The sequence below is a fragment of the Agrobacterium sp. LR_9 genome (assembly GCF_041954855.1).
In the GTDB taxonomy this organism is placed as follows: Bacteria; Pseudomonadota; Alphaproteobacteria; order Rhizobiales; family Rhizobiaceae; genus Agrobacterium; species Agrobacterium leguminum.
Genome location: NZ_JAVAYA010000007.1, coordinates 168,035 through 212,904, shown reverse-complemented (window position 1 = coordinate 212,904; position 44,870 = coordinate 168,035). Strand labels below are relative to the sequence as shown.

At 59.9% G+C, this 44,870-nt stretch carries 46 protein-coding genes; 20 read left to right on the top strand and 26 right to left on the bottom strand.

Annotated features, from left to right (window positions below):
* Both RAC79_RS11425 and RAC79_RS11420 read right to left on the bottom strand, forming a co-directional pair.
* Positions 1-755: ABC transporter permease (locus RAC79_RS11425; RefSeq protein ID WP_374997002.1), on the bottom strand; the 755-nt coding region annotated here is incomplete at its 3' end.
* Positions 756-867: 112 nt separating this feature from the next.
* Entirely contained in the window at positions 868-1,641 is a 774-nt protein-coding gene (locus RAC79_RS11420) for an ABC transporter substrate-binding protein (protein WP_065655922.1), read from the bottom strand.
* Between the two features lie 336 nt (positions 1,642-1,977).
* Between RAC79_RS11420 and RAC79_RS11415 the strand changes: the two genes are divergently transcribed.
* Positions 1,978-4,254 (top strand): OmpA family protein, encoded by a 2,277-nt coding sequence (locus tag RAC79_RS11415; RefSeq protein ID WP_174039367.1) that lies wholly within the window; start codon positions 1,978-1,980, stop codon positions 4,252-4,254.
* Between the two features lie 287 nt (positions 4,255-4,541).
* Here RAC79_RS11415 and RAC79_RS11410 read toward each other — a convergent pair whose 3' ends face one another.
* Positions 4,542-5,465 carry a pseudouridine-5'-phosphate glycosidase gene (locus tag RAC79_RS11410; RefSeq protein WP_065655925.1) on the bottom strand — a complete coding sequence of 308 codons (924 nt, stop codon included), beginning with the start codon at positions 5,463-5,465 and terminating at the stop codon, positions 4,542-4,544.
* Positions 5,466-5,494: 29 nt separating this feature from the next.
* The gene (locus tag RAC79_RS11405; RefSeq protein ID WP_003525162.1) at positions 5,495-6,436 is read right to left on the bottom strand and encodes a carbohydrate kinase family protein; all 942 of its coding nucleotides are present in this window, start codon (positions 6,434-6,436) and stop codon (positions 5,495-5,497) included.
* 246 nt (positions 6,437-6,682) lie between these two features.
* Between RAC79_RS11405 and recA the strand changes: the two genes are divergently transcribed.
* Both recA and alaS read left to right on the top strand, forming a co-directional pair.
* Complete coding sequence (gene recA / locus RAC79_RS11400; protein ID WP_065655927.1) at positions 6,683-7,768, top strand: recombinase RecA; 1,086 nt, start codon at positions 6,683-6,685, stop codon at positions 7,766-7,768.
* A 232-nt stretch (positions 7,769-8,000) separates the two neighbouring features.
* The gene (alaS, locus tag RAC79_RS11395; protein WP_065655928.1) at positions 8,001-10,664 is read left to right on the top strand and encodes an alanine--tRNA ligase; all 2,664 of its coding nucleotides are present in this window, start codon (positions 8,001-8,003) and stop codon (positions 10,662-10,664) included.
* A gap of 96 nt (positions 10,665-10,760) precedes the next feature.
* Here the strand turns inward: alaS and RAC79_RS11390 are convergent, their stop codons facing one another.
* Together RAC79_RS11390 and RAC79_RS11385 are read right to left on the bottom strand one after the other, a co-directional pair.
* Positions 10,761-11,387 carry a glutathione S-transferase family protein gene (locus RAC79_RS11390; protein ID WP_065655929.1) on the bottom strand — a complete coding sequence of 209 codons (627 nt, stop codon included), beginning with the start codon at positions 11,385-11,387 and terminating at the stop codon, positions 10,761-10,763.
* Positions 11,388-11,704: 317 nt separating this feature from the next.
* The gene (locus RAC79_RS11385; protein ID WP_035210117.1) at positions 11,705-12,919 is read right to left on the bottom strand and encodes an NADP-dependent isocitrate dehydrogenase; all 1,215 of its coding nucleotides are present in this window, start codon (positions 12,917-12,919) and stop codon (positions 11,705-11,707) included.
* Positions 12,920-13,135: 216 nt separating this feature from the next.
* On the opposite strand from RAC79_RS11385, the gene RAC79_RS11380 reads away from it, so the two are divergent.
* The 9 genes from RAC79_RS11380 (at position 13,136) to RAC79_RS11340 (ending at position 20,023) form a co-directional block, all read left to right on the top strand.
* A complete protein-coding gene (locus RAC79_RS11380) occupies positions 13,136-13,669 on the top strand; it encodes a hypothetical protein (RefSeq protein ID WP_173999952.1) in 534 nt (177 codons plus the stop codon).
* A 138-nt stretch (positions 13,670-13,807) separates the two neighbouring features.
* Positions 13,808-14,641, top strand: a complete 834-nt coding sequence (locus tag RAC79_RS11375; RefSeq protein ID WP_078052767.1) for an RNA methyltransferase — start codon at positions 13,808-13,810, stop codon at positions 14,639-14,641.
* Positions 14,625-15,446, top strand: coding sequence for a glutamate racemase (gene murI, locus RAC79_RS11370; RefSeq protein WP_174039366.1), 822 nt, complete (start codon positions 14,625-14,627; stop codon positions 15,444-15,446). The genes RAC79_RS11375 and murI overlap by 17 nt, the downstream gene beginning before the upstream one ends.
* A gap of 378 nt (positions 15,447-15,824) precedes the next feature.
* Complete coding sequence (locus tag RAC79_RS11365; protein ID WP_174039365.1) at positions 15,825-16,064, top strand: hypothetical protein; 240 nt, start codon at positions 15,825-15,827, stop codon at positions 16,062-16,064.
* A gap of 97 nt (positions 16,065-16,161) precedes the next feature.
* Positions 16,162-16,440: a type II toxin-antitoxin system RelE/ParE family toxin gene (locus RAC79_RS11360; RefSeq protein ID WP_174039364.1), complete on the top strand. Its 279-nt coding sequence runs from the start codon at positions 16,162-16,164 to the stop codon at positions 16,438-16,440.
* 14 nt (positions 16,441-16,454) lie between these two features.
* The gene (locus RAC79_RS11355) at positions 16,455-16,742 is read left to right on the top strand and encodes a HigA family addiction module antitoxin (protein ID WP_020810458.1); all 288 of its coding nucleotides are present in this window, start codon (positions 16,455-16,457) and stop codon (positions 16,740-16,742) included.
* Positions 16,743-16,814: 72 nt separating this feature from the next.
* Positions 16,815-17,453 (top strand): LysE family translocator, encoded by a 639-nt coding sequence (locus RAC79_RS11350; protein WP_174039363.1) that lies wholly within the window; start codon positions 16,815-16,817, stop codon positions 17,451-17,453.
* Between the two features lie 37 nt (positions 17,454-17,490).
* Complete coding sequence (locus RAC79_RS11345) at positions 17,491-18,384, top strand: EamA family transporter (protein WP_174039362.1); 894 nt, start codon at positions 17,491-17,493, stop codon at positions 18,382-18,384.
* Positions 18,385-18,478: 94 nt separating this feature from the next.
* Entirely contained in the window at positions 18,479-20,023 is a 1,545-nt protein-coding gene (locus RAC79_RS11340) for an ATP-binding protein (protein WP_236781145.1), read from the top strand.
* Positions 20,024-20,026: 3 nt separating this feature from the next.
* On the opposite strand, the gene RAC79_RS11335 is transcribed toward RAC79_RS11340, so the two are convergent.
* Positions 20,027-20,545 (bottom strand): hypothetical protein, encoded by a 519-nt coding sequence (locus RAC79_RS11335; protein ID WP_078052772.1) that lies wholly within the window; start codon positions 20,543-20,545, stop codon positions 20,027-20,029.
* Positions 20,546-20,829: 284 nt separating this feature from the next.
* A complete protein-coding gene (locus RAC79_RS11330; RefSeq protein ID WP_374997001.1) occupies positions 20,830-21,813 on the bottom strand; it encodes a TerC family protein in 984 nt (327 codons plus the stop codon).
* A gap of 451 nt (positions 21,814-22,264) precedes the next feature.
* Between RAC79_RS11330 and rpsD the strand changes: the two genes are divergently transcribed.
* The 5 genes from rpsD to RAC79_RS11305 all read left to right on the top strand — a co-directional run bounded on the left by rpsD (position 22,265) and on the right by RAC79_RS11305 (position 26,572).
* Positions 22,265-22,882, top strand: coding sequence for a 30S ribosomal protein S4 (rpsD, locus tag RAC79_RS11325; RefSeq protein ID WP_003520423.1), 618 nt, complete (start codon positions 22,265-22,267; stop codon positions 22,880-22,882).
* Positions 22,883-22,950: 68 nt separating this feature from the next.
* Positions 22,951-23,880 (top strand): glutaminase, encoded by a 930-nt coding sequence (locus tag RAC79_RS11320; RefSeq protein ID WP_003520424.1) that lies wholly within the window; start codon positions 22,951-22,953, stop codon positions 23,878-23,880.
* A 61-nt stretch (positions 23,881-23,941) separates the two neighbouring features.
* Positions 23,942-24,874: a tRNA 2-thiocytidine(32) synthetase TtcA gene (gene ttcA, locus RAC79_RS11315; RefSeq protein ID WP_374997000.1), complete on the top strand. Its 933-nt coding sequence runs from the start codon at positions 23,942-23,944 to the stop codon at positions 24,872-24,874.
* Positions 24,875-24,890: 16 nt separating this feature from the next.
* Positions 24,891-25,718, top strand: a complete 828-nt coding sequence (locus tag RAC79_RS11310; protein ID WP_078052774.1) for an inositol monophosphatase family protein — start codon at positions 24,891-24,893, stop codon at positions 25,716-25,718.
* Between the two features lie 29 nt (positions 25,719-25,747).
* A complete protein-coding gene (locus tag RAC79_RS11305; protein ID WP_078052775.1) occupies positions 25,748-26,572 on the top strand; it encodes an inositol monophosphatase family protein in 825 nt (274 codons plus the stop codon).
* A 233-nt stretch (positions 26,573-26,805) separates the two neighbouring features.
* Here the strand turns inward: RAC79_RS11305 and RAC79_RS11300 are convergent, their stop codons facing one another.
* The 4 genes from RAC79_RS11300 to RAC79_RS11285 all read right to left on the bottom strand — a co-directional run bounded on the left by RAC79_RS11300 (position 26,806) and on the right by RAC79_RS11285 (position 29,301).
* Entirely contained in the window at positions 26,806-28,014 is a 1,209-nt protein-coding gene (locus RAC79_RS11300; RefSeq protein WP_065655211.1) for a multidrug effflux MFS transporter, read from the bottom strand.
* 137 nt (positions 28,015-28,151) lie between these two features.
* On the bottom strand, positions 28,152-28,487 hold the full coding sequence (gene grxD / locus RAC79_RS11295) for a Grx4 family monothiol glutaredoxin (protein WP_003520429.1): 336 nt from the start codon (positions 28,485-28,487) through the stop codon (positions 28,152-28,154).
* 137 nt (positions 28,488-28,624) lie between these two features.
* Positions 28,625-29,056 (bottom strand): hypothetical protein, encoded by a 432-nt coding sequence (locus RAC79_RS11290; protein WP_078052776.1) that lies wholly within the window; start codon positions 29,054-29,056, stop codon positions 28,625-28,627.
* Entirely contained in the window at positions 29,053-29,301 is a 249-nt protein-coding gene (locus RAC79_RS11285; RefSeq protein ID WP_078052777.1) for a hypothetical protein, read from the bottom strand. The genes RAC79_RS11290 and RAC79_RS11285 overlap by 4 nt, the downstream gene beginning before the upstream one ends.
* A 211-nt stretch (positions 29,302-29,512) precedes the next feature.
* Between RAC79_RS11285 and RAC79_RS11280 the strand changes: the two genes are divergently transcribed.
* Positions 29,513-30,661 carry a hypothetical protein gene (locus RAC79_RS11280; RefSeq protein ID WP_174039359.1) on the top strand — a complete coding sequence of 383 codons (1,149 nt, stop codon included), beginning with the start codon at positions 29,513-29,515 and terminating at the stop codon, positions 30,659-30,661.
* Between the two features lie 135 nt (positions 30,662-30,796).
* On the opposite strand, the gene RAC79_RS11275 is transcribed toward RAC79_RS11280, so the two are convergent.
* The 4 genes from RAC79_RS11275 to RAC79_RS11260 all read right to left on the bottom strand — a co-directional run bounded on the left by RAC79_RS11275 (position 30,797) and on the right by RAC79_RS11260 (position 35,511).
* A complete protein-coding gene (locus RAC79_RS11275) occupies positions 30,797-31,030 on the bottom strand; it encodes a BolA family protein (protein ID WP_003516012.1) in 234 nt (77 codons plus the stop codon).
* Between the two features lie 16 nt (positions 31,031-31,046).
* Entirely contained in the window at positions 31,047-33,281 is a 2,235-nt protein-coding gene (gene purL / locus RAC79_RS11270) for a phosphoribosylformylglycinamidine synthase subunit PurL (protein WP_174039358.1), read from the bottom strand.
* A 114-nt stretch (positions 33,282-33,395) separates the two neighbouring features.
* Positions 33,396-33,986, bottom strand: coding sequence for an acyloxyacyl hydrolase (locus tag RAC79_RS11265; RefSeq protein ID WP_065655206.1), 591 nt, complete (start codon positions 33,984-33,986; stop codon positions 33,396-33,398).
* A gap of 106 nt (positions 33,987-34,092) precedes the next feature.
* Entirely contained in the window at positions 34,093-35,511 is a 1,419-nt protein-coding gene (locus tag RAC79_RS11260) for a PLP-dependent aminotransferase family protein (protein WP_174039357.1), read from the bottom strand.
* A 93-nt stretch (positions 35,512-35,604) separates the two neighbouring features.
* Between RAC79_RS11260 and RAC79_RS11255 the strand changes: the two genes are divergently transcribed.
* Entirely contained in the window at positions 35,605-35,910 is a 306-nt protein-coding gene (locus RAC79_RS11255; RefSeq protein WP_174039356.1) for a DUF1127 domain-containing protein, read from the top strand.
* A 133-nt stretch (positions 35,911-36,043) separates the two neighbouring features.
* Here the strand turns inward: RAC79_RS11255 and RAC79_RS11250 are convergent, their stop codons facing one another.
* The 10 genes from RAC79_RS11250 to RAC79_RS11205 all read right to left on the bottom strand — a co-directional run bounded on the left by RAC79_RS11250 (position 36,044) and on the right by RAC79_RS11205 (position 43,628).
* Positions 36,044-36,448, bottom strand: coding sequence for a hypothetical protein (locus tag RAC79_RS11250; protein WP_065655218.1), 405 nt, complete (start codon positions 36,446-36,448; stop codon positions 36,044-36,046).
* A 79-nt stretch (positions 36,449-36,527) separates the two neighbouring features.
* Entirely contained in the window at positions 36,528-37,199 is a 672-nt protein-coding gene (gene purQ / locus RAC79_RS11245) for a phosphoribosylformylglycinamidine synthase subunit PurQ (protein ID WP_065655203.1), read from the bottom strand.
* 19 nt (positions 37,200-37,218) lie between these two features.
* The gene (gene purS / locus RAC79_RS11240) at positions 37,219-37,461 is read right to left on the bottom strand and encodes a phosphoribosylformylglycinamidine synthase subunit PurS (protein WP_003507918.1); all 243 of its coding nucleotides are present in this window, start codon (positions 37,459-37,461) and stop codon (positions 37,219-37,221) included.
* 56 nt (positions 37,462-37,517) lie between these two features.
* The gene (gene purC / locus RAC79_RS11235; protein WP_003520440.1) at positions 37,518-38,282 is read right to left on the bottom strand and encodes a phosphoribosylaminoimidazolesuccinocarboxamide synthase; all 765 of its coding nucleotides are present in this window, start codon (positions 38,280-38,282) and stop codon (positions 37,518-37,520) included.
* A 209-nt stretch (positions 38,283-38,491) separates the two neighbouring features.
* Positions 38,492-39,049, bottom strand: a complete 558-nt coding sequence (locus tag RAC79_RS11230) for an alpha/beta hydrolase (protein WP_065655202.1) — start codon at positions 39,047-39,049, stop codon at positions 38,492-38,494.
* An 81-nt stretch (positions 39,050-39,130) separates the two neighbouring features.
* Positions 39,131-40,438 carry an adenylosuccinate lyase gene (gene purB, locus RAC79_RS11225; RefSeq protein ID WP_142845083.1) on the bottom strand — a complete coding sequence of 436 codons (1,308 nt, stop codon included), beginning with the start codon at positions 40,436-40,438 and terminating at the stop codon, positions 39,131-39,133.
* Positions 40,439-40,498: 60 nt separating this feature from the next.
* Positions 40,499-41,026 carry a hypothetical protein gene (locus RAC79_RS11220; protein WP_078052783.1) on the bottom strand — a complete coding sequence of 176 codons (528 nt, stop codon included), beginning with the start codon at positions 41,024-41,026 and terminating at the stop codon, positions 40,499-40,501.
* A gap of 44 nt (positions 41,027-41,070) precedes the next feature.
* Positions 41,071-41,748 (bottom strand): ribulose-phosphate 3-epimerase, encoded by a 678-nt coding sequence (rpe, locus tag RAC79_RS11215; protein ID WP_003520447.1) that lies wholly within the window; start codon positions 41,746-41,748, stop codon positions 41,071-41,073.
* Between the two features lie 132 nt (positions 41,749-41,880).
* The gene (locus tag RAC79_RS11210; RefSeq protein WP_174036137.1) at positions 41,881-43,008 is read right to left on the bottom strand and encodes an ABC transporter substrate-binding protein; all 1,128 of its coding nucleotides are present in this window, start codon (positions 43,006-43,008) and stop codon (positions 41,881-41,883) included.
* An 89-nt stretch (positions 43,009-43,097) separates the two neighbouring features.
* Positions 43,098-43,628, bottom strand: coding sequence for a helix-turn-helix domain-containing protein (locus tag RAC79_RS11205; RefSeq protein WP_078052784.1), 531 nt, complete (start codon positions 43,626-43,628; stop codon positions 43,098-43,100).
* 370 nt (positions 43,629-43,998) lie between these two features.
* On the opposite strand from RAC79_RS11205, the gene RAC79_RS11200 reads away from it, so the two are divergent.
* Complete coding sequence (locus RAC79_RS11200) at positions 43,999-44,214, top strand: hypothetical protein (RefSeq protein ID WP_142845085.1); 216 nt, start codon at positions 43,999-44,001, stop codon at positions 44,212-44,214.
* The last annotated feature ends 656 nt before the right edge of the window (positions 44,215-44,870 follow it).

Here is a 44,870-nt window from a genome sequence, read left to right as displayed (position 1 = left end):
CCGATGGAGGAAAGCAGCGCGAGGATGAGGTAGAGCAGGCAGGCGATGCTGTAGAAGAAGAAGGCTTCCTTGCTGACGCGGGCGGCAATGCCGGTCTGGCGAACGATATCGGCAAGGCCGATGATCGAGACGTAAGAGGTGTCTTTCAGCAGGATGACCCAGAGATTGGTCATGCCGGGAAGGGCGATCCTGACCAGCTGCGGAATGATGATGAGCACCATGGTGCGGCCCCGCGAAAGCCCCAGTGCCGCACCCGCCTCATATTGCCCCTTCGGTATGGCCTTGAAGGCGGACAGCAGCACTTCGGACGCATAGGACGAAAACACCACGGACAGCGCCACCATGCCCGCCACGAAGGCGTTGATCTCGACCGGACCGGTGATGCCGACATAACCGGCCACCGATTGCAGCAGCATCTGGATGCCGTAATAGACGATGAAGAGCGTCAGGAGTTCCGGCAGGCCGCGGAAGATGGTGGTGTAGATGCCGGTCGCCAGCCGCAGCGATTTTTCTTCCGATTGTGCGGCGAGCGCGATGAGAAAACCGATCAGCAGCCCGACGGGCAGGGTGGCGAGCGCCAGCGAGATGGTGACCTTGACGCCGAAGGCGATTTCATCGCCCCATCCTGCATCGCCGCAGGCGACCAGGGTGCCGTTTCCGAAAAGCGAGAAGAGACCGACCGGCCCGCAGAAGGGATCGAGAAGTGTCGAGACATAGGTCCAGAACGCACCTATGGCGGAAAATGCTCCGCTCATGCCAATTTTCCCCTGCGGTCTTAAGCCGCCGTGATTGTTATCGTGACGTTTTCAAACAAAAATGGCGGAAGGGCAAGCCTTCCGCCACGAGATTTCAACAGATCGAACCGGCTTAATCGCCGTAAACGTCGAAATCGAAGTATTTTTTGTTGATCTCCTGATACTTGCCGCTGGCGCGGATACCGGCGATTGCGGCCGTAAACTTGTCAGCCAGCGCCGTGTCGCCCTTGCGCACAGCAATGCCTGCGCCATTGCCGTTGATCTCGGGATCGACCTTGAGCGGCGTCAGGATCTTGCAGCAGGCGCCCGCATCCGTCTTCAGCCATTCCGACAGCACGACGATATCGTCGATGACGGCGTCGATACGGCCATTGGCGATGTCGAGCTTATATTCGTCGGCGGTCGGATACATCTTCACGTCGGCATCCGGGAAATGCTTTTCGGCATAATTGGAGTGGGTGGTGGAACCCTGCGCGCCGAGCGACTTGCCCTTCAGATCGTCGACGGACTTGATCGGCGAATCCTTCGGCACGGCGATGGCCGGCGGGGTGTTGTAATATTTCTTGGAGAAGTCGACCTTCTCGAGACGCTCGGGCGTGATCGACATGGACGCGATGATGGCGTCGAACTTCTTGGCCTGAAGGGCGGGGATGATGCCGTCCCAGTCATTGGTGACGAAGGTGCATTCGGCCTTCATTTGTTCGCACAGCGCCTTGGCGATGTCGATGTCGAAGCCGGTCAGCGTGCCGTCGGCTTCGAGATTGTTGAAGGGCGGATAGGCGCCTTCGGTGCCGATAACGATCTTGTCCTGCGCGAGGGCAGCACCTGAAAACAGCGAGATGGCGGCAATCGATACGGCTGCGAGCAGACGGGTGGAAATAGGCATTTCGATCCTCTCTTTTGGTCGTTCATCCGCGGTCTGTTGTTGTTTTCAGTGCGGACGCCATGGGCGCAGGGCGCAGCGGATGATACCGCCTGTAGCCTTCAGCGCGGATGCGATTATTCATCCGGTTGGTCAAAAAATGCAACTGCAATATTAGTGACCGCGATTGTGCCGCAGAGCTTCCACGAAAACGCCTTGATCTGTTCATTTCCGGTACAGAAGGCTTTGTCCATCATGGGAACCGAAGTGTGTGCGAGGCGTTGACCAGCGCCTGCACGCGCAGCCGGAATCAAGATGTCGCAAGACTGGCGACCAATAATGGCAGATGAGGAAACACCGATGCTGAAGAAGAACACATTGCTGACGGGGGTGGTTTTCCCCCTCATGTCGCTGGCGATTGCGGTGGAGCCGGCCGCGGCCGGTTTTGCCGGTGCTGCGCGGGCGCAGACGCCCGTGTCGCAGGCGCTTCCCGGCGATGCTGCGACCGGTCAGGTGATTCTGGCGCAGGCGCAGCCGGAAGAACCGAACCCGGAAGAGGAACTGCGCAAGCGTCGCAAGCAGGCCGAAGAGGAGCAGCCGCAGGCCGAGCCCCAACGACAGGAGCGTGCGCCGGAGCCGCAGCGCGAACCGGAGTCCAAGCGCGAAGCCGCGCCTGCCGAACCGCGCCCTGAGCCACAACGGGAACCCCAGCGGGAGCCGCAGCCCGAACCCCAGCGGGAACCGCAGCAGCGCGAGGCCCGCCCGGAGCCCGCGCCGGTCGAGCAGCCGCAGGAGCGCCCCCGCAAACCCGAACGCGCGCAGGAGCCGCAGGGCGAGGGCGAACAGCGCCCCGCACGCCAGCGCGAGGCCACGCCCGAAGCCGCACCGGCAGAAGAGCAGCCGAAGGAACGTCCGCGCAAGCCGGAACGGGCCGAGCAGCCCGCAGGTGAGGGCGAGCAGCGTCCCGAGCGTCCCCGCAAGGAGCGCGCGAAGGAACCCGCTGCCGAACAGGAGCCCGCAGCACGCCCTGAAAATGCCGGCGAGCCGGCCAAGCCCCGCGAACAAGCACCCGCCAAAAAGCCACCGGTAGAGGAAAAGGCCCCGGAACAGAAAGCCGAACCGGCCGAAAAAGCCGTTCCGGAGAAAAAGCCGGCCGCCCCCGAGCCCGCCGCGAAGGAAGCACCGGTTCCGACCGAAGCGCCGACGCCCGCGCGTCCGCCGGCACCTGAAGCCCAGCCCAACCCCGCACCGGGCCGTCAGCCCTCGGAACAGCCGCCGGTAGAGGGTCAGGGCAGAACCGAACCCGCAGCCCCGCTGCCAGGCGCGCCGACGCCGCCGCCGAGCGGTACGACAACCGGACAGGCGCCGGCCGGTGAACCCGTTCCCAATCAGGTCGCTGTTCCGCAGACGGAAGCGCCGCCGATGACGAAGGAGGAACTGGACAAGGCCAAGGCCATCGCCAAGGACCCGTCCAAGACCGCCGATACCGTCATTCTGCCGGTCGACAAGGGCGCTGCCGTTCTCGACAGCGACAAGGAAGTGGAACGTTCCGGCAACCGCCAGACCCGCGAGGAGCGCCGTCGTGAACGCGAACAGGCGGGTGACGTGAAGGTCCCGACCTCCGACGCCGAAGCGCAGCGCGCCGGCGCCGCCGAAGGCAAGGCCCCGCCGCCGCCCGTCAAGATGGAAGCCATCACCTCGCAGCAGGGCGAGCGTGTCGACCGCCGCCCGCAATATGAGCGGCCGGAAGGCGTGCGCGAATGGCAGCCGCGCGAAGGCCGCCCGCGTGACCGTGACCGCGATGCGCCGATCATCCTGCAATTCGGCGACCGTGTCGTGGTGCGCGGCGACGACAACCAGCGCTTCATCCGCGATGGCGGCGAGCCCTACTACGAGCGTCTGCCCGGCGGCCGTGTCCGCGAAACCGTGGAGCGTCGTGACGGAACGCAGGTGGTGACGATCCGCAACCGTTATGGCGACGTGATCCAGCGCTCGCGCATCGACGATCGCGGCCGCGAATATGTGCTGTTCTATGCACCGGAGCTGATGGAAGATCCCGACCGCGACTACGTCTATCGCGATCCGGGCCTCGACCTGCCGCCGATGCGCCTGCGCATTCCCGTGACGGACTACATCATCGACACCTCGAGCGATCCGGACCGCGATTATTACCGCTTCCTGGAACAGCCGCCGGTCGAGCCGGTGGAGCGTGTCTATTCGCTGGATGAAGTGCGTTATTCGGCCCGTATCCGCGACAAGGTGCGCCGTATCGACCTCGATACCATCACCTTCGCCACCGGCAGCGCCGAAATCCCGATGACGCAGGCCCGTTCGCTGCGCAAGGTGGCGGATGCGATCAACAAGGCGCTGGACAAGAACCCGGGTGAAACCTTCCTGATCGAGGGTCATACCGACGCCGTCGGCTCGGATGAAAGCAACCTCGTTCTTTCCGACGAGCGCGCCGCTTCCGTCGCCAATGTCTTGACCGATGTTTACGGCATTCCGCCGGAAAACCTCGCGACGCAAGGTTATGGTGAGCGTTATCTGAAGGTCCAGACGCTCGGCCCGGAACAGCAGAACCGCCGCGTCACCATCCGCCGCGTGACGCCGCTGGTGAAGCCGGTCGCCCAGAACTGATCGGGTTCGACAGGAAAAACAAAGGCCCGGAAGCGCAAGCTCTCCGGGCCTTTTTTGTTGCTTACGATGTCCCCAGCGCCGAGGCGTTTGGCAAAGCTTGATCATCCGCAATCCGTCACCCCGGACCAGATCCGGGGTCCAGCGTGATCAAGTCCTTGATCACGAAAGACTCTTTCACGGCGCAGACGCGCCGTGGCTGGATGCCGGATCTAGTCCGGCATGACGGAGGAGAGGTTTTCGAACCCTGCCGTCACTTGCAAACTTGAGGATAATCCCAAACCCGGCGGTTAATTCAGCGCCACCGCAATCTCCGCTGCCAGCTGCGCATTGTTGCGCACCAGCGCGATATTGGTTTCCAGGCTACGGCCATCCGTCAGGCGGAAGATGTCGCCGAGCAGGTAGGGGGTGACTTCCTTGCCGGTGATATCGTCGCGCTCGGCGTGGGAGATGGCGCGGTTGATGTAGATTTCCATTTCCTCGCGTGGAATTTCGTCCTCTTCCGGCACGGGATTGGCCACCAGCATGCCGCCATCGATGCCGAGCTGTTCGCGGGTTGTCTGGAAATTGGCGATTGCCGCCGGGCTGTTGAGCGAAAGCGGGCTCGGCAGGCCGGAGGAGCGCGACCAGAAAGCCGGGAATTCTTCCGAGCCGAAAGTGACGACCGGCACGCCATTGGTTTCGAGAACCTCAAGCGTCTTCGGAATATCGAGAATGGCCTTGGCGCCGGCGCAGACGACGATCACGCCGGTCTTCGCAAGCTCGGTCAGATCGGCGGAGATGTCGAAGGTCTCTTCCGCGCCCTTGTGCACGCCGCCAATGCCGCCGGTGGCGAAAACGCGGATGCCGGCGCGGGCGGCGGCGATCATGGTGGCGGCCACCGTGGTAGCACCCGTGCGGCGCTCGGCGATCGCGAAGGCGATGTCGGCGCGCGAGACCTTCATGGCGTCGGTGGTCTGGGCCAGAGCCTCGAGCTGGTCTTTCTCAAGGCCGATATGCAGAGTGCCGTGAATGACCGCGATGGTGGCCGGAACCGCACCCTGATCGCGGATGATCTGTTCGACGCTTTCCGCCATCTCGATATTGCCGGGATAGGGCATGCCGTGGGTGATGATGGTCGATTCAAGCGCCACGATCGGCGCACCGCGCTGCTTGGCGGCGGCGACTTCCTGAGAATAGACGATGGGCAGGAGTGGAGAGATAGGGCGGGTCATTTCATCTGTTCCAGTTTTTAAAAGCGGGTTCATGCCAGCATTTCAGCCCGGGGAACAAGCCCCAACATGGCTTCGACACTGTCTTTTGATAGTTCGTGGGAGGTGGCGAAGGGTGACTGCACGGTGATGGCCGCTGCCGCCGCGCCTTGCCTCAACGCTTCCGCAATCGTCTTTCCCTCGGCGATGGCGGCGAGATAACCCGACGCCATCGCGTCGCCCGCGCCGGTCACGTCCTTCACCTCGCGGATGAGGGGCGGATGGAGGATCGCCGTCTCCGTCCTGCTGAAGGCCACCACCTCGCTTGCGCCGCGGGTGACGACGCCGCCGGCAAGCCCGGCCTTGCGCAGGATGTCGGGCCAGTCGCGGACATTGGCCGTCGTTTCGCCGGTGAGCGCGCGGGCTTCCGCCTCGTTCATGAAGAGAATGTCGATATCGCCGAGCGCCGCTTTCAGCTTCACCGCCTTGGCGGGGGATATGGCGATGGCCGCCAGCGGCTTTTCGCAGGCGCGGGCGACGAGGCCGAGCGCCGTCAGCGTGTCTTCCGGCAGATTGGCGTCGCAGAGCAGGATGTCGCTCGCCGTGATCGCCTCGCGCACGGCGCGTATCTTGAGGCGGCGCGGGGTGAAGAGCTTATAAAGGTCCATATCGGCCAGCGCGATGACCAGATTGCCGTCGCGCTCCAGAATGGCGGTGTAGCTCGGCGTGCGGCGGTCGAGGAAGGTGAAGGGCGTGTCTTCCACGCCCGCCTGCCGTGCGGCCTCCGCCACCGCCTCACCGGTCGCGTCGCCGCCGCGTGGGGCGATGATGCGGACCTGAAAACCGAGGCGGGAAAGATTGCGCGCGGCGTTGAAACCGCCGCCGCCGGCCTCTTCCATCCAGGAGCCAGGGTTGCTCGCGCCGGGCGCCGTCTCAGTCTCGATCATGCCGCGCCTGTCGATATGCGCGCCGCCCAGAACGAGTATTTTCTTCACGCTTGCGTTTCCCTCTTTGGCGGATGGAAAGACCGGACGATTCGGCCTAAACTGACGTCTTCCTGACCTCGCATCCGGTTTGCGGCCATGGGCCGGGCACGGAAAAACGAAAGCAGAACAAACGACTTATCGCTATTTGTTTTCAATATGCTGGCTCAGCCTTGCGAAATGAGAACAAATAGAGTACATACCGTTTCCATACTGCTTCATTGCCTGTGCGGCTTCAATAACCTAAAGGTGGTTCGGATGGCACAAAATTCTTTGCGTCTCGTAGAGGATAAATCGGTGGATAAAAGCAAGGCACTGGAAGCGGCGCTCTCCCAGATCGAACGGTCGTTCGGCAAGGGATCGATCATGAAGCTCGGTTCCAATGAAAACGTGGTTGAAGTGGAGACCGTTTCGACGGGTTCGCTCAGCCTGGATATCGCGCTCGGCATCGGCGGTCTGCCGAAGGGGCGCATCATTGAAATTTATGGCCCGGAAAGCTCGGGCAAGACGACGCTGGCATTGCAGACCATTGCCGAAGCCCAGAAGAAGGGTGGCATCTGCGCCTTCGTGGACGCCGAACATGCGCTCGATCCGGTCTATGCCCGCAAGCTTGGCGTGGATCTGCAGGGTCTTCTGATCTCGCAGCCGGATACGGGCGAACAGGCGCTGGAAATTACCGATACGCTGGTGCGTTCCGGCGCGGTTGATGTGTTGGTCGTCGACTCCGTTGCGGCGCTGACGCCGCGGGCCGAAATCGAAGGCGAAATGGGCGACAGCCTGCCGGGTCTTCAGGCCCGTCTGATGAGCCAGGCGCTGCGCAAGCTGACCGCTTCGATCTCCAAGTCGAAGTGCATGGTGATCTTCATCAACCAGATCCGCATGAAGATCGGCGTCATGTTCGGTTCGCCGGAAACGACGACGGGCGGTAACGCTCTGAAGTTCTATGCGTCCGTTCGTCTCGACATTCGCCGCATCGGCTCCGTCAAGGAGCGCGAAGAGGTTGTCGGCAACCAGACGCGCGTCAAGGTCGTCAAGAACAAGATGGCGCCGCCCTTCAAGCAGGTGGAATTCGACATCATGTATGGCGAAGGCGTTTCCAAGACCGGTGAGCTTGTCGATCTCGGCGTGAAGGCCGGCATCGTCGAGAAGTCCGGTGCATGGTTCTCCTATAACAGCCAGCGTCTGGGGCAGGGGCGTGAAAACGCCAAGATGTTCCTGCGCGACAATCCGGAAACGGCCAACGAAATCGAACTGGCACTGCGCCAGAATGCCGGCCTGATCGCCGACCGCTTCCTGCAGAATGGCGGCCCGGAAGCCGGTGACAGCGACGGTGACGACGGCTGATTTGGGTAAAGCTGCGGCGTGTTCTCCGCCCGGCTGCTGCGCTCGATATGAATTGGCATAACAAAAAGGCCGTGCGATTTGCCTCGCATGGCCCTTTTTGTTTGTCGGCGCGCCTTCGCGGGCCTCCATGGCTGGACAGGGCCGGGTGCGGACGATAAAAGCCAGTGATTTTGCAATATAGCCATCCTTCGGGGTGGAAGTGATGGACTCCAGCTGTGAGCGGTGTGTGGGCATGAGCGGTGTGAATGAAATTCGGTCGACCTTTCTCGACTACTTCAAGAAGAACGGACACGAGATCGTGCCCTCCAGCCCGCTGGTGCCGCGCAACGATCCGACACTGATGTTCACCAATGCCGGCATGGTGCAGTTCAAGAACGTCTTCACCGGTCTTGAAAGCCGTCCCTATTCCACGGCCGCTTCGGCGCAGAAGTGCGTGCGCGCCGGCGGCAAGCATAACGACCTCGACAATGTCGGTTATACCGCCCGCCACCACACCTTTTTCGAAATGCTCGGTAATTTCTCCTTCGGCGATTATTTCAAGGAAGAGGCGATCACCCATGCCTGGAACCTGATCACCAAGGAATTCGGCATCGACCGCAACCGTCTGCTGGTCACCGTCTACCACACCGACGACGAGGCCTTTAACCTCTGGAAGAAGATCGCCGGTTTCTCTGACGACCGCATCATCCGCATTCCGACCAGCGACAATTTCTGGGCGATGGGCGATACCGGCCCCTGCGGTCCGTGTTCGGAAATCTTCTACGATCATGGCGATCATATCTGGGGCGGCCCGCCCGGCTCGCCGGAAGAAGATGGCGACCGTTTCATCGAAATCTGGAACCTCGTCTTCATGCAATATGAGCAGCTGACGAAGGAAGAGCGCATCGACCTGCCGCGTCCGTCGATCGACACCGGCATGGGTCTTGAGCGCATTTCGGCGCTGCTGCAGGGCAAGCATGACAATTACGATACGGACCTGTTCCGCGCGCTGATTTCCGCTTCCGTGGAAGCGACCGGCGTTCCGGCCGAAGGCGAAAAGCGCGCCAGCCACCGCGTCATCGCCGACCACCTGCGCTCGTCCGCCTTCCTGATCGCCGATGGCGTCCTGCCGTCGAACGAAGGTCGCGGTTATGTTCTGCGCCGCATCATGCGCCGCGCCATGCGCCATGCCGAACTTCTCGGCGCGCGTGAGCCGCTGATCTACAAGCTTTTGCCGGCGCTGGTGCAGCAGATGGGCCGCGCCTATCCGGAACTGGTCCGTGCCGAAGCGCTGATTTCCGAGACGCTGAAGCTTGAAGAAACCCGTTTCCGCAAGACGCTGGAACGCGGCCTGTCGCTGCTTTCCGATGCGACGTCGACGCTGCACAAGGGCGACATGCTGGATGGCGAGACCGCCTTCAAGCTCTACGACACCTATGGTTTCCCGCTGGACCTGACGCAGGATGCGCTGCGCGCCCGCGAAATCGGCGTCGATATTTCCGGCTTCACCGATGCGATGGAGCGCCAGAAGGCCGAAGCCCGCTCGCACTGGGCCGGTTCCGGCGACAAGGCGACCGAGACCGTCTGGTTCGAGCTCAAGGAAAAGCTCGGTGCGAGCGAATTTCTCGGTTACGACACCGAAACCGCCGAAGGCGTCATCCAGGCAATCGTCAAGGACGGCAAGTCGGTGGATAGCGCTGCCGATGGCGAGACGGTGCAGGTCGTCGTCAACCAGACGCCGTTTTATGGCGAGTCCGGCGGCCAGATGGGCGATACCGGCGTGATTTCCGGCGACAATGGCGCCTTTGCCGTTTCCGATACTCAGAAGAAGGGCGAAGGCCTCTTCGTGCATTTGGGCACGGTCTCCAAGGGCGGTCTGAAAGTTGGCGATGCCGTTCAGCTGACGGTCGATCATGACCGCCGCTCGCGTCTGCGCGCCAACCATTCCGCCACCCACCTGTTGCACGAGGCGCTGCGCGAAGTGCTCGGCACACACGTTGCCCAGAAGGGTTCGCTGGTTGCGCCCGAGCGCCTGCGTTTCGACGTTTCGCATCCGAAGCCGATGTCGGCCGAAGAGCTGAAGGTCGTCGAAGAAATGGCGAACGAAATCGTGCTGCAGAACTCGCCGGTCGTGACCCGCCTGATGAGCGTCGACGACGCCATTGCCGAGGGCGCCATGGCGCTGTTCGGTGAAAAATACGGTGACGAAGTTCGCGTTGTCTCCATGGGCACCGGCCTGCATGGCGCAAAAGCCAACCGTCCCTATTCCGTCGAGCTTTGCGGCGGCACGCATGTGGCGGCCACCGGCCAGATCGGCCTCATTCGCATTCTCGGCGAAAGCGCCGTCGGTGCGGGCGTGCGCCGTCTCGAAGCCGTGACCGGGCAGGGCGCGCTTGCCTATCTGGCCGAACAGGATGAGCGTGTGAAGGCGCTCGCTTCTTCGCTGAAGGTGCAGCCGGGCGATGTACTGTCGCGTGTCGAAGGTCTGCTCGATGAGCGCAAGAAGCTGGAGCGCGAACTTGCCGATGCCCGCCGGAAACTTGCCATGGGCGGCGGTTCGGCGGATGCCGGCGCAAGCGACGTCAAGCAGGTCGCGGGCGTCAACTTCCTGGCAAAATCCATGTCCGGCATCGATGCCAAGGACCTCAAGGGTCTTGCCGATGAGGCCAAGGCCAATCTCGGCTCGGGCGTCGTGCTGTTGATCGCCGTTTCCGAAGACGGCAAGGCAAGCGCTGTCGCTGCCGTGACCGAAGATCTGACAGCCCGTTTCAGCGCTGTCGATATCGTCCGCACCGCTTCCGCCGCACTTGGCGGCAAGGGCGGCGGCGGTCGCCCTGATATGGCGCAGGCGGGTGGTCCCGATGGTGCAAAGGCGCAGGATGCCATCGAGGCGGTGGCAGCGGCCCTAGCGGCCTAGCCAGTGTAAATTGAGAAGGGCGGGGTTTTACCCCGCCCTTTTGCTTTCGGTTCAAGCCCCCGGTGCACGGGCGGTTGGTGCAGGTCTTTCCGTCTTTCAGCCCGCCGCCTGCAAATCCTTTGCCGCTTCCTCATCTAGTTGTGCTGCCCGCTTGAAGGCCGGGCGGTCGGTGAGGTGGGCCATGTAATCGAGAAAGGCCGGGCGTTTTTCGATGGTGCCGAAATGCAGGCCCCAGCCGACATGGGCGCCGACATAGACATCCGCCGCCGTGAAGAGATCGCCGGCGATGAAGCGGTTTTCGCTGACGGCCCGCTCCAGTGTATTCATCACATCCGCATAGCTGCCGCAGCCGGCCATGCGCAGCTTCTCCTTGGGCACTTCGAAACCCATCGCCTTCATGCTCGCCGCCATTTCCAGCGGGCCTGCGGCGAAGAACATCCAGCGATAATAAAGCCCGCGCGCCTTGGGTGTGGGTGCAAGGTTCGCGCCGGGAAAGGCATCGGCGAGATAGGCGCAGATCGCTGCCGCCTCGGTAACGATGGTATCGCCGTGTTTGATGGCGGGCACCTTCGCCATCGGATTTATCAGCCGGTAGGCGGGCGATTTCATCGAGGTCTCGAAGCCCAGTATTTCCGTTCGGTAAGGAACGCCCACTTCCTCAAGCATCCATCGCGCGATGCGTCCGCGCGACATGGGGTTGGTGTAGAAGATCAATTCACTCATGCTTTTGCCTCCCCAAGCAAAATCGTTGAAGCATCATGGGAAAACCGATGCGGATTTCGCGCCTGCGCTTCGCATTTTTAAAGTTCGCAACATCCTTCGCGTGTTCCCTAAGATCGCGCCGATGCTCCGATGAACGTTTGACTGTGCCGGGCAAGTTATGTGCAAATAGATGCTGTTTAAGCTTTGTCTTATTGTTGTACTGGCCGCAGCACGCGGAATCGAAGTCTGCGCCTAGTACAACGGCTAATCAAGATACTGTGAACAAAAAAGAAAACCCGGCGCTGAGGCCGGGTTTTGAAGTCGCTGGGAAGGCTGGCTTAAGCCGCCATTGCCTTCTTGAGGTTTTCGTCGATCTTGTCGAGGAAGGCGGTGGTGGAGAGCCAGGGCTGGTCCGGTCCGATGAGGAGCGCCAGATCCTTGGTCATGTAGCCGCTTTCGACGGTGTCGACGCAGACGGTTTCGAGCGTTGCTGCGAACTTTGCCAGTTCCGCATTGTCGTCCAGCTTGGCGCGGTGAGCGAGGCCACGGGTCCAGGCGAAGATCGAAGCGATCGAGTTGGTCGAGGTTTCCTGACCCTTCTGGTGCTGGCGGTAGTGGCGCGTGACCGTGCCGTGTGCGGCTTCGGCTTCGACCGTGCGACCATCGGGAGACAGGAGAACGGAGGTCATCAGGCCGAGCGAGCCAAAGCCCTGAGCAACCGTGTCGGACTGCACGTCGCCGTCATAGTTCTTGCAGGCCCAGATGTAGCCGCCGGACCACTTCAGAGCGGAAGCGACCATGTCGTCGATCAGGCGGTGCTCATAGGTGATGCCGATTTCGTCGAACTGCTTCTTGAATTCGGTCTGGTAGACTTCTTCGAAGATATCCTTGAAGCGGCCGTCATAGGCCTTGAGGATGGTGTTCTTCGTGGAGAGGTAAACCGGCCACTTGCGCATCAGGCCATAGTTCATGGAGGCGCGGGCGAATTCGCGGATGGATTCGTCGAGGTTGTACATGGCAAGCGCCACGCCGGCGCTCGGGGCGTCGAAAACGTCCTTCTCGATGACCTGGCCGTCTTCACCCACGAACTTGATGGTCAGCTTGCCCTTGCCGGGGAACTTGAAATCGGTTGCCTTGTACTGGTCGCCGAAAGCGTGACGGCCGACGACGATCGGCTTGGTCCAGCCGGGAACGAGGCGCGGAACGTTCTTGCAGATGATCGGCTCGCGGAAGATGACGCCGCCCAGAATGTTGCGGATCGTGCCGTTCGGGCTCTTCCACATCTGCTTCAGGCCGAATTCCTCGACGCGCTGCTCATCTGGGGTGATGGTCGCGCACTTGATGCCGACGCCATGCTTCTTGATGGCGTGCGCTGCATCGACCGTGACCTGGTCGTTGGTGGCGTCGCGGTTTTCAACCGAGAGGTCGTAATATTCGATGTCGAGATCGAGGTATGGCAGGATCAGCTTGTCCTTGATGAGCTGCCAGATGATACGGGTCATTTCGTCGCCGTCGAGATCGACGACCGGATTGGCTACCTTGATCTTTGCCATGAATTCCTCACCTTCGAAGCTGTGGCGCCAGATGGCGCCGGTATCCGGAAAAAATATCCGGTGCGGCTATAGCATCGCGCGCGCCTGAGGCAAAGCCATGGGGGGCGCTTTTTTGGCGCAGCGCAATAACGCTTTGCGCATTGCCAAACCACAATGCCGGAATACAGTCAGGCGAATCGCTTCGCCCGCCTGTCGGGCCTATCCCGGGATCACATCATGCGGAATATTCTGCTTCTAACTGCCGCCGTCCTCTTTTCGCATAGCGCGCTCGCCGCCGGGCCTGCCGATCCCGTTCAGAAGGTGATGGATATCACCGTCAAGAACTGGTCGGGCGAGGCGGAAAACTGGAAATACGTTTTCGACGAGGACATGCTGACCAGCCTCTTCAGCAAGGATTTCGTCGCGCAATATCGCGAAGCCTCCAAGAAGCCGGCTTACGAGGCCGAAAGCGGCGAGACCGGCGATCCCTTTGGTTACGATGTCGTGACGAACTCGCAGGATGGCTGCCCGCTGGCCGATGTTTCCGTGACGCCGGGCGCGGTGAAGGACGGCGTGACGGACGTGACCGCAAAGTTCAAGCTCTGGGCCTGCATGGATGAGGCGGAGATGAAGGCGACGGTTGACGAAGTGCATTTCGATGTCATCGAGGAAGACGGCCGCCCGGTCATCAGTGATATTCATCGGGTTGGCGATGAGGGCAGGGATTCGCTGCGCGAAGAAATGACGAATATCATCAAGGGGGAGCAATAAGGGGCGTCTTGCCAGCGGGGTGGAGCCAGGCTTTCTCCGCGCCGGCTTTGATTTTGGCGCCGATCTGTGCCAGTGAAGCGCGCTTTAGCGCGTCGGGCTGAAAATCGATGCGACGCTTCAACACACGGACAAAAGACGATGGCAGGCACAAACAGCGATCTCGAACTTGTGGCGGAAGGCCCGGCGATCATTCTCGTCGAACCGCAGCTCGGCGAAAATATCGGCATGGTGGCGCGGGCCATGGCCAATTTCGGCCTGGCCGAATTGCGTCTGGTCAATCCGCGTGACGGCTGGCCGAGCGAGAAGGCGCGCGCCGCAGCCTCCAAGGCCGATCACGTCATTGACGCCACGAAGGTATTCGAGACGCTGGAAGAAGCGATCAAGGACCTGAACTTCGTTTATGCAACGACCGCGCGCGAGCGCTACGGTTTCAAGCCGGTGCGTGCGCCCGTCACCGCCGCCGATACGCTCAGGGCAAAATTCAAGGCTGGCGAAAAGACCGGTATCCTCTTCGGCCGCGAGCGCTGGGGGCTGACCAATGAGGAAGTGGCGCTGGCCGACGAGATCGTGACATTTCCGGTCAATCCCGCTTTTGCCTCGCTCAATATCGCGCAGGCCGTGCTTTTGATGTCCTATGAATGGATGAAATCCGGCATGGACGATCTGGGAGAGACGCTTTTTCAGTCCGTCGAGCAGCGTCCTTCGACCAAGGAACAGGTTTTTGGCCTGTTCGAACATATCGAGGAAGCGCTGGATGCGCGGGGTTATTTTCATCCCGCTGAAAAAAAGCCGAAAATGGTCGACAATCTGCGCGCCGTGCTGTCGCGACGCGGTTTTTCCGAGCAGGAAATCAGTGTTTTCCGTGGCGTGATCAATTCGCTCGACCGCTTTCCACGGCAGTGGCCGAAGCAGGCGGGAAGGGCAGCGGGGCCGTCGGTTGAGGGAGCAGGGGAGAATGCTGAAGACGAGTGAGGCGGCGGCCGATGTGCTGAAACCGGTGCTGGTGTTCGATTCCGGCATTGGCGGGCTGACCGTGCTGCGCGAGGCGCGGGTGCTGATGCCCGAGCGCGGCTTCATCTATGTGGCCGACGATGCGGGTTTTCCCTATGGCGGCTGGGAGGAGGAAGCGCTGAAGGCGCGCATTCTTTCGCTCTTTGACAAGCTGCTGGACGACTATAGCCCGGAAGTCTGCATCATCGCCTGCAACACCGCCTTCACGCTCGCTGGCGCGGATCTTCGCGCCCGCTTTCCGCAGATGACCTTCGTTGGCACTGTGCCCGCCATCAAGCCGGCAGCGGAGCGCACCCGCTCGGGCCTCGTTTCCGTGCTGGCGACACCGGGCACCGTCAAGCGCGCCTATACGCGCGATCTCATTCAGTCCTTCGCCAGCCAATGTCATGTCCGCCTCGTCGGCTCTGAAAACCTGGCGCGCATGGCAGAAAGCTGGATCAGGGGCGAGCCGGTTTCGGATGAGGCGGTGCTTGCCGAAATCGAACCCTGCTTCATCGACAGCGAGGGAAAACGCACGGATATCGTCGTTCTTGCCTGCACCCATTACCCCTTCATGGCCAATCTGTTTCGCAGGCTGGCGCCATGGCCGGTGGATTGGCTTGACCCCGCCGAGGCGATTGCGCGGCGCGCGCGCCACCTTGTGCCGCTGCCGCAGGATGCCGAGCATCCGGATGGTTTCGATTTTGCCGTTTTCACCTCCGGCAAGCCGGATTTCGCCACCCGGCGGCTGATGCAGGGTTTCGGTCTCAGCGTTTCGGTGGCCTGAGCGCCTGTTGCATTTTTGCATCTGTTTTATCCGTCTTTTGCAATTCGAGATTGCGACCACTTGTCGCGCCGGGTTTCTTGTGTAAGATGCACCTTGTCTGTAACCGCTATAAATGGAGGCGTGGAATGACCAATGACATCAATATGCGCCTTAACGGCATGTCAGGCCTTTCCGGCATGTTTATCGGCGGTTATGTGATGCGAGGCATCTCCCTCCGATAAGGCTTATGGCCTAATTTCCCTGCCGTTTGGCATTTTCACTTCGTCCGACATGTGACTTGCGCGTTTGCGTGGCATGAGTGCTGCGCGCACCGTTTCGGCATGTCGTTTTCCATCGATAAAGGACCTGGCCGCTTTGCCGCGCCGGGATGGATTTCCCATGCAGAAAAATCAACCATTGGTAGCATATGCGCTGCCGGATGCGGTCGATCGCTTGTTCGTCACATTCGGTGTCTGGAAAACCCTGAAGGCGGTTCTCATCGCCGCACTGGTGCCGCGTGCACCGCCGACTGATCCTGCCGACCTGCCAGAGCGCCTTCTGGTCGATATCGGCCTTGACCCCTCCCGGGTGAAGCGGCGGCGGGATTGGGAGGTTCCTTACTGGGCGCCCCGGTTTTGATTGGCAAAGGCCTCTCCGGCAAAGAAATGTCGGGGAGGCCGCCGCATCTCTGCCGTTACGTATTGTATAGCGATGCGATACAGGGTACGCTGTTCTTATGATCGTCAGTTTCCGACACAAAGGACTGGAAGCTTTTTATCGTTCCGGGATGACGAAGGGTATTCAGCCTGCGCATGCCGCCAAGCTTGGTCGAATACTAACCTTGCTTGAGGTTGCGGCAGGCGTTCCCGATCTTAATCTTCCTGGTCTTAAACTTCATCCGTTAAAGGGTGACATGAGGGGCCACTGGTCCATATGGGTGAATGGAAACTGGCGTGTGACGTTTCGATTTCTGGATAGCGACGTCGAACTTGTCGACTATCAGGACTATGACTGAAGGGAATTGTTCCAATGATGAAATTTCCTGTTCATCCCGGTGAGTTGTTACGGGAAGAGGTTATTGCCGCACTTCAGCTTTCCGTAACAGACGCTGCTGAAAGGCTTGGAATGTCGCGCGTAGCGCTTTCGCGGGTCTTGAACGGACGGGCAGGGGTCAGCCCAGACCTTGCCTTACGGTTGGAGCGGGCAGGGGTCAGCACCGCGCGGGCATGGCTTGCCATGCAGTCGAATTACGATCTTGCACAGGCGATGAAACGTGAGCAGCCGCCCGTTCGTCCGTTGGATGACAGGGCGGCATAATCTTCGAAGATTTGGCTTGATACCTTCTGGTTTTGGTGGCTTGCTCCCAAAGATCAGATAGGGAGATTCCTCATGCCGCTGGAAAACTGGCTGGCCTTCGTGGCCGCATCCGCCATCATGCTTGCCATTCCGGGACCGACGATCCTGCTGGTGATTTCTTATGCGCTGGGCCATGGCCGCAAGGCCAGCACGGCGACGGTGACGGGCGTGGCGCTTGGTGATTTCACCGCAATGACGGCTTCCATGCTGGGGCTCGGCGCGCTGCTTGCCACATCGGCGGCGCTTTTCACCGGGCTTAAATGGATCGGTGCGGCTTACCTCATCTATCTCGGCATCAAGCTGTGGCGTTCGCCGGTCAGCGGCGAGGGGGCGGAAGGGACGGGCGTGACCGGCCGTGAAAGACCGCTCAAAATCTTCCTGCATGCCTATATCGTGACCGCGCTGAACCCGAAGAGCATCGTGTTCTTCGTGGCCTTCCTGCCGCAGTTTCTGGTGCCGACGCTGCCTTTCTGGCCGCAGGTGCTGATTTTCGAAGTCACATTCCTGGTGCTTGCCACTGTCAATGCGGCGCTTTATGGACTTCTGGCAAGTGCCGCCCGCAATACGATCCGCAAGCCGAAGGTTCAGCGCATCGTCAACCGCACGGGCGGCGGTCTCCTGATCGGCGCCGGCCTCATTTCCTTCGGCTGGAAGAGGGCGGTCGCGCCGTAAGGCAGCTCTCGATCGCCTGAAATTCGGACATAACAAAATGGCATTGCCGCATATATTTCTTGCCCTGATTACCGTGTTTTTGTGGGGCTTCAACTTCGTCGTCATCAAGGTGGGCGTCGCCGATATGCCGCCCCTGTTTCTGACGGGTGTGCGTTATCTCTTTGCGGCGGTGCCCCTGGTGTTCTTCCTGCCGAAACCCAATGTGCCTTGGAGACACATGATCGTTTACGGCATGGCCATGGGCTTCGTGCAGTTCGGCCTGCTTTATCCCGCCATCAAGCTCGGGCTACCGGCGGGGCTCGCTTCGCTCGTCATGCAGTCGCAGGCCTTCTTCACGCTGGCGCTTGCCGTGGTGTTCCTCGGTGAACGGCCATTGCCGTCGCAGGTCTTCGGCGCGATCATCGCTTTTGGCGGGCTGGCGGTCATCGGTGTGGAGCGGATGACGGCGGCGGCGCTGGTACCGTTGCTCATGGGCGTCGGCTCCGCGATTGCCTGGGCCTGTGGCAACATCGTCAATCGCCGTATCGGTCAGGTCAATGCCGTCTCTTTCGTTGCCTGGACCAGTCTTGTGCCTGTTCTGCCATTGATCCTGCTGTCGCTCGTGGTGGAAGGGCCGGAAGCGATTGCCGAAGGGGTGGCCAATGCGACCCCGACCATGGCTTTTGTGGTTATCTACATGGCCTATGGCGCGACGATCGTGGGTGCTGGGATATGGAGTTACCTGCTTCTGCGCTATCCGGCTGGAACGGTGGCGCCATTTTCGCTGCTGGTGCCAATTGTCGGGTTTATCAGCGCCTACCTCGCTTTTGCCGAACATATTACCGTTTTCGAAGTGGCCGGCGCAGCACTGGTCATTCTGGGGCTCGCCCTCAATGTCTTTGGCCGGCGCATCGGCGCTTCACGCTTTTGGGTGAGGTCCGCGCAGGGCTAAGAGCGAATTGCCTGTGCATTATCGGCACGGGTGAGACGCAACAGACAATTTTTTGCTAAAGACCATGTTCGGCCGTCCCTTTAGGGAATCGGTCATGATATGCAGCACAGGGAATGGAACATTGCAGGTCGGTATCGACATGGGAACCCTAGCGGGCGGGCAGCAGGCCAAGCTCGATATCGAGGAATTGCTCGCGACGCGTTTGCTGGTGCAGGGCAATTCCGGTTCCGGCAAGTCGCATCTGCTTCGCCGGCTGCTCGAGCAATCGGCGCAATGGGTGCAGCAGGTCATCATCGATCCCGAAGGTGATTTCGTCACGCTTTCCGACAAGTTCGGTCATGTGGTGGTGGATGGCGAGCGCACCGAAGCGGAGCTTGCCGGCATAGCCAACCGCATTCGCCAGCACCGCGTTTCCTGCGTGCTGACGCTGGAAGGCCTCGATATTGAACAGCAGATGCGGGCCGCCGCCGCCTTCCTCAACGGCATGTTCGATGCGGATCGTGAATTCTGGTATCCGGTGCTTGTCGTGGTGGATGAGGCGCAGATGTTTGCGCCCTCCGTTGCTGGTGAAGTCACGGAAGATGCCCGCAAGGCCTCGCTGGGCGCCATGACCAATCTGATGTGCCGTGGGCGTAAGCGCGGGCTTGCCGGCGTCATCGCCACGCAGCGTCTTGCGAAGCTTGCCAAGAATGTCGCGGCGGAAGCCTCCAACTTCCTGATGGGCCGCACCTTCCTCGATATCGACATGGCGCGCGCGGCCGATCTGCTCGGCATGGACCGGCGGCAGGCGGAAATGTTCCGCGATCTGCAGCGCGGCAATTTCGTGGCGCTTGGCCCGGCGCTGTCGCGTCGGCCGCTGCCCATCGTCATCGGCCCGGTGGAAACCTCGGCGCGTTCCTCCTCGCCAAAGCTGATGCCGCTGCCGGATGCGCCGCAGGATGTGGAAGACCTGATTTTTACGCCCGATCCGGAAGAGTTTACGCGCGCCGCGGTGCGCCGCACGCCGCCTGCACCGCGTCCGACCAACGACATTCTCGCCGAGCTTTCCCGCTCCACGCCCGCGGCCGTTGGTCCTTCGCCCGAGCCGTCGCTCCGGGCTGGGCAGCCAGAGATGACACCGGAGGAGCGCGAGGAGAAGATCGCCGCGGTGCTTGTCGAAATTCTTGACGATCCGCAATCGGCCTATCGCACCGATGCCGTACTCTATCAGGATTTTCTGGTGCGCGCCCGTATGCGCCGCATTCCCGGAACGCCGATGACGCTGGCGGAATTCCGCCGGCAGGTGGCGATTGCCCGCTCCGGCGTGGATGCGGCGATGGCGGCCAGCGAAGGCTGGCAAAAGGCGCTGGAATTGTCGACGTCGGTTTCCGACGACCTGCAGGGCGTTTTCCTGCTGCTGGTCAAGGCCGCTCTCCGCGAGGAGCCTTGTCCTTCGGATGCTCGCATCGCCCGGGCTTACGGCACCCATTCCGCCCGCCGCGCGCGGCGGCTGCTCGGTTATTTCGAGGAGAAGGAGCTTGTGGTGGTGCATGCCGATTTCTCCGGCAAGCGCATCGTGGCTTTCCCCGATCTCGATGCAAAAACCGCACCCGGCGATGCGGATGCGGCTGAGGATGATGCCAGACTGGCGGCGGAGTAATCGCTATTCCGCCAAAATCCGCACGGCGAAGCGGATCGTCGTGTATAGACCGACGAGGCTTAAAGCCAGCACGCAAACAATAGCGGCTATGACAAGTGCCGAGGCCAATCGGTGCGGCCGTTGATAGGGGCGGGTGCTGACATCCGTTTTTACGGGAGCGACCCGGGAGAGCTGCGCCGCTGTCCATCCGCTGCGTTCGAATTCCGGCGAGGCGATAAATTCCGCCAGATGCCGTTGCCGTCTTATGGAAGAGGGCAATTGCGCCAGAAAGCGCTGCGGTTCACGCCGGTTGTTTCTCGACAGGAATATATCGATCGCTTCCCTGAAACGTTCTTCGCGCGCGCCGGAGCAGAACAACATGCGCCCCGCTTCCACGAGGTCGTTCATCTCGAGCAGCACTTCGCCGTATTTTTGAAAGAGCACCAGATCGACTTCAGGATGGCTGAGCCTGCCTTGAAGGATTTCCTTCGCTCGCCAGAGTTTCTGTTCGGAAATGGCTTGGTCAACGGGTTCAAAGGTCATTTTAAAGCAATGAATTGAGAGTTTTTAATATTGTGAAAATAGATTTTGGTATTGGTCGTAATAATGCAGATTATAGGTTTCAGCATCAAAAAAGAAAGAGGAGGCGTCTTCGCCTCCTCAATTTACTGACAAACCTACTCACTCTCGACGTCATCCTTGGGCTTGTCCCTTAATAAAATCGAGACGTTGCAGGTGCTCGGGACAGGCCCGAGCATAACGGAAGAGAGCTTTCAGGACTTTGTCAGTGGTGCGAGGAGGCGTTTCCGCCTCCTCGTCGCATATTCTTACTCGATGGCCTTCGCTTCTTTCCGCGTCGCAATCAGCGAACCGATGATGCCGGTTGCAAGGATGGCGACGGTGACGCCGAGAGAGACGGCGGGCGGGATCTTGGCGATGCCCAGCATGTCGGCCACGAAAATCTTCGAACCGACGAAGACCAGAACCGCAGCCAATGCATATTTGAGATAAGCGAAGCGGTGGATCAGGGCGGCAAGCGCAAAATAGAGGGCGCGTAGGCCGAGGATCGCGAAAATGTTCGAGGTGTAGACGATGAAGGGATCGGTGGTGATCGCGAAGATCGCCGGGATCGAATCGACCGCGAAGATCAGGTCGGCGATTTCGACCATGATGAGCGCCAGGAAGAGCGGCGTCACGAAGGTCTTGAGTTTGCCGGTGGTCTCATCGGTTTCCTTGACGAAGAATTTCTCGCCATGCAGCCTGTTTGTCACCGGAAGGTGACTGCGCACGAACTTCAGGATGCGGTTATTGCCGATATCGGACTCGTCATGGTCGGACGAGAACAGCATCTTGAGGCCGGTGAAGACGAGGAAGGCCGCGAAGAGATAAAGCACCCAGTGGAAGTTTTCGACGATGGCCGCGCCGCCCGCGATCATGATGCCACGCAGGACGATGACGCCGAGGATGCCCCAGAGCAGCACGCGGTGCTGATATTGGCGGGGAATGGCGAAATAGGAGAAAATCATGGCGATGATGAAGATATTGTCCATCGCCAGGCTTTTTTCGACCACGAAGCCGGTGACATATTCCATCGCCGACTGTTCGCCGGACTGATACCAGATCCAGCCGCCGAAGGCCAAGCCGATGACAATATAGAAGCCCGACATCAGCAGGCTTTCACGAACGCCAATTTCCTTGGAGTTTTTATGCAGCACGCCTAGATCGAGCGCGAGAAGGCCAAGGACGAGGGAAATGAAGACCGCCCACATCCATGTGGGGGTGCCGAGAAAATCCGATAGAAGAAAGTCCATCAGTCAACCTTTAGCCGGACGAGGTTGGCTTTACGGATGGGGGGACGTGAAACAGACATATACGTGGCCCCAACCTTAACAAACTCGACATCACGTGTTGTCCGGTAACACGCCAGAGGGGCCCGAGTTCTGATCACGATGGAGAGATGGGTGGGCACTTTCGCTTTTCAAGAGGAGACTTCAGAAAAAAGCGAAAGGCCTTGTTTGACAAATTCGTGAAAGCTCTGTAGAAGCCGCCCCAACGCCGGGCAGTGATGTCCGGTGTGTTTTGTTGACTGCCCTGCAGTTTAAGAACTGACGTTCGGCGGTCAATATCACCGACATGTCCCGTGGTTTCTCCATTTGCATGTGAGAAGCCTGTCAGAGGCCCTGAAACGGGCTTCAGAGGAGGGCGTGTTTCCTTGAACCGGTCTGGCAACAGGCCGGCATAACCTTTTGAGAAGGAAATACGATGAGCAAGCGCGAATCGGCTAAGTATAAAATTGACCGCCGCATGGGCGAAAACATCTGGGGCCGTCCGAAGTCCCCGGTTAACCGCCGCGAATACGGCCCGGGCCAGCACGGCCAGCGCCGCAAGGGCAAGATGAGCGACTTCGGCACGCAGCTGCGCGCCAAGCAGAAGCTCAAGGGCTACTACGGCGAACTGCGCGAAAAGCAGTTCCGCGCCACCTTCGACGAAGCAAACCGTCGTAAGGGTGACACTTCCGAAAACCTCATCGGCCTGCTCGAGTCGCGTCTGGACGCCATCGTCTACCGCGCCAAGTTCGTTCCTACCGTTTTCGCATCGCGCCAGTTCATCAACCATGGCCACGTCACGGTTAACGGCGTTCGCGTCAACATCGGTTCTTACCGCTGCAAGCCGGGCGACGTCATCGAAGTTCGCCAGAAGTCCAAGCAGCTCGTAACCGTTCTGGAAGCCGTTCAGCTCGCTGAGCGTGACGTTCCGGACTACATCGAAGTTGACCACAACAAGATGGTTGCGACCTACGCCCGCGTTCCGGCTCTCTCCGACGTTCCGTACCCGGTCGTCATGGAACCGCATCTGGTCGTCGAATTCTACTCGCGTTAATCGACGCGTTTCAGTATTCAGGAAGCCGCCCTTCGGGGCGGCTTTTTTGTTTGCGGGGAAGGCTTTGCATGCAGGACATTCAGGCGATCGTCGATTCCATTTACGACAGCATGGCGCCGCGGCTCGGGGAGGGGAAGGTTGCGGATTACATTCCCGAACTTGCCAAGGTCGATCCCAACCAGTTCGGCATCGCCATCACCACTGTCGATGGAACCACCTACACGGCCGGCAATGCGCTGACGCCGTTTTCGATCCAGAGCATCTCCAAGGTCTTCATGCTGACGCTGGCGCTCGGCAAGGCGGGGGAAACGGTGTGGAACCGGGTAGGGCGCGAGCCTTCGGGCTCCTCCTTCAACTCCATCGTCCAGCTGGAGCATGAGCACGGCATCCCACGCAATCCCTTCGTGAACGCCGGCGCGATCGTGGTCACGGATATCGTGCTTGCTGGCCACCAGCCCCGCGAGGCAATCGGTGAGCTTCTGCGTTTCGTGCGTTACCTCGCGGACGATGACACGATCAGCATCGACGATACGGTGGCGAAATCCGAGCAGGCGACGGGGTTCCGGAATTTCGCGCTCGCCAATTTCATGCGCTCCTTCGGCAATCTGCACCATCCCGTCGAATATACGCTCGGTGTTTATTTCCACCAGTGCGCGCTTTCCATGACCTGCGCTCAGCTTTCCCGTGCCGGGCTTTTCCTTGCCAATCGCGGCCGCAATCCGCTGACGGGCCACACGGTCGTCTCGGATCGGCGTGCGCGGCGCATCAATGCGCTGATGTTGACCTGCGGTCATTATGACGGATCGGGTGATTTCGCCTATCATGTCGGCCTGCCGGGCAAGAGCGGTGTGGGCGGCGGCATCATGGCGGTGGCGCCAGGCAACGCGTCGATTGCGGTCTGGTCGCCGGGTCTCAACAAGGTCGGCAACTCGGCGCTCGGGTCACAGGCGCTGGAAATGCTGGCGACGAAAACAGGCTGGTCGGTATTCGGGGCTTGATATTGCCGGCGGATGGGGGCATTGCCTGCATTAAGAACGGCAGTCGTGCCGGAGCGAGCTGATGATGAACATTCTCACTGACTTTGTAGATCAGGCCGGGTCCGACCGGATCGGGGCGGATCAGGACGCGTCCGAAGAAAACGGCAGCTTGCATCCCCTGTTCGACAACGCGCCGCGGTCGGTTTCCTTCAACAAGCTGCGCAAGCGGCTGTTGCGCAACGTTCGCCAGGCCTTTGAAGATTTCGGCATGCTGAACGGCCAGAAGCGCTGGCTGGTCGGCCTTTCCGGCGGCAAGGACAGCTATGGGCTGCTGGCGCTGCTGCTCGATCTCAAATGGCGTGGCCTTTTGCCGGTGGAACTGGTGGCCTGCAATCTGGATCAAGGCCAGCCGAATTTTCCCAAACACGTGTTGCCGGAGTATCTGGCGAAGATCGGTGTGCCCCATCGCATCGAATATCGCGACACCTATTCCGTGGTGAAGGAAAAGGTGCCTTCGGGCGGCACCTACTGTTCGCTCTGTTCGCGGCTCCGGCGCGGCAATCTCTACCGCATCGCGCGGGAAGAGGGCTGTGACGCACTGCTGCTCGGCCATCACCGCGAGGATATTCTTGAGACCTTCTTCATGAACTTCTTCCACGGCGGCCGGCTGGCTGGCATGCCGGCGAAGCTTTTGAATGACGAGGGCGACCTGATGGTCATGCGCCCGCTTGCCTATTGCGCCGAGGAGGATATGGCGAAATTCGCGGCGGCGATGGAATTCCCGATCATTCCCTGCGACCTCTGCGGCTCGCAGGACGGGCTTCAGCGCAATGCCATGAAGGAGATGCTGGCCGACATCGAACGGCGTATGCCCGGCCGCAAGGACGTGATGCTGAGGGCGCTTGCCCATGTCAATCCGTCGCATCTGCTCGATCCCAAGCTTTTTGATTTTTCGGCGCTTTCTGTCACCGGGGCGTCACCTGAAGAGCGTAGGGAGGCCAACTCCCCCTTATGAAGAAGTGCCCCGCCCGATGAGCCTTTCCGACAAAGATATCGACTTCCTCGTTTCCACCGTCGCCGCTGCCGGCGCGAATGAAATTCTTCCCCGCTTTCGAAACCTGAGCGCCGGTGCGATCTCCGAGAAGACCTCCGCCGTCGATCTCGTCACCGAGGCCGATGTTCTGGCGGAAAAGGCGATCACCGCTGCTCTCCTGCAGCGATTTCCGAAGGCCCACATCGTCGGCGAAGAGGCCTATGAGGCGGACCAATCCGTCATTCCCGCACTTGCCGATGCGCCGCTTGCCTTCGTGATCGACCCCATCGACGGCACGTTCAATTACGCTTCCGGTTTTCCCGCTTTCGGCACGCTGCTTGCGGTCACCGTCAAGGGCGAGACGGTGGCGGGTATCATCCACGATCCGGTGATGGGCGATACAATCGTCGCTTTGAAAGGCGAGGGCGCGTTTCTCAACCGCAGGAACGGTTCGCAGGCGAAGCTCAGGGTAGCCGATCCCGCGCCATTGTCCGACATGGTCGGCATCTTTTCCTGGGGCCACAGCCATCAGGATCGCCGGCCGGTGATTGCGGCCAATATGGCCAAGATCAAGATGGCGCTGTCGCTCAACTGCTCGGCGCATGAATATTGGCTCGCCTCGGCCGGCAAGCTGCATTTCATCGGCCATGAAAAGCTGATGCCGTGGGATCATCTCGCCGGCGTGCTCATTCATCAGGAGGCGGGCGGTTACACGGCCCGTTTCGACAATACGCCCTATCGGCCGGGGCAAACGGAGGGCGGCATTCTGTCTGCTCCCGATAAGGAAAGCTGGAAGATGCTGCGACGGGAAATCGTCGCCTTATAACATCGCGCTCAAATAGAAGGATATCGCCCATGGCTCTCGAACTCGACATCGCCTCTCTTGCCAATGCGCTTCAGGAGGCGGCGGCAGTAGAAATTCTGCCGCGGTTCCGTAATCTGGGCGAAGGCGATGTGCGGATGAAGACCGAGGCGATAGACCTCGTCACCGAAGCCGACGAGGCCGCCGAACGGCTGATCCGTGCGCGTGTGCAGGACATCATGCCGGATGCACTGTTCATCGGCGAAGAGGCGGTGGCGGCGGATGCCTCGCTGCTGGGCAAGCTTGCCGATGCCGATCTTGCCGTGGTGGTCGATCCTATCGACGGCACCTATAATTTCGCTTCCGGCCTGCCGCTTTTCGGCGTGATGATGAGCGTCATCTCCAAGGGTGAGACCGTTGCCGGCCTTATCTTCGATCCGATGGGCAATGATTGGGCGATTGCCGAAAAGGGTTCCGGCGCGTGGCTTTGCAGCGCCGACGGTTCGCAGACGCAGATGTCGGTCGTGCCGGCCCCGGAATTGTCGCAGATGGTCGGCATCGCCAATACCGGCTATTTCGATGTGGAGACACGGCGCAAGATCCTGACGAACCTCGCCGATGTGCGGCTCTTCACCAGCTATCGCTGCGCGGCGCATGAATACCGCCTGTTCTGCGGCGGCCACATGCATTTCCTGATGTATAACAAGCTGATGCCCTGGGACCATCTGGCCGGCACGCTGCTGTCGCAGGAGGCGGGCGCTTACGCGGCACGCCTCGACGGCTCGCCCTATCTGCCGAGCCATGTGGATGGCGGGCTGCTGCTCGCGCCGGATCAGGAGACGTGGGAACTGCTGCGGGAGAAGATTTTTACGGTTTGAGGTGCGCTCACGCGAATTTCAGCTTCTTGCCTTCACAAGCCTGTCTGCCACGTCCTCAAATCTCTCCTTCGTCATGCTCGGGCCTGTCCCGAGCATCTGCAACATCCCGATTTTGTTGACGTGATTAGATCCTTGGGACAAGCCCAAGGATGACGTTGAGTGTGAAAGCAGACTTGTCATAACATTAAGGGCGCGGAACAGAATTCCGCGCCCTTTCATTTTTCTATCGCCCCTCAGCGGGTCGGCTTGTTATGCGCCTGAAACAGCACGCCCTTTTCACCGATCAGCACGAAGATGAGGCCGACGATGGAGACGGCGAAGAAGCCCGCCACCATGGGCAGCGCCGTGCCGTCGAAAGACTGGCCGATGGCCGCGCCGATCAGCGAGCCGCCGACGGTCCCCATGAAGCCCATGACGGACGATGCGGTGCCGGCGACGTGGCCGAGCGGTTCCATCGCCAGCGAGTTGAAGTTCGAGCCGATCCAGCCGAACTGGAACATGGCGAGCGCAAAGAACACGATGAAGATGGCAAAGGGCATCGGTTCCGGCCCCAGCACCTGCACCAGCAGCCAGACGAAGGTGATGGCGATGAAGCCGAGCAGCGAGCCGTGCGACAGCTTGCGCATGCCGAACCGGCCGACCAGCCTTGCATTGACGAAGGACGAGAAGGCCATGAACAGCGCCACGCCCGCAAAGGCCGCCGCAAACCATGCGCCGAGCCCGTAAATGCCCTTATAGACCTGTTCGACCGAGTTGATGAAGCCGAACAGCGCCCCGAAGATGAAGGTGCTGGAGAGCGTATAACAGAGCGCGATACGGTTGGTGAGCACGATCTTGAAACCGCCGAGGATGGAGCTTGCGGTCAGGGGGCGGATATCGTCCGGATGCAGGGTTTCCGGCAGGCGAAAATACATCCAGGCCGTCACCACGGCGGCAATGGCCGCCATGAAAGCGAAGATCAGGTGCCAGTCACCGAAAAACAGCACGATCTGGCCGGTGCCGGGCGCAATGACCGGCACGACCATGAAGACCATCATGATCAGCGACATGACTTCCGCCATCTGCCGTCCGCCATAGATATCACGCACGATGGAGACCGTGATGACACGCGTGGCCGCCGAACCGATGCCCTGAATGAAACGCAGCATCAGAAGCCCGGAGAAGGACGGTACGAAGACCACGGCTATGGCTGAAACGATGTAGATGGCGAGCCCGACGAACATCGGCTTGCGGCGTCCGAAACGGTCCGAAATCGGTCCGTACAGAAGCTGGGCGATGCCGAAGCCGAGAAGATAGGCGGAAATCACATATTGGCGGTGGTTTTCGTTTTCGACGCCGAGCGAGGCGCCGATTTCCTGAAGACCGGGCAGCATGATGTCGATGGCAAGCGCGTTCAGCGCCATCAGCATCGCGGCAAGCGCGATGAATTCCGTGCGCCCCATCGAGCCTGCGCGCGAAGCGGTGGATTGTGAAAGATTTGTCACAGGATTGCCCCAAAAAGAACGGCAAAGGCGTTGCATGAAGCAACGCCTGGCATAAATTTCTGACAATCAGGGTGGGCCGGATGAACCGGCCGAAATCAGGCCGCGCCGCGGACGCTGATACCCTGTTCTTGGAAGTGGTTTTGAAGTTCGCCGGACTGGAACATCTCTCTTACGATGTCACAGCCGCCGACGAATTCGCCCTTGACGTAGAGCTGCGGGATGGTCGGCCAGTTGGAGTAGTCCTTGATGCCCTGACGGATATCTGCATCGGCAAGCACGTTGATGCCCTTGTAGTCGACGCCGAGATAATCGAGGATCTGTACCACCTGGCCGGAAAAACCGCACTGCGGAAATTGCGGAGTGCCCTTCATGAAAAGAACGATGTCGTTGCTCTTCACTTCGCTGTCGATCATGTCGTGAATGCCGCTCATAGGCTTATTCCTTTCACATGCGGTTCAAGGCCGCTGCTTTCTGTTAGCCTCTAAATAACATGTCGCGGCGCGATTTCCACCCGGAAAGCGTAAAAAACTGCGGGTGTGGCATCGCTGATTGCAGCTCGAAGCTCGGGCTACCAGCGTGTCGTTCTCTTCGGGTAAGAAAAGTCGAGAACGATTTTTCCTATCCGCTCCCACCGTCTGAAGACTGATTGTATCAATACACCTGTTTCGCCTTCCGAAATATGGAATTCGCGAGCGTTGTCGAACGTTATGGCGCGCATGCCGCCCGGCAGCGAGCAATCGTCCTCACAGTCAATCTCCATTTCGCTATAGAAACTGTTCACTTCAATATCGAGAATTAATTTTGGACTTTTCTGGTCCACCAGGCGGCAGGTGTTGCCAGTTCTGCAGAAGGCTGTGCCGGATATCCGATCAGCACCATCAAGCTCCACGACGAAGCCGATCTTGATCTCTTTGCTGCTCTTAACCTCTGCGGCACCTTGTAACGGCCCCGAAATCGCCAGTAGTAAAACGGCGGGAAGCAGGGGGAGGCGATACATCATCGATATCGTTGTCTGCTGCGGGCGGCGGCGGTGCGCCTTTTGCTCACCTGCTTCTTGGCCGGCTTGGGTTTGATGGCGGCGTTGATCGCGGCTTCCAGAACCGAGCCGACGATGCCGCCGGCAAGCGAGCCGGTGCTTTTCGTCCGACGCGCGCGGCGCGTCTTGCGGATGCCGGTCTTGGTGAGGATTTCAGACAGCGCGCCCTTGACGACGCCGTTGAGTACTTGATCGACGATGCCAGACAAATTTCCCTCACCGATAAATAAATCACATTTCCGTCGCGATTTTTACTATACGTGCATCGCCCGCTGTATCAAGCGATCCTTTCGGGTGTCTCTAGCGCGCATTTGCTTTCTTCCGAAACGCAAAAGCGCGCTATCTCTTTGTTTTTACGCATTGTCCTGGGGTAAAAGCGATTGCGCTTTTACTGGAAATGCTCCGGCCGAAGGTTCATGCATGCCAGCCGTCAAGTCACGACTTGTTCTTTATTTCCCCGGTTTCGATCCGCTCGATGCGGCCGCCCATCATCTGCGTTACCAGCGGGCGGCGGCGCTCTCCGGCAAGACATGGGATGTCGATTATGCCGTGGGACCGCTGGAGAATGCGCCCGGGGGCGAAACATTCACGGTTGAGGCCTCGGCGGGCGACTGGCGGACCCGCTCCGACATTTTTGTTTACGACCATAATGCGGTGATATCGCAATTGCGGGATGCGCCCGTCTGGCGGCAGATCTGGCTCGGTTTCAAGGCCGGAGCCGGCATCATCGCTGAGGGCGGTGCGGCGCGTTACTTCCGTCACGCCTGGCGTTTTGGCCTGTTCTTCATCTTTCCGTTCCTGCTGATGCTTGTCGGCGGTGCGCTTGCGGCGGCTATTGCCCTGTTGCCCTTAATTTTCGCCTTACCTCTCTGGCTCTTGGCGATCAGCTTTCCCGTCGCCGCCCTGTTTTTCGTGAAGGCTTTCCTGCCGTTTGCGGAGCGGTTTCATACCCTGCATCTTTATGCGGACTGGCGGTTCGCGCTCGCGGTCGGCCGCGATGAGCCGATTGCCCGCGACTGGATCGAGGAGAGGGCAGCACTCGTTCTGACGGCGCTGGAGCAGCCCGCGGATGAGGTTCTGGTGGTTTCCCACAGCATGGGCGCCAGCCTTGCGCTCGCCGTGATCGGCCGTGTGCTGGAACTGAAGCCGGATGCGCTGGATGGCCGGAAACTGTCCTTTGCGACCTTGGGCGGGGCGGCGCTGCAATGTGCGTTCCTGTCGAGCGCGGACCGGCTTCGCGAGAGCGTCGGTTCGATTGCGCGTCACCCGGAGGTGACATGGTTCGATATCCAATGCCTGACCGATCCGATTCATCTTTACCGGTGCAATACCGTGGGCCTGACCGGTCACAGGGATGCGCCGCAGCCGAAGATCGTGCCGATCCGTTTCAAGCATTCGCTCTCGCCGGACCGTTATAAGAAGAACAAGCGCAACTTCCTGCGCATGCACCGGCAATATGTTCTGGGGCCGGATCGCAGATCCGGTTACGATTTCACCCTTTTGACGGCGGGGCCTTTGCCGGCGGCCTCCTTTGCCGATCTGGAATCGCAAAGCCCGCCTGCTCTGTAAGCGTTCCCATTCTGCCTGATATGAAAAGGCCCGCGTGAGAGCGTCACGCGGGCCTTTGTTTGTTTCGCAGTCTTTAGGCTTTCCCACAGGCGGGACAGAGACCTGCCTTTGTCGCAACCGCTTTCACGGCCGCCATCATTCGGGAGCGGAGGTCTGCAGGGCAAGGGCGTGCAGAACGCCGCCCATATTGCCCTTCAGCGCGTCATAGACCATCTGGTGCTGCTGCACGCGGGTCTTGCCCTTGAACGCATCTGCCACGACTTCCGCGGCGTAATGATCGCCATCACCGGCCAGATCGCGGATCGTGACCTTTGCCCCGGGAATTCCCGCCTTAATCATGTCTTCAATGTCGCCGGGTTTCATGGGCATGGTGTTTCTCCTTAGTTCATTCTGCGGCGAGCAAAGTTTCGCCATCCATGAACTGAGGGAACCACGATTCATAGGCCAAGTGCAATTCTTTAATCTCGACAGCCCGCGCCGTGCCCAGCTTTACGGTGGAACCGCCGGTAACGCCGATGACCGGGCAGGAAACGCCCGCCGCCTTCGCCGCTGTCTGCACCTCGTCGAGATCGGCCTTTTTGACCGTCAGAACATAACGCCCCTGATCTTCGCCGTAGAAGGTGAGGACCGGGTTGTGGCCTTCGACCGCGTCGATGGTCGCGCCGATGCCCGACGAAATCGCCATTTCGGCGACTGCAAGTGCCAGACCGCCCGAGGAGCAATCGTGAACGGCGGTGGCAAGACCGTCGGTAATCAGGCTGCGGACGAAATCGCCGTTGTTCTTTTCAGCGGCCAGATCGACATGCGGCGCCGGGCCATCGGTTCGGCCATGAATGTCACGCATGTAAACCGACTGGGCGATGTGTGTGCCGAGGCCGGCAGGGGCGCCGACGAGCAGCACCACTTCGTCAGCGGCGGCGAAACGGATGCGCGCCATGCGGCTCCAATCCTTCAGCAGGCCGACACCGCCGATGGTGGGGGTGGGCAGGATCGCCTGACCGTTGGTCTCGTTATAGAGCGAGACGTTGCCGGAAACGATGGGGAACTCCAGCACGCGGCAGGCTTCGCCGATGCCCTTGATGGCATGGACCAGCTGGCTCATGATCTCGGGCTTTTCCGGATTGCCGAAATTGAGGTTGTCGGTGGCCGCAAGCGGCAGAGCGCCGGTTGCGGTGATGTTGCGCCAGCATTCGGCCACGGCCTGCTTGCCGCCTTCGAAGGGATCGGCCTCGACATAACGCGGTGTGACGTCGGAGGAGAAGGCGAGCGCCTTCTTGTCATGGCCTTCGACACGAACCACGCCGGCATCGCCGCCCGGCAGCTGCAGCGAATTGCCCTGGATCAGCGTGTCATACTGCTCGTAAACCCAGCGGCGCGAGGAATTGTTGGCCGAACCGACGAGCGATACCAGCGCATCGGCGATATCAGCAGTCGGGACGTCGTTTTCCGCAAGCGGTGCGGGCACCTTCGCGGGTGTCCACGGGCGGTCATATTCGGGAGCCTGATCGCCCAGTTCCTTGATCGGCAGGTTGGCGACCTCCTCGCCATTGTGAATGACGCGGAAGCGCAGGTCGTCGGTGGTCTTGCCGACGATGGCGAAGTCCAGACCCCATTTCACGAAAATCGCCTTGGCGACCTCTTCCTTGGAAGGCTCGAGAACCATGAGCATGCGCTCCTGGCTTTCCGACAGCATCATTTCATAAGCCGTCATGCGCTCTTCGCGCACCGGTACGGCGTTCAAGTCAAGCTCGATGCCGAGATCGCCCTTAGCGCCCATTTCAACGGCCGAGCAGGTGAGGCCGGCGGCGCCCATGTCCTGAATGGCGATGACCGCACCGGTCTTCATCAGCTCAAGGCAGGCTTCCAGCAAGCACTTTTCGGTGAAGGGGTCGCCGACCTGAACGGTCGGGCGCTTTTCCTCAATGGATTCGTCGAATTCGGCGGACGCCATGGTCGCACCGCCAACGCCATCGCGACCGGTCTTTGCACCGAGATAAACGACCGGCAGGCCAACGCCCTTGGCTTCCGAAAGGAAGATCGCGTTGGACTTGGCAAGGCCGGCTGCGAAGGCGTTGACGAGGATGTTGCCGTTATAACGCGAGTCGAATTCCACTTCGCCGCCAACCGTTGGCACGCCGAAGGAATTGCCGTAACCGCCGACACCGGCGACGACGCCGGCCACGAGGTGGCGGGTCTTCGGATGGTCAGGCGCACCGAAACGCAGGGCGTTCATGGCGGCGATGGGGCGTGCGCCCATGGTGAAGACGTCGCGCAGAATGCCGCCAACGCCCGTTGCCGCGCCCTGATAGGGCTCGATATAGGAGGGGTGGTTGTGGCTTTCCATCTTGAAGACGACGCAGTCGCCATCGTCGATATCGACCACGCCGGCGTTCTCGCCGGGGCCCTGAATGACGCGCGGACCCTTGGTCGGCAGGGTCTTCAGCCACTTCTTGGAGGACTTGTAGGAGCAGTGCTCGTTCCACATGGCCGAGAAGATGCCAAGCTCGGTGAAGCTCGGCTCCCGTCCGATCAGGTCGAGGATACGCTGGTATTCGTCGGGCTTCAGCCCGTGGGATGCAACGAGTTCCGGGGTGATCTTGATGGAGTTTGAGATAGACATAGGTCTCACGCGGTTCGAGCCGAGGAAAGTTTCCGGTTCTTTAGCGCAAGAGGCTCAAAGGTGCGACAGGAAAATGCGCGGTTTTACCCGCAAAACGCTGCTTTCTTGGCTTCTTCAGAACCTGTAGCCGACCATAAGGCCTACCCGCGTGAGCCCGTCATTCGGGCCGTCGCACAGATTGGCGTGTGATGCATGCTCGATCTGGGTCGAAATATTCCAGTTATTATCGAAACGATAGCCGATCGCCGCATATTCGTGGAAAAGCACCCGGCAGCCGAATTCCGCACCGGTTTCGCCGGCACTGTTTCTCAGCTTGCCATCGTGCCAGAGGCCGCCAAAACCGAAATCGAGAAAGATCTTCGGGTTGAGATCGAAGGTCCAGTTGACACCGCCGTAAATGGTATTCGCCGAGCCCTCAGTGCCGATCTCGCCACCGATATGCAGCCGCGGGCGGGAGAGCTTTTGGCCGAGCGTTACCGCAGATGCACTGGCGAAGGGATCAAAATAGGCGGTGAAGGCCGGGAAGATGCCATCCTCGCCGCCATTGTCGCGATTGGAGATTGAGGTGGTTGCGCCGAAGCGCAATTCGTCGAAGACGGTGCCTTCCGCAGCAGTGGCGGGCATGATGCCGATGAAGACACATGCCGCGAGAAGGATTGCCAGCGTGAAACACGCCCTCATACATGTGGAACCGAATGCTGCCATCGAATCATTCCCCACCTCGAATGCGGAAAGGATGGCAGGTTTGTCGGCGTGGTAAATGATAAGTTACTGAATTAAGCCGGGTGTTGCAGGAAAGACTCTCTGCCCTCTAGGCAACGCTTTCGTAACCGGCGGAGCCGTTGTCGAGCAGGTGGCGCAGGATGCCGAGGGCATGGGTCAACTCTTGCTGGTTCGATGGACCGGAAAGGCTGACGCGCACCCGATGGAAAACCTTGTCGGTGCGGCCGGCCTTGAACTCATCCTCGTCATCTATCAGCACGCCTTCTTTCATCGCCGCGTTTCGGAACGTGCCGGAAAGCCAGGGTTCGGGCAGTCTCAGCCACAGGAAGGCGATATCGGGCAGCGAATTGAAATCCAGTCCGGCGAAGGCCCGCCGGGCAATCGCCTCCCGCTGATTGATCTCGGCGATACAATCCTTGCGAATGTCGTCGGCGTCGCCACTATTGACGAGGCGCGCATTCAGTTCGGCCAGCATGAAGGGCAGGCCGCCCGTCATCATCGAGTGGGAAATACGGATGCGCGAGGAATATTGCGCGGGGCAGGCGACCCAGCCGCCGCGCACGCCGGCGGCGACGGATTTCGACAGGCCGCCGACGACGAAGGTAATGTCGGGCGCAAATTCTGCGATCAGCGGGATCGCATCGCGCGTCATCGCGCCATAAAGATTGTCCTCGACGATCCACACGCCGTAACGACGGGCGACATCGGCAATCGCGCGGCGGCGCTCTTCCGGCAGGGTCGCGCAGGTCGGGTTCTGGCCGGCCGACATCAGGAAGATCATCTTGGGGTGCTGCTGGGCGCAGACGCGTTCGAAATCATCCGGGACAATGCCGTTCTCATCCGCCTCCACCAGCGTCACCCGCCGGCCGGCAAGGGCGGCGCTGCGGCTGATGTGGGAATAGGTGACGGGTTCGAAGACGATGCGGTCGCCCGGCGCGGTCATCGCCGACATCACGCTCATCACCGCCGCATGGGCGCCAAGCGTCGAAACGATGTTTTCCGGCTTCGGCGACCAGCCATTCTGGGAAAGCCAGCGAACGCCCGCCATGCACCAGTTGTCGGGAAAAGAGCGGGCATAATTGGTAATGTCCTGGGGATGCTCTCTGGTTACCGCCTCGATGTGTCTGGCGATCAGCACGCTCTGGCCGACATCCGGCGCAGCAGTGGTGTTCAACCGGAATTCGGCGCTGGTATCGACGGCGTGGCGCGTGCTGCCGAAGGCGGCCGTTGCCGGCTCCATGGGCAATGACGGGGCAGGGGTCTTGCGCTCATTGACATAGGTGCCGCGCCCGACCTCACCGCTGACGAGGCCGCGCTCATGGATCAGCGCATAGGCCCGGCTGATTGTGCCGATTGTCACACCGAGATCGTAAGCAAGATTGCGCTGCGGCGGCAGTTTCGAGCCGGCCTGCAGGGTGCCGTCGGAAATCGCGCCTTCGATACTGTCGGCGAGGCGCAGGTAAATCGGGCCGTCGCCCTCGGTAATGTCGGGAAGCCAATTTGTCATGGTGACAATTTATGCATTGTATCTGTCCTCAGGTCAATTGTATTTATTGTCTGCATTGAATGAGGCTAAACGCACGGAGACAATAGGTGCAATATGCGCAAGATGGATCAATACCTTTCGACAGCGGATACACTCTATCCTGATGGCTACGAACGGGAACGCGTGTTCCGCGATGCCGGCGACATGGTCGCACCGGCGCCCTTTCCGGCCAGGATCGCCCGCACGCTTATTGGTCGCCTGATTGCGGGCGTATCCTCATGGCAGCGGAAACGTCAGGGGCGCTTCGCCCTGCGGGAGCTTTCGGACGATCTGCTAGACGATATCGGCGTTACGCGGGATGAAGCCTTGAGGGAGGCGGCAAAATCCCGGCTTTTTTCCTGGCCGCCGCGGCCGCTTTGATTTTTGTCGGAGAGCGGCGCCTTCTTTCCCCGGCGCCAAGCAGCCATTCGGCAACCCGCCACGCCAATCCCAACCGGCGCTGGCGGGTTTTTTTATGCCGACCGCGTTTTCACGGGGTGCCGGTGCCTGTCGATCAGCAGCCCTTGCCGCCGTTCGCCCAGCGCTTGACGTCGGTTGCGATGCGGCCGGAAAGGGCTTCGTTCATCACGGGGCCGAAAGCATCGAGCTTTGCCGGGTTGCCTTCTGCCTGAACCACCAGCATGGGGCGCGATTCCGGGCTGTTGCGCGGCACGAGCAGGATGCGCGGACGGCCGGAGAAGGAGTTGAGTTCCGGCGCCAGGCGATAGGCCTTGAACGCCGCGTCGCCCGATTTGAACCAGCAGGCATTCGCGCCAAGCGCGATCCGTTCCATGGTCGGCAGGGCCGCGCGGGAGACGGAGGAGGAAGGCTGCGGTTTCGGCTGGCAGGCAGCGAGTGCGGCGGCAGCGAGGATCAGTCCGGTGGCTTTATAGGCATCGTATCGAAGAATGCGGGGCATCAGGTCATCCAGAAGAAGAGCCGAAACATAGCCGGAAGCCGGCATCAAAAAAGGCGGGTTTGAAACCCGCCTTTGTCTATCAGGCTGCGATGACGCCAAGCGCCGAAGCGAAGAGGCCGCGGCCGTCATTGCCGCCATGGGCGGCTTCGATCAGGTTTTCCGGGTGTGGCATCATGCCGAGAACGTTGCCCTTGGTGTTGATGACGCCGGCAATGTCGTTCAGCGAGCCGTTGGGATTGGTGCCCTCGGCATAACGGAACACCACCTGGCCGTTGCCTTCAACCGACTTCAGCTCATCCGCATCAAGGAAGTAGTTGCCGTCGTGATGGGCGACGGGGCAGCGCAGGATCTGGCCCTTGTCGTAAGCGCGGGTGAAGTCCGTGTCGTTATTGGCGACTTCGAGCTTCACTTCGCGGCAGACGAATTTCAGCGAGGCGTTGCGCATCAGCGCGCCCGGCAGCATGCCCGCCTCGACCAAAATCTGGAAGCCGTTGCAGACGCCGAGAACCTTGACGCCCTTTTCGGCCTTTTCACGAATGGCCTGCATGACCGGCATGCGGGCGGCGATGGCGCCGCAACGCAGATAGTCACCATAGGAGAAGCCGCCCGGGATGACGATCAAGTCGACGTCGGGAATATCCGTTTCCGTCTGCCAAATGGTGACGGGCGCGCTTCCGGAGATTTTCGTCAGCGCCGCGATCATGTCGCGGTCGCGGTTGAGGCCGGGAAGTTGGACGACAGCGGATTTCATCGGAGCGGCTCCTGCGGCTTTAGAGGATGGCGATGGCGTAGTTTTCGATGACCGTGTTGGCCAGCAGCTTTTCGCACATTGCCTTCAGGTCGGTCTCGGCCTTGGCCTTGTCGGCGCCTTCCAGCTCCAGGTCGAAGACCTTGCCCTGACGGACATGGCCAACGCCACCGAAACCGAGGCTGCCGAGCGCGCCTTCGATTGCCTTGCCCTGCGGATCGAGAACGCCGTTCTTCAGCGTAACAGTCACCCGTGCCTTGATCACCTGATCTTCTCCTGATTTTACCCTTGCGGTGTCGATATTATTTCACGAGGCCGATATTACTTCACGAGGACAGGGCCGGTGCCGCGGATCGGTTCGTTTTCATTGATGATGCCGAGACGGCGCGCGACTTCGGAATAGGCTTCGAGAAGCCCGCCCATGTCGCGGCGGAACAGGTCCTTGTCCATCTTTTTCTGGGTTTCGATGTCCCACAGGCGGCAGCTATCGGGCGAAATCTCGTCGGCGAGGATGATGCGCATCATGTCGCCTTCGAAAAGGCGGCCGCATTCGATCTTGAAATCGACGAGCTGGATGCCGACGCCGAGGAATAAGCCGGACAGGAAGTCGTTGACGCGGATGGCGAGCGCCATGATGTCGTCGAGCTCAGCGGGGTTGGCCCAGCCGAAAGCCGTGATGTGCTCTTCGGAGACCATCGGGTCTTCGAGCTCGTCGGACTTGTAATAGAATTCGATGATGGAGCGCGGCAGAACCACACCTTCCTCGATGCCGAGGCGCTTCGACAGCGAGCCGGCAGCGACATTGCGCACCACGACTTCGAGCGGGATCATCTCCACTTCCTTGATCAACTGCTCGCGCATGTTGAGGCGGCGGATGAAGTGCGTGGGAATGCCGATCTTGTTCAGATGCGTGAAGACGTATTCGCAGATACGGTTGTTCAGCACGCCCTTGCCGTCAATGACTTCATGCTTCTTCTTGTTGAAGGCGGTCGCATCGTCCTTGAAGAACTGGATAAGCGTGCCTGGCTCCGGACCCTCGTAGAGGATCTTGGCCTTGCCTTCGTAAATACGGCGGCGACGGTTCATAATTGCAGGTCTCTTGGTTGACGCCGATTCTGGTGGCGTTGCGTTTGGTCTTTGAAGCGGTCCCATAAAGGAAAAGAGTGCATTCTACAATGCGGCTCGCATATTTCCCTTCAATTCTTGTGACAGGCCGGGGAAACCGCTGCGCCTTGAAATTAGGCTTCCGGGGCTGATCGAAGGGGAGGCGGTCCGCAGGGCCGATGCCATCGGGGCTAGACAGCCTTCAGGCGGCTCAAAAACTGCGCGAAGACCATACCGCCTTCCGGCCACGGACCATGGCCGGACTCGGTGTTGATATGGCCGGACATGCCGGCGTCGATCAAAAGCGAGCCCCAGGCGGCGGCGATGTCATCGGCATGTTCATAAGAGCCGAACGGATCGTTGCGGCTGGCGATGGTGATCGCCGGGAAAGGCAGCGGGTCGCGCGGGTAAGGCCCGAAGGTCATCAGGTGCTTCGGCCGGATATCGGGATTGGCGACATCTGGCGGCGCGACGAGCAGCGCGCCGGATACTTTCTTGCCGATTTCCGGTAGGGCATGGATGACGGTCGGCACACCGAGCGAATGCGCGACGAGGACGATGGGCCTGGTGGAGGCATTGACCTCTTCCACCAGCCGAGCGACCCAGTCTTCCTTCACGGGTTTGGACCATTCGGCCTGCTCGACGCGGCGGGCGGTGGAAAGCTTGCGCTCCCAGCGGCTCTGCCAGTGGTCGGGGCCGGAATTGGTATAACCGGGGACGATCAGGATATCTGCTTCTGAAACTTTCATGCGCCCATATCTGTGTTGCGATGCCGCCGCGATCAAGGTCGCGGCGGCATTAACTTCAAGGTCTCAAACTCAGCTCAAGTCTCAGGCGTTGCCGAAGACGCGGGTGAAGATCGTGTCGACATGCTTGGTGTGGTAGCCGAGGTCGAACTTTTCGCGGATCACCTCTTCGGGAAGTGCGGCGCGCACTTCTTCGTCACCCAGCAGTTCCTCAAGGAAATCGGCGCCCTGTTCCCAGACCTTCATGGCGTTGCGCTGTACCAGACGGTAAGCGTCTTCGCGCGATACGCCGGCCTGCGTCAGCGCCAGGAGAACGCGCTGCGAATGCACGAGGCCGCGGAACTTGTTCATGTTCTTCAGCATGTTGTCCGGATAGATCACCAGCTTTTCGATGACGCCGGCCAGGCGGTTCAGCGCGAAATCCAGCGTGACAGTGGTGTCGGGGCCGATGGCGCGTTCGACGGAGGAGTGGCTGATATCGCGCTCGTGCCACAGAGCCACGTTTTCCATGGCCGGAACGACCGACATGCGCACCAGACGGGCAAGGCCGGTCAGGTTTTCGGTCAGAACCGGGTTGCGCTTGTGCGGCATGGCGGACGAGCCCTTCTGGCCGGGAGAGAAGAACTCTTCCGCTTCCAGAACCTCGGTGCGCTGCATGTGGCGGATTTCGATGGCGACGTTTTCAATCGACGAAGCGATGACGCCGAGGGTTGCGAAGAACATGGCGTGGCGGTCACGCGGGATGACCTGCGTGGAGACCGGCTCGGGAATTAGGCCGAGCTTGGCACAGACATGTTCTTCGACGCGCGGGTCGATATTGGCGAAGGTGCCGACGGCGCCGGAGATCGCACCCGTGGCGATTTCCGCACGGGCATTAACGAGGCGCTCACGGTTGCGGTACATCTCGGCATAGAAGCGGGCAAAGGTCAGGCCCATGGTGGTCGGCTCGGCATGGATGCCGTGGCTGCGGCCGATGCGCACCGTGTTCTTGTGTTCGAAGGCGCGGGTCTTCAGCGCCGCCAGCACCCGGTCCATATCGGCGAGCAGCAGATCGGCGGCGCGTACGAGCTGGATGTTGAGCGTGGTATCGAGCACGTCCGACGAGGTCATGCCCTGATGCACGAAACGGCTGTCGGGACCGACAAATTCGGCAAGATGGGTGAGGAAGGCGATGACGTCATGCTTGGTGACGGCTTCGATCTCATCGATGCGGGCGACGTCGAAGGTGGCGCTGCCGCCCTTTTCCCAGATGGTCTGGGCAGCGGACTTCGGGATAACGCCGAGTTCGGCAAGTGCGTCACAGGCATATGCCTCGATCTCGAACCAGATGCGGAACTTTGTTTCCGGCGACCAGATGGCGACCATTTCCGGCCGGGAATAACGAGGGATCATGGCAATGACTTTCTTTGTGGAGGAAATTTGCTGCCCGTTTAGCAAAGTGTTCCGGTAATCTCAATCTATCAAGCTACATGCCTCTGTTGCTCGTTGCGCACGTCGGCAGAGGATCGCGCCCGCAGGCAGGAGCGGAACGATGGCAAAGGGAAAATATAAGCCAGGGCCGAGAATGCAGAACTGGTAAATCGCGCCGAGCGATGTGAAGAGCTGCTGGAAAAACCAGATGCGGGAGAATGCCGGCGCGTGCCATTGCGCATAAAAAATACGGTATTCGAAAGCGAAAAACGCCGCCGCAACTGCCAGCGTGAAAAAAGCGATGGCAAGACAGGCCGCCACGAAACGCAGCGGCAGGGCGGCTGAAGCAGGGAGAAGGTGCAGCGCCGCCATGGCCAGCAGCCAGCCGAAGAGGCCGCCCGCGAAGAAAAGCATGATTATGTCGGCGGCATGGTCGGTTTCCAGCCGGTTCCTGACATAGAGGCCGATAGCGGCGGCGGCGCTGGAACAGACGGCCCAGACAAGCGCGCCGAGCAGCGGAAACAGCGCTGCCGAAGCCGTGTCACGGAAACCCCGCCTGTCGCTTTCCATGCCGATCCCCCAACGGCTTGCCGTGCGCCCTTCGGCGGCGGCGGTTATGTCCGCGCGGCTTCCGCTGCGTGGCGCAGTTGCGCGACCGTCTTGCGGTAGTCGGCAACGCCGTCGCCCTTGAAGATGGCCGAGCCGGCCACCAGCGCATTCGCACCGGCGGCAACGATCGCGCCTGCGGTTTCCGCCGTCACGCCGCCATCCACTTCGAGTTCGATGGGCCGGTCGCCGATCATGGCCTTTGCCGCGCGGATCTTGTCCAGCATGGCCGGAATGAACTTCTGCCCGCCAAAACCGGGGTTGACGCTCATGATCAGGACGAGATCGACGTCATCAAGAACGTTTTCGATAACTGAAAGCGGTGTTGCGGGGTTGAGCGTCACGCCGGCCTTTCTGCCGAGCCCGCGGATCGTCTGCAGCGAGCGGTGCAGGTGAGGCCCGGCTTCGGCATGCACGGTGATGCTGTCGCAGCCCGCCTTGGCGAAGGCTTCGAGATAGGGATCGACGGGCGCGATCATCAGATGGCAGTCGAAGAACGCCATGCTGTGCGGCCGCAGCGCCTTGATGACATCCGGCCCGAAGGAGATATTGGGGACGAAATGGCCATCCATCACATCGAGATGAATCCAGTCCGCGCCCGCTTCCGTGACATCGGCGACTTCCTGTCCGAGCTTGGCGAAATCGGCAGCCAGAATGGACGGGGCTATGCGGATGGGCAGGGACATGGGGCAAACTCCTCTCGACGCGTTGCGTAAGCTGCCTTTAACACCAAGTATCGGGGTTTGAAACGGCCGGTCGCGCGGTTGCCGGCGGTTTTCAGCTGCGTTTCCTCGAATTTTCGGCGGCGCGGGTTTCGCCTATTGTCTTTCAGCCTTGTCCGCCGGTTCGAAGCGCTGGCCGTTCCATCGCTGCAGGCGATAGGGATTGTCCGAAAGATCATGCGACGGGTTGAAGCCGAGATCGCCGAGAACGGTTTTGAAAAGGGTGCCGCCCGCCAGTATCTCCGGCGCGGGTTTCGACTGCGCCTGTGTGGCTTCCGCAAGGGCGGCGGTGAGTTCCGCTGCCGCATAGGCCGGCAGGACGTAACCTTCCGGCTCGATGCCGGCGCCGCGCAGTTCGCCGGCAACCGCCTGGGCCGATGGCAGGGTATCATAGGCCGGGCGGGTGACCGCCAGCACATTCGCGGCCAAGGGGACCGGATTGTTGGCCGCATTCATGGCATCGCCGCCCATGAGGGTGAGGGGAATGTTCTCCGACCCCGCGTCTCTGGCAATGATGGCGACGTCGTTGCGTTCCGCGCCGACGAAGACATGGGAAATGCCGGTGCGCGCCAGCCGGCGCACCAGCGCCACCTGCTGTTCCTGGTTGGGACGCATCGTATCGGCAAGGGTGGGCTTCAGGCCGTTTTCCTCGAGCGACGAGCGGATGCGGTCGACCAGCTCGCGGCTGTAGATCGTGCCGTCATCCACAAGTCCGATGGAATGTCCCTTCCAGTCGCGCAGGATGATCTCTGCGATCCTGTCCGATTCGGCCCTGTCAGACGGGGCGAGGCGAAAGAGCGGCCAGCCATACTTCAGGGCGTCTTCCATCAGGATCGGCGCGCGGCTGGAAAGCGTGATGGCGGGAATGGCGGCCGCTTTCAGCGGTGGCAGAACATCCTGAAGCGTTTCGGTGCACAAGAAACCGATTGCGGTGCTGACCTTGGCGGCCACGAGGCCATCGGCTATCGCGCCGCCGCTGCCATCTTCGCAGCTTTCATGGATTTCGACGACATCCAGCCCGAGCTTTGCCGCCGCCGCCTTCGCGCCCTGCCGTACCTGCTGCCCCAGAAGTTCGTAAGGACCGCTCTGGGGCGCAACAATGCCAATCGATGCCGCGCTTGCTGAGCCCGCAAGGGCAAAACCGGCGATGATCGTTAGCAGGCGAAGTGAAAGCATGACGTGATAGAAATCCTGTTGTCCCGGCTTGATGTTTATCGGCAACAACCGGTTTTCCAAAGGAAAAATACGCGCGCTTCACGGACATTCCCGCAAAACCATCATATTGCCCCGTGTGTCTGCATTGTTTGTGAGGATCAGCTCGCCGATCTTTTGCTGGTTTCCGGGCTTGTGCGCCTGGAGAGCAACTCCTCTCCAAGGCTTTGCTCTACCCACGGCAACTGGGACATAAGATCGTTCCAATCGAAGGATGAGCCGGCGCGGCGGGTCAAATTATTATGCCATCTGGTCAACTCCGCGAAGCGCTGATCGTCGGTTATCCTCACCTCATGGTCGCGGTAAACTTTGTTGATCAATCTTCCGAGAGGATTGATCAGATCCACTAAAAGCTGATGTGAGCTATAGTCTGCGCTCGCCGATTGCCCACCTTCGAACATATCTCCATGTCCCGTCACCAGCCATGATATGTTCACGCCAAATTCCCGGTGGTACGCGGAAAGCAGTTCGGCATCGGGCACGCGTTCGCCCCGCTCATAATGCGCCAGCCCGCTTTTGCTGATTGCCAGTCGGTTGGCGAAGACATCCCGGTCATCGATATCGAACGCCGCCCTCACAGCGCGGAGGCGTTTTCCTAGGGCTGTCTTGGGCTCGACTTCTTTCCTGGCCAAATTCCTTTAAATTAAATCACAAATGGAGTTTACAAAAATCCAAATGTAATTTAATCCTCTCTGTGTTCGCATGTCATCCATTGGGAGCGCGTCTGCCAGGACGCACTTGTTTTAATAGGTTATTTAGCACTGTGTTAAAGGCATCAGCAAGATAGAGAGCACGCTTCGTTCCATTGCATAGAATCAAATATCTCGCCGTTGAATGCTTGATGATCGTTCGCGGTCTTCAAGACGATTCGATTGTGAAGCGTTGACGACAATTTCTGGAGACACAGATCTCTAAAAAGGCGGCCGCGATGCGCGTTGAAAGGTCAGGGTTGCTACGCAAAGTATTCGGTTCGGCGACTAAGGGCCTTGCAATGCTCGTTTTGTGCCCATTTATTTTGTTGTTCGCGATTGTCGTGATGGCGATGGTCGTGATTTCCCCTGCGATAAAGCCAAGGGAAGAAAGACACCGCTGATCGGAATTTCTTCCACGCCAAATGTATTTGGCAGCCAACGGCGTACCATCATGGAAAGAAAATGGAGAATATTGCAAAAAATATCATACTTTATTTTAGGTGCAGGTTTTTATTATTGGTTTTAATCGTCTCCATTTTTATGTGGGGGCTTATCATTCTTGGCATCCGACTGATTATATCGAAGCTGTAACTGCATGAATTCACGGATTTAACATCGCAATGGGATGTTGCCTCCGTGCAGCCTCGAGTCTGCGTCGGAAAAAACGCCACATGCGTCAATTTTAAGTTGTTTTTACCGTCGGAGGCTGAAGATGATCGTTGTCGTTGATTTCCCACAGAATCTTAATCATCTACCTGTTTCCAAGGCGAGAAGACGTCAGCGAGGATGAACGACGGTATTGCTTTATAAAACTATTATATTTGTGGAGTAGAGATGCAATTTGGGAAACGTGAGCTATTAATTCTGCCTTCTAGAGTGCAGCCCACAAAAATGCACATTTTATTCCCATTTTCCTAACTTGCTGATATATATTCAAAATATGTAAAGCTTCATGGCGCGCGCAAGTTTTTCCTCGCGGTTTTTTCGCATTTGCGAGAAGATTTGCTTGACGGAAAGTAAATGATTAGCTTAGATGTAACTGTTTCAGGGGACGACTGAAATTGGCTGTAACAGGCCTCGGAAAGTGTTCCGAATATAAGCACTGCCAGACTATATTGCCTTTCATATTCTATTTTTTTCATTACGTATAAACCGCTTCGGGAAACTGGGGCGGTTTTTTAC

What these genes read in the sequence shown, in the direction of transcription:
- RAC79_RS11250 (WP_065655218.1), bottom strand. Translation starts at nt 36,448, where the DNA reads ATGCCCCGCATTCTTCGATACGATGCCTATAAAGCCACCGGACTGATC.
- RAC79_RS11280 (WP_174039359.1), top strand. Translation starts at nt 29,513, where the DNA reads ATGCCAGCCGTCAAGTCACGACTTGTTCTTTATTTCCCCGGTTTCGAT.
- RAC79_RS11300 (WP_065655211.1), bottom strand. Translation starts at nt 28,014, where the DNA reads ATGGGGCGCACGGAATTCATCGCGCTTGCCGCGATGCTGATGGCGCTG.
- purB (WP_142845083.1), bottom strand. Translation starts at nt 40,438, where the DNA reads ATGATCCCTCGTTATTCCCGGCCGGAAATGGTCGCCATCTGGTCGCCG.
- RAC79_RS11310 (WP_078052774.1), top strand. Translation starts at nt 24,891, where the DNA reads ATGAGCCTTTCCGACAAAGATATCGACTTCCTCGTTTCCACCGTCGCC.
- RAC79_RS11380 (WP_173999952.1), top strand. Translation starts at nt 13,136, where the DNA reads ATGCGGAATATTCTGCTTCTAACTGCCGCCGTCCTCTTTTCGCATAGC.
- RAC79_RS11260 (WP_174039357.1), bottom strand. Translation starts at nt 35,511, where the DNA reads ATGACAAATTGGCTTCCCGACATTACCGAGGGCGACGGCCCGATTTAC.
- murI (WP_174039366.1), top strand. Translation starts at nt 14,625, where the DNA reads ATGCTGAAGACGAGTGAGGCGGCGGCCGATGTGCTGAAACCGGTGCTG.
- rpe (WP_003520447.1), bottom strand. Translation starts at nt 41,748, where the DNA reads ATGTCCCTGCCCATCCGCATAGCCCCGTCCATTCTGGCTGCCGATTTC.
- RAC79_RS11290 (WP_078052776.1), bottom strand. Translation starts at nt 29,056, where the DNA reads ATGATGTATCGCCTCCCCCTGCTTCCCGCCGTTTTACTACTGGCGATT.
- RAC79_RS11415 (WP_174039367.1), top strand. Translation starts at nt 1,978, where the DNA reads ATGCTGAAGAAGAACACATTGCTGACGGGGGTGGTTTTCCCCCTCATG.
- RAC79_RS11220 (WP_078052783.1), bottom strand. Translation starts at nt 41,026, where the DNA reads ATGGAAAGCGACAGGCGGGGTTTCCGTGACACGGCTTCGGCAGCGCTG.
- RAC79_RS11385 (WP_035210117.1), bottom strand. Translation starts at nt 12,919, where the DNA reads ATGGCAAAGATCAAGGTAGCCAATCCGGTCGTCGATCTCGACGGCGAC.
- rpsD (WP_003520423.1), top strand. Translation starts at nt 22,265, where the DNA reads ATGAGCAAGCGCGAATCGGCTAAGTATAAAATTGACCGCCGCATGGGC.
- purQ (WP_065655203.1), bottom strand. Translation starts at nt 37,199, where the DNA reads ATGAAATCCGCTGTCGTCCAACTTCCCGGCCTCAACCGCGACCGCGAC.
- RAC79_RS11410 (WP_065655925.1), bottom strand. Translation starts at nt 5,465, where the DNA reads ATGACCCGCCCTATCTCTCCACTCCTGCCCATCGTCTATTCTCAGGAA.
- RAC79_RS11355 (WP_020810458.1), top strand. Translation starts at nt 16,455, where the DNA reads ATGATGAAATTTCCTGTTCATCCCGGTGAGTTGTTACGGGAAGAGGTT.
- grxD (WP_003520429.1), bottom strand. Translation starts at nt 28,487, where the DNA reads ATGAGCGGCATTCACGACATGATCGACAGCGAAGTGAAGAGCAACGAC.
- RAC79_RS11390 (WP_065655929.1), bottom strand. Translation starts at nt 11,387, where the DNA reads ATGAGTGAATTGATCTTCTACACCAACCCCATGTCGCGCGGACGCATC.
- RAC79_RS11255 (WP_174039356.1), top strand. Translation starts at nt 35,605, where the DNA reads ATGCGCAAGATGGATCAATACCTTTCGACAGCGGATACACTCTATCCT.
- alaS (WP_065655928.1), top strand. Translation starts at nt 8,001, where the DNA reads ATGAGCGGTGTGAATGAAATTCGGTCGACCTTTCTCGACTACTTCAAG.
- RAC79_RS11340 (WP_236781145.1), top strand. Translation starts at nt 18,479, where the DNA reads ATGATATGCAGCACAGGGAATGGAACATTGCAGGTCGGTATCGACATG.
- RAC79_RS11335 (WP_078052772.1), bottom strand. Translation starts at nt 20,545, where the DNA reads ATGACCTTTGAACCCGTTGACCAAGCCATTTCCGAACAGAAACTCTGG.
- recA (WP_065655927.1), top strand. Translation starts at nt 6,683, where the DNA reads ATGGCACAAAATTCTTTGCGTCTCGTAGAGGATAAATCGGTGGATAAA.
- RAC79_RS11375 (WP_078052767.1), top strand. Translation starts at nt 13,808, where the DNA reads ATGGCAGGCACAAACAGCGATCTCGAACTTGTGGCGGAAGGCCCGGCG.
- RAC79_RS11230 (WP_065655202.1), bottom strand. Translation starts at nt 39,049, where the DNA reads ATGAAAGTTTCAGAAGCAGATATCCTGATCGTCCCCGGTTATACCAAT.
- RAC79_RS11305 (WP_078052775.1), top strand. Translation starts at nt 25,748, where the DNA reads ATGGCTCTCGAACTCGACATCGCCTCTCTTGCCAATGCGCTTCAGGAG.
- RAC79_RS11365 (WP_174039365.1), top strand. Translation starts at nt 15,825, where the DNA reads ATGCAGAAAAATCAACCATTGGTAGCATATGCGCTGCCGGATGCGGTC.
- RAC79_RS11350 (WP_174039363.1), top strand. Translation starts at nt 16,815, where the DNA reads ATGCCGCTGGAAAACTGGCTGGCCTTCGTGGCCGCATCCGCCATCATG.
- RAC79_RS11320 (WP_003520424.1), top strand. Translation starts at nt 22,951, where the DNA reads ATGCAGGACATTCAGGCGATCGTCGATTCCATTTACGACAGCATGGCG.
- purC (WP_003520440.1), bottom strand. Translation starts at nt 38,282, where the DNA reads ATGAACCGTCGCCGCCGTATTTACGAAGGCAAGGCCAAGATCCTCTAC.
- RAC79_RS11265 (WP_065655206.1), bottom strand. Translation starts at nt 33,986, where the DNA reads ATGGCAGCATTCGGTTCCACATGTATGAGGGCGTGTTTCACGCTGGCA.
- RAC79_RS11275 (WP_003516012.1), bottom strand. Translation starts at nt 31,030, where the DNA reads ATGCCCATGAAACCCGGCGACATTGAAGACATGATTAAGGCGGGAATT.
- RAC79_RS11420 (WP_065655922.1), bottom strand. Translation starts at nt 1,641, where the DNA reads ATGCCTATTTCCACCCGTCTGCTCGCAGCCGTATCGATTGCCGCCATC.
- RAC79_RS11345 (WP_174039362.1), top strand. Translation starts at nt 17,491, where the DNA reads ATGGCATTGCCGCATATATTTCTTGCCCTGATTACCGTGTTTTTGTGG.
- RAC79_RS11330 (WP_374997001.1), bottom strand. Translation starts at nt 21,813, where the DNA reads ATGGACTTTCTTCTATCGGATTTTCTCGGCACCCCCACATGGATGTGG.
- RAC79_RS11360 (WP_174039364.1), top strand. Translation starts at nt 16,162, where the DNA reads ATGATCGTCAGTTTCCGACACAAAGGACTGGAAGCTTTTTATCGTTCC.
- ttcA (WP_374997000.1), top strand. Translation starts at nt 23,942, where the DNA reads ATGATGAACATTCTCACTGACTTTGTAGATCAGGCCGGGTCCGACCGG.
- purL (WP_174039358.1), bottom strand. Translation starts at nt 33,281, where the DNA reads ATGTCTATCTCAAACTCCATCAAGATCACCCCGGAACTCGTTGCATCC.